This is a genomic window from Methylobacterium gregans (genome assembly GCF_022179245.1).
In the GTDB taxonomy this organism is placed as follows: domain Bacteria; phylum Pseudomonadota; class Alphaproteobacteria; order Rhizobiales; family Beijerinckiaceae; genus Methylobacterium; species Methylobacterium gregans.
In genome coordinates this window covers 1-50,501 of the sequence record NZ_BPQM01000071.1, presented here as the reverse complement: position 1 = coordinate 50,501, position 50,501 = coordinate 1, and the positions used below count along the sequence as shown (strand labels likewise).

The following is a 50,501-nucleotide window of genomic DNA, read 5'->3' as shown; positions in this document are numbered from 1 at the left end:
GTAGTGCCAGACGCTGAAGTTCGACCCGCAGGCGGGCGCCTTCAGCGTCTGGCACTACGAGCACCAGTTCCCGATCCGGCCCCTGAACTACCCGACCATCCTCAACCGGGTGCTGGCCGCGCTCGGCGAGGTCGGCGACGACGCCTCGGCCGAGCTGATGGCGATCTCCGAGCGCCTGCGCACCATGGGCGAGGAGACCAACCCGGAGCGCCGCCGGGGCTTCCCGGAGGAGGCGGAGGGGCTGAAGCAGCGGCTCGCCGCCGTCTACGCCGCCGCGCCGACGATCCGCGACGCGATGGAGCGGGGCTTGAAGCTCCTCAACGGCGTCAAGGGACACCCGGACAGCTTCGGGCCGCTCCACCGCCTGTTGGAGAGCCAAGCCTACCGGCTGGCCCACTGGCGCATCGCGTCGAGCGACATCAACTACCGCCGCTTCTTCGACGTGAACTCGCTGGCCGGCCTGCGGGTGGAGAAGACCGACATCTTCCACCGCTCGCACGAGACCGTGTTCCGGCACGTGCGGGAGGGCCGCATCGATGGGCTGCGCATCGACCACATCGACGGTCTGGCCGATCCGCTCGGCTACGCCCGCGCGCTCCAGGCGGCCGTGGGCCCGGGCTTCTACGTCGTCGTCGAGAAGATCCTCGAGCCCGGCGAGAAGCTGCGGCCCTGGCCGGTCGCCGGCACCACCGGCTACGACGTGCTGAACCAGCTCGACGGCATCCTCGTCGACAAGGAGAAACAGGCCAAGGTCCGCCGGATCTACGAGTGGGCCTCCGGCTTCGACGAGCCCTACGGCTTCCAGCTCCGCGCCGCGAAGGCGGAGATCCTCGAGATCAGCTTTGCCAGCGAGCTGGAGGTTCTGACCGCAGACCTCAAGGAGGTGGCCGATTCCGACCGGCGCACCCGCGATTTCTCGGTCAACGCCATCCGCCGGGCCCTCATCGAGATCATCGCGCGCTTTCCCACCTACCGCAGCTACCTGCCGCCGGAGCTGGAGGACGCCGAGATCGAGGCGGAGGACGTGCGCCTGATCGAGGGCGCGGTCGCCAAGGCCAAGCGCTGGTCCGGCCTGCCGGACCGCTCGGTGCACGACTTCGCGCAGAACGTCCTGCTCGGCCGCGTGGAGACCGCGGGACCGGGCCGGCCGGACCCGCGTACCGTGCTGCGCTTCCGCCGGCGCTTCCAGCAGCTCACGGGCCCGGTGATGGCCAAGAGCCTGGAGGACACGCTGTTCTACCGCTACGCACTGCTCCTCGGCCTCAACGAGGTCGGGGGTGATCCGGGCGAGTACGGCATCGACGCGGAGCATTTCCACGCGCTCCAGGCGGCGCGCGCCCGCGACTGGCCGAACGCCATGATCACCACGGCGACGCACGATACCAAGCGCGGCGAGGATGCCCGCACGCGCCTGCTCGCGCTCTCCGAGATGCCGGATGCCTGGGCCCGCGCCTGGGATCTCTGGCGCTCGACCGCCGGGCCGCACCTCGCCACGATCGACGACGAGCCGGCGCCCGACGCCAACGACCAGTGGATGTTCTTTCAAGGAATCCTCGGCGCGTGGCCGCTGGAACTCCTCGAGAAGGACGAATCTGCGGCGATCGAGGACTTCCGCAACCGCCTGATCGCCTACGGCGAGAAGGCGATGCGCGAGGGCAAGCGCCGCTCCAGCTGGGTCAACGTGGACGAGGCCTACGAGGGCGCGGTCAAGCGCCTGTTCGAGGCGATCATCGCGCCGGGCTCGGATTTCCTGCGGGAGCTGCGCCCCTTCGCGCAGCGCCTGGCGCATCTCGGCATGCTGGCATCTTTGAGCCGCACGGTGCTCAAATGCACCCTGCCGGGCCTGCCGGACACCTATCAGGGCACCGAGTTCTGGGACTTCTCCTTCGTCGATCCCGACAACCGCCGCCCGGTGGACTACCCGGCGCTGGAGCGGGCGCTCGAGGAGGGCCGTCCGGCGGGCGAGCTGATCGGCACGTGGTGGGACGGGCGCGTGAAGCAGGCGGTGCTGGCCAAGCTCCTGGCCGAGCGCGCCGAGCGGCCGGGCTTCTACGCCGACGCGGACTACCGAGCCCTGCCGGCCGAGGGCGCGAAGGCCGCCCACGTGCTCGCCTTCCAGCGCGCGGACGGGGCGGGAGACGGTGAGGATCTGGTCGTGGCCGTGCCGCGCCTCGTCTCCAAGCTCTTGCCCGAAGGTAAGGTCTGGTCCGGCGAGGGCTTCGCCGGCACGTCCCTCGACCTCGGCGCGGGCACGCGCTGGCGCGATCTCGTCACCGGCGAGACCCGCGCGGGCGGGCGGGCCGACTGCGGCGAGCTGTTCCGGCACCTGCCCTTCGCGATCCTGCGACGGCAGGCGTGACATCAAGGCCCTGACATGAAGGCCGCCTAAACAGTGGCCCCAGGGCCCGCGAATGGCAGAAAATTCGCGGGCCGCACGCCCGGAGCAGGCCGGACGCTCGGGCGTTAGCCCCACACGCGAGACGACGAAGAGGCCCGCATGAACGCACCGACCACCGCGACGAAGGCCGCCCCGGCGACCGGCGTCGAGGCCCTGCCGGCCGCTTTCGCGCCGCGGGCCGAGGGGCCGCGGATCTACAACCTGTTCCCGCTCTTGGTGGGGCGCGTCTCCGACTGGACGCGCGAGCTGCCGCGCATCGCGGCGCTGGGCTTCGACTGGGTCTACCTCAACCCGTTCCACCAGACCGGCGGCTCAGGCAGCCTCTACGCGGTGGCCGATCCCGACCGCCTGGACGAGCGCTTTCGCGACGACGACGGCCGCTCGGACGACGACCAGATCCGCGATTTCTGCGCGGCGGCCGAGGCCTCCGGCCTCAAGGTGATGACCGACCTCGTCATCAACCACACGGCCAATGACGGAAAGCTCGCCCGCGAGCGGCCCGACCTCTTCCTGAAGGATGCGGAGGGCAAGATCGCCAGCCCCTTCGCGGTCGATCCCGACGACCCGTCGAAGCGCACGGTCTGGGGCGACCTCGCCGAGCTCGACTACCATGCCGAGCACGCCCGCCACGAGCTGACCCGGATCTGGGGCGCCTACGTCGCCAAGCTCCAGAGCTTCGGCGTGCGCGGCTTCCGGTGCGACGCCGCCTACATGGTCCCGGCCGAGACCTGGCGCGCGCTGATCGGCGAGGCGAAGCGGCGCGATCCCGAGAGCCTGTTCGCCGCCGAGACGCTGGGCTGCACCTTCGAGCAGGCCCGCGACACCGCGGGCGCCGGCTTCGACTACCTGTTCAACTCCTTCGCGTGGTGGGACCTGAAGAAGGGCTGGGCGCTGGAGCAGTACGAGCGCCTGCGCATCCTCGCCCCCTCCATCGCCTTTCCGGAGAACCACGACATGGGCCGCCTCGCGGCCGAGGTGGTCGGCGGAGCGGCCGAGATCGCCGCGCACCTGCGCGCCCGCTACGCGCTCGCCGCCTTCTTCTCGGCCGGCGTGCTGATGCCGGTGGGCTACGAGTGGGGCTACCGCCGCCGCCTGCACGTGGTCGAGACCACGCCCGCCTCCCGCGAGCATGACACTGGCATCGACATCTCGGCCTCGGTCGCGGCGATCAACTACCTGCGCGCCGAGATCCCGGCCGCCAATGTCGAGGGCGCGCAACAGCGCATCTCCGCGCCCGATTCCGACCTCGTGGCGCTCGCCCGCTACGACACCGGCCACCACGCCTCGGCGCGCAACGCCGTGATCGTGCTCTACAACCCGACCGAGCGCCCGCTCCCGGTCGATGCCGGCACGCTGATCGCCCGCACGGGCGGGATGCTCGGGCCGTGGACCGACCGCACGCCGGAGGCCGAGCCGATCGCCTTCCACCCGGGCAGTGCGATCGATCTCGCGCCGGGGGAGCTGCGCATCATCACGGCGGACGCCGCGAAGGTCGCGCGCCTGCCCCTCCACGACAGGCCGGAGGGCAGGGGCCGGGTCGTCATCGAGGCGGTGACGCCCGAGCTCGATGGCGGCCGCTCGGCGGTGAAGCGCATCGTCGGCGAGCAGCTGCACGTCGAGGCCGACATCTTCTCGGACGGCCACGAGATCATCGACGCGGCCGTGCTCTCCCGCGTCGCCGGCACGGAGCAGTGGCGCCGCGATCCGATGGTCTTCATCGACAACGACCGCTGGGGCGGCAGCGTCCCGCTGGAGAAGAACGCCCGCTACGAGGTCACGATCGAGGCGTGGCGCGATGCCTTCTCGTCCTGGATGCGCGACACCCTGAAGAAGCGCGACGCGGGCGTCGACGTGCGCCTGGAGACGATCGAGGGCGTGGCCCTGGTTCAGACCGCTGCCGACCTCGCCACCGGCCGCGACAAGGACCGGCTCGCCGCGCTCGTCGCGGCGCTCGGTGCCGAGGAGAGCGGCTCGGCCGCCCAGCTCGACCGCATCCTCCGGCCCGATTCCGTGACGCTCGTCCGGGCGCACGCCGAGCGGGTGAACCTCTCGCGCTATCCCGTCGTGCTGCCGGTGATCGTCGATCGCCTCGCGGCCCGGTTCTCGGCCTGGTACGAGATCTTCCCGCGCTCGCAATCGATGGACGTCAACCGCCACGGCACGTTCCAAGATGTGATCCGGCGGCTTCCCGAGATCCGCGAGCTCGGCTTCGACGTACTCTACTTCACGCCGATTCATCCGGTTGGCCGGACCAACCGGAAGGGCAAGAACAACACCCTGAAGGCGCTGCCGGGCGATGTCGGCTCGGTCTACGCGGTCGGCGCGGAGGAGGGCGGGCACGAGGCCGTGCACCCGGATCTCGGCACGCTTGAGGATTTCGAGCAGCTGGTCGCGGCGAGCCACGCCTACGGCATGGAGATCGCCCTCGATTTCGCGATCCAGTGCTCGCCCGACCATCCCTGGATCAAGAACCACCCCGAATGGTTCGAGTGGCGCCCGGACGGCACGCTCAAGTTCGCCGAGAACCCGCCGAAGAAGTACGAGGACATCTCGAACGTCCACTTCTACGGCGGCGCGCTGCCCTCGCTCTGGATCGAGCTGCGCGACATTCTGCTCGGCTGGTGTTCGCGCGGCGTGCGCATCTTCCGGGTCGACAACCCGCACACCAAGCCGATCCCGTTCTGGGAATGGGTGATCGCCGAAGTCAACGGCCAGTATCCGGACGCGATCTTCCTCGCCGAGGCCTTCACCCGGCCGAAGATGATGAAGAAGCTCGCCAAGGCCGGCTACCAGCAGAGTTACACCTACTTCACCTGGCGCAACACGAAGGCGGAGCTGACCGAGTACGCGCTCGAACTCGCCGGCGAGATGGGCGAGTACTACCGCCCGAACTTCTTCGCTAACACCCCGGACATCAACCCATACTACCTCCAGACCAGCGGTCGGCCAGGCTTCGTCGTCCGTTCGACGCTCGCCGCCACGCTCTCCTCCGTCTACGGCATCTACAACGGCTTCGAGATGTGCGAGGCCGCGCCATATCCGGGCAAGGAAGAGTACCTGAACTCGGAGAAGTACGAGCTGAAGGCCTGGGATTATCACCGGCCCGGCAACATCCGAGAGCACATCATCAAGCTCAACCAGATCCGGCGGGAGAACCCGGCGCTCTGGGATTTCCGCAATGTCCACTTCTGCGGCGCCTGGAACGACGAGATCATCGCCTACGCCAAGGTGACGCCGGAGATGGACAACTGCGTCTTCGTGATGGTCAACCTCGACCCGAAGAACCGCCAGGAATGCACCTACGAGGTGCCGCTCTGGCTGTTCGACCTGCCCGACGACGGCGCGGTCGAGGTCGAGGACCTGCTCCAGGGCTACACCTTCGAGCTGCGCGGCAAGTCCCACCGGATCGCCCTCGATCCGGCCGAGCGTTCCTGCGTGATCTGGCGCCTCAGAGTGCCCCGTCGCCTTGCGGGATGAGCGCCCGCGTGCGACCAGACACCGATCCGGCGCGGTCCGCCGCGCTGTTGCCGCGATGATGCGGTCAAGCCGCATCTCCCCCGTTCACGCACCGACTCAGGTCGGGCGGGACCGGCCCCGACCCGACCCGACGCATGAGGCAGCGACGCGATGATCGATCGCAGCGATCCGCAATGGTACCGTGACGCCATCATCTACCAGATCCACGTCAAGTCGTTCTTCGACTCGAACAACGACGGGATCGGCGACTTCGCCGGGCTGACCCAGCGTCTCGACTACGTGCGCGATCTCGGCGTCACCGCGATCTGGCTGATGCCGTTCTACCCCTCGCCGCTGCGCGACGACGGCTACGACATCGCCGATTACCGGGACATCAACCCGTCCTACGGGACCATGGAGGATTTCCGGGCCTTCGTGGCGGCGGCGCACGAGCGGGGCCTGCGCGTCATCACCGAGCTCGTCATCAACCACACCTCGGACCAGCACCCCTGGTTCCAGCGCGCCCGCGAGGCGCCTCCCGGATCGCCGGAGCGCGACTTCTACGTCTGGTCGGACACCGACGAGCCGTACAAGGACACGCGCATCATCTTCCTGGACACCGAGGTCTCGAACTGGACCTGGGATCCCGTCGCCAAGCAGTATTTCTGGCACCGCTTCTACTCGCACCAGCCCGACCTGAACTTCGACAACCCGGCGGTGCTCGAAGCGGTCATCGAGGTGATGCGCTACTGGCTCGACATGGGCGTCGATGGGCTCCGGCTCGACGCGATCCCCTACCTGATCGAGCGTGACGGCACGAACTGCGAGAACCTCACGGAGACGCACGACGTCATCAAGGCGATCCGCGCGGCGCTGGACGCGAGCTATCCGGATCGCATGCTCCTGGCCGAGGCCAACCAGTGGCCGGAGGAGACGGCGCAGTATTTCGGCGACGGCGACGAGTGCCACATGGCATTCCACTTCCCGCTGATGCCGCGCATGTACATGGCGATCGCGCGCGAGGACCGGCACCCGATCACCGACATCATGCGCCAGACCCCGGAGATCCCGGAGGGCTGCCAGTGGGCCATCTTCCTGCGCAACCACGACGAGCTGACGCTCGAGATGGTGACGGCGGAGGAGCGCGACTACCTCTGGTCGTTCTACGCCGCCGAGCGCCGCGCGCGCATCAATCTCGGCATCCGCCGCCGTCTCGCGCCGCTCTTGGAGAACGACCGGCGCAAGATCGAGCTGATGAAGTCTCTCGTCCTGTCGATGCCCGGCACGCCGGTGCTCTACTACGGCGACGAGATCGGCATGGGCGACAACATTTATCTGGGCGACCGCGACGGCGTGCGCACGCCCATGCAGTGGTCGCCGGACCGCAACGGCGGCTTCTCGCGGGCCAACCCGCAGAAGCTGTTCCTGCCCTCCGTGCAGGACCCGATCTACGGCTTCGACGCGATCAACGTCGAGGCGCAGGTCCAGGCACAGACGAGCCTGCTGAACTGGACGCGGCGCATGATCGCGATCCGCAACAACTCGGTCGCGCTCGGCCGCGGCACGATCCAGTTCCTCTACCCGTCGAACCGCAAGGTGTTGGCCTGGATCCGCGAGTTCGAGGGCGAGCGCATCCTGTGCGTCGCCAACCTCTCGCGGGCGCCGCAGGCGGTGCAGCTCGACCTGTCGGAGCTGCGCAGCGCGATCCCGATCGAGCTGACCGGCGGCACGGAGTTCCCGGCGATCGGCGAGCTGCCCTACCTGCTGACGCTGCCGGCCTACGGCTTCTACTGGTTCTCGCTCTCCTCGGCGAATACCGGCGCGGTCGGTCCGCAGCGCGAGGCGCCGGAGCTGTTCACGCTGGTGCTCACCGGCGGCATCGAGTCCCTGGTGGCGGGCCGCGAGCGCACCGCCTTCGAGCGCACGGTGATCCCGCCCTTCCTGGCGAGCCGCCGCTGGTTCGGTGCCAAGGGCTCGCGCATCAAGGGCGTGCAGATCATCGACTGCGCGGTCCTGAAGGAAGGTGAGGGCGAGGCCCGCTTCCTGCTGCCGCGCGTCACCGTCAGTTTGGCGAACGGCGACCGGCAGGACTACTTCGTGCCCGTCGGCGTGGACGAGGGCCGCGAGGACGAGACCCTGATGCCCTACGCGGTCGCGCGCGTCCGCCGCGGGCCGCGCACCGGCCTGCTCTACGGGGCGGCGGGCTCCAGTGACTTCGCGGTCGCCCTGATCGACGGGATGCGCGACGGCCGCGAGATCTCGACCGAGCGCGGGACGCTCGTCTTCTCGAAGACCTCGGCCTTCGATCCCGAGATCCCCTACGAGGCCGGCGAGGTGCGCCGCCTCTCGGCCGAGCAGAGCAACACCTCGATCGCCATCGGCTCGAAGATGATGCTGAAGCTGCTGCGGCGGCTCCAGCCGGGCACCCATCCGGAGGTCGAGGTCGGGCGCTTCCTCACCGAGGTCGCGCACTTCACCAACACCCCGGCGCTGCTCGGCACGCTGGAGCACGTCGCCGAGGACGGCACCCGCACCGCGCTCGCCGTGCTGCAGGGCTACGTGCTGAACCAGGGCGATGCCTGGACGGTGATGCTGGAGGGCCTGCGCCGCGATTTCGAGACGGTGGTCCTGGCCCCCGAGAGCGAGGCGCCTCAGCCGGAAGAAGCCTTCAGCGCGCATCTGCGCTGGGCCGACCTCCTCGGCCGCCGCACCGCCGAGCTGCACCGGGCGCTCGCGACCGACAGCGACGACGCGGCCTTCCAGCCGGAAGCGTTCGGCGCGGACGACCTCGCCGTCATGGGCCGCGACGCCCGTCTGCAGGCCGAGCGCGCCTTCGCGGGCATGAAGAATGTGGTGGAGCGCGGGCTCGATCGGCCGAACGTCGCCGAGCTCCACGGCCGCCGCGGCGAGGTCGAGGCCCTGATCGCCGCGCTCACCCAGGGCACGCCGCGGGGCGCGCACAAGACGCGCATCCACGGCGACTACCATCTGGGCCAGGTACTGGTCTCGGAAGGCGACCTCATCATCGTGGATTTCGAGGGCGAGCCCTCGCGTCCGGCCGACGAGCGCCGCGCCAAGTCGACGCCCCTGCGGGACGTCGCCGGGATGCTGCGCTCCTTCGCGTACGGCGCCGAGACCGTGATCCGCGAGATCGCGAGCCGCTTCGCCGACTCGGAGGGCCGTGGGCGCAGCGCCGCTGTGGCGTGGCTCGGCATGATCAACGAGGCGTTCCTCGCCGGCTACACGGACGCGGTGCGGGAGAGCCCGGCCGCCGTCACGGACCCGGCGACGCAGGACAATCTTCTTCGCCTCTCTCTGCTGATCAAGGCGCTCTACGAGATCGACTACGAAGCCAACAACCGTCCGGACTGGATCGAAATCCCGGCACGCGGGGTTCTCAACATTCTGAACGAACGCACCAAAGGCGCTTGAATGACGGCGATCGACGACAGCTTCGCGAGCGGAACCGAGCGCGGATCTGCTCCGCCCCGGGCCGCCGAGGCGCCGCCGCCCGCCGCGCGTCCGAGCCTCCACCCGGACACGATCAAGGCGGTGATGGCGGCCGATCACGGCGACCCCTTCGGGATTCTCGGTCCGCACCAGGTCGGACCCGGCGCCTGGGAGGTCCGCGCGGTGCTGCCCGAGGCGCGCGCGGCCACGCTCCTGACTGCCGGGCGCAGCATACCGTTCGAGCGGCGCCACCCGGACGGCTTCTTCATCGCCTCGGTGAAGGGCGAGGGCCGCCCGCTCTACGAGATCGAAGTCGAGCACTGGGACGGGTCGCGGCGCAAGCGCTACGATCCCTACAGCTTCGGCTCCTCGATCGAGCAGCACGACGTCAACGCGCTGCGCGAGGTGGGCACGAACGTCGTCTACCGGATCCTCGGCGCCCAGCAGGGCAACCTCGACGGCATCGACGGTTTCCGCTTCGCCGTCTGGGCGCCGAACGCCCGGCGCGTCAGCGTGGTGGGCGATTTCAACGAGTGGGACGGCCGCCGCCACCCGATGCGGCAGTGGCAGGACGGCGGTGTCTGGGAGCTGTTCGTCCCCGGCCTGAAGGTGGGGCAGACCTATAAGTTCGAGATCCGCGGCCCCGACGGCTCAGTGCTGCCGCTGAAGGCCGATCCCGTCGCCTTCCGGGCCCAGCACCCGCCGGAGACCGCCTCCGTCCTCAACGGCGCCACACGCTACGAGTGGCAGGACAAGAGCTGGATGGAGACGCGCGGCGCGCGCGACCCGCGCCACAGCGCGATCTCGATCTACGAGGTCCATCTCGGCTCGTGGGCGCGGGTACCCGACGAGGGCAACCGCTACCTCACCTACAAGGAGATGACGGAGCGGCTCATCCCCTACGTCAAGGAGATGGGCTTCACCCATATCGAGCTCCTGCCGATCACCGAGTTCCCGTTCGACGGGTCGTGGGGCTACCAGCCGGTCTCGCTCTTCGCGCCGACGAGCCGCTTCGGCACGCCGGAGGAGTTCGCGGCCTTCGTGGATTCGGCGCACGAGGCCGGCATCGGCATTCTGCTCGACTGGGTGCCGGGCCACTTCCCGCTCGACGCGCACGGGCTCGGCCTGTTCGACGGCACGCATCTCTACGAGCATGCCGATCCGCGCCAAGGCTTCCACCAGGATTGGGGCACCTACATCTACAATTTCGGGCGCACGGAGGTCGCGACCTTCCTCGCCGCCAACGCCCGGTTCTGGCTGGAGCACTACCACCTCGACGGCCTGCGCGTGGATGCGGTCGCCTCGATGCTCTACCTCGATTACTCGCGCCGCGCGGGCGAGTGGATCCCGAACCAGTACGGCGGCAACGAGAACCTCGACGCGATCAATTTCCTCCGGAAGACCAACGAGGCGACCTACGCGCACGCCCCCGGGACGATCACAGTGGCGGAGGAATCGACCTCCTGGCCCGGCGTCTCGCACCCGACCTACACGGGCGGCCTCGGCTTCGGCTTCAAGTGGAACATGGGGTGGATGCACGACACCCTGCAGTTCATCTCGAAGGAGCCGATCCACCGGCGCTACCACCACCACGACCTGACCTTCGGCCTGCTCTACGCCTTCTCCGAGAACTTCGTGCTGCCGCTGTCCCACGACGAGGTCGTGCACGGGAAGGGCTCGCTGCTCGGCAAGATGCCGGGCGACCGCTGGCAGAAGTTCGCGAACCTGCGCGCCTATTTCGGCTTCATGTGGGGGCACCCGGGCAAGAAGCTGCTCTTCATGGGCGGCGAGTTCGGCCAGGAGCGCGAGTGGAACCACAATCAATCCCTCGACTGGCACCTGCTCGAAGATCCGCTGCACCGGGGCGTGAAGGACGCGATCCGCGACCTCAACCATCTGTATACCTCGACCCCGGCCCTCTACAGCCGCGACGTCGAGGCGGGCGGCTTCCAGTGGCTGGTGGCGGACGACCAGGACAACAGCGTCATTGCCTGGGCCCGCAAGGGCAAGGAGCCGGGCGAGATCGCGATCGTCGTCTCGAACTTCACGCCCGTGCCGCGCCAGGGCTACCGCATCGGCGTGCCGGAGGCGGGCTTCTACCGCGAGGCCTTCAACTCAGACGCCGAGGTCTACGGCGGCTCGAATGTCGGCAACCAGGGCGGCCTGCACAGCGACGACAGCCCGAGCCACGGGCAGGCGCAGTCCCTGAACCTGACCCTGCCGCCGCTCGGCACGACGATCTTCGTGCTGCAGCGCTGAGAACGCGAGAGGCGCGCGGGTCGGCCCCGCGCGCCTCTCGTGATGGTCGTGGTCTCGAAAGGTCGACGACCTTTCGGGGGGCCAGGGCATCGCCGTTCAGGGTTCCGCCTCGAACCCTGCCAAAGGGCCTGGGGCCCTTTGAAATCCCGGTTCAGGCCGCGCGCCAGCGCGGCGCGGCGTTGCCGAAGGCGCGGGCGTAGAGGGCGGCGTAATGGGCCGCCGAGTTGTCCCAGCCGAAGCTGCGGCCCATCGCGGTCCGGCGCATGGTGTTGAGGCGCTTCTTCTGCCCGAACGTGTCGAGCGCGCGCCGGACCGCGCCACCGAAGCCGCCCTCGTCCTTCTCCGAGAAGCTGAAGCCCGTCACCCCATCCTCGACCGTGTCGGCGAGGCCGCCGGTGCGCCGCACGATCGGCAGGGAGCCGAAGCGCTGGGCGTACATCTGGGCGAGGCCGCAGGGCTCGAAGCGCGAGGGCATCAGCAGGAAGTCGCTGCCCGCGAACATCCGGCGCGCATCCGCCTCGTCGAAACCGACATGCACGCCGACCGCCTCCGGGTACTTGCGGGCGAGGTTGCGCAGGGCGTTCTCGAAGCGGCCCTCGCCCTGGCCGATCACCACCATCTGGCCGCCCTCGGCCACGATGGTCTCCGCCGCCTGGATCGAGAGGTCGATGCCCTTCTGGTGGACCAGCCGCGACACGATCGCGAAGAGCGGCCCGCGCGAGACCGCGAGGCCGAAATGCTGACGCACGGCCTCGGCGTTGGCGCGCTTGCCCTTCCAGTCGTCGGCCTCGAAGCGGGTGGCGAGGTACGGATCGGTGCGCGGATCCCAGCTCTCGTCGATGCCGTTGAGGATGCCGGCGAGCCGGCCCTGGCTGGCCCGGGTGCGCAGCAGCCCGTCGAGACCGCAACCCATGTCCGGCGTCTGGATCTCGCGGGCGTAGGTCTCGCTCACCGTCGTGACGTACGAGGCGTAGTAGATGCCCGCCTTCAGGAAGGAGAGCTGACCGTAGAACTCCACGCCGTTCACCTGAAAGGCGGAGTCGGGCATGCCGAGCCGGCCGAGATTGGCCTGCGGGAACAGGCCCTGGTAGGCGAGATTGTGGATCGTCAGAACGCTCGGTACGCGCAGGCCCCGCCACGCGAGATAGGCCGGGGCGAGGGCCGCCTGCCAGTCGTTGAGGTGCAGGAGATCCGCGCGCCAGGCCGGGTCGGCGCCGACCGCGATCTCGGCGGCGGCGAGGCTGAGCCGCGCGAAGCGCAGGTCGTTGTCGCCGAAATCACCCCCCGCATCGCCGTAGGGCGTGCCGTCGCGCTCGAACAGGTCGGCGTTGATGAGGACGTAGATCTGCAGCCCGTCATCCGTCTCGATGAGGCCGAGATCGCAGGCCGGCACCCCCGCATAGCCGTTGAGGCGGGCGACCACGGGGATATCGGGGTGGGCCGCACGAACCTGTCGGTAGCCGGGGATCAGCACGCGCACGTCGAAGTCGCGGCGCAGCGCGCGCGGCAGCGCGCCCGCGACCTCACCGAGGCCGCCGGTCTTCACGAAATCCGCCATCTCCGGCGTGGCGAACAGCACGCGCGGCTGTAGTGAGGTTCGAGAGTCGAGGGAGGGATCGGGCGCAAGGCAACGCTGCGGCTCGTGGCTCTCGCCGTCCGAACAACCCCAAAAACTCATTGCAGCGTTCTCGATACGGGCGGATCGCCCGAGACGGGCTGAGGCGCCCGCGGCCAAGTTCGACATGGCAACGCTCCCGAGCCGGGTCGGTTCCTGTGCGTCGCACAAATTAGGCCAGCCGAACATGGCGTTTTCGCGGGCTTCGCCGCGATGCAGCATCCGCGTGTCAGGACTGCATCAGGATGAGCCCCTCGGCCCCGCCCAGGACGGTCCGACCGGCACCCCGCTCGCCGGCCCGGCCGCCCCGACTCGAGAGAAGGACCGTCCAGGTCTCGCTTTCCGGCAGGGGGATCTCGTGCGCCGCCGTACCGAAATTGAGGATCACCCGGAGGCGCGCGTCGCCCACGCTCCGCTCGTAGGCGAGGATGTCGGGCAGGCCGAGCGCGAGCGTGCGGTAGCTGCCCACCGCGAGGGCAGGGTGCTCACGGCGCAGCGCCAGCAGACGGCGGTAGAGCGTCAGGATCGAGCCGGGCATGTCCTGCAGGCACTCGACGTTGCGCGTCTCGTGGTCGGGCGAGAGCGGCAGCCAGGGCTCGGCGGTGCTGAAGCCCGCCCGAGGCCCCGGCTCCCACTGCATCGGCGTGCGCTCCGGGTCGCGCCCGTGGCCGGGCTCGTTGAGCTCCCAGGGGTCGCGCACGCGCTCCGGCGGGATCGGCACGTGGCCGAGCCCGAGCTCGTCGCCGTAGTAGAGGGTCGGCGTGCCCCGCAGGGTGAGCAGCAGCATCGCGGCGATGCGGGCCTGTTCCTCGCCGATGCGCGCGCTGATCCGGGGCTGATCGTGGTTGCCCAGCACCCAGTTCGGCCACCCGCCCTCGGGCAGCCCCGCCTCGTAGTTTTCCACCAGCTCCTGCACCGCGTCGGCGCGCCAGGGCGTCTGGATGAGCTGGAAGTTGAAGGGCATGTCGGCGCCCGAGAGGTCGGGGCCGTAATAGGCCATCAGCCGCTCCAGCGGCAGGTAGATCTCGCCGATCAGAACCCGCTCGCCGTAGGCGCGCAGCACGGCGCGCATCTCGGCGATCACGTCGAGCACCTCCGGCCGGTCGGCGGAGTAGACCTGATGGAAGCGGTTGATCTCCGGCAGGTGCTCGGCGAAGTGCGGGTTGGCGGGGTTGTCGCGGAACGAATCGTCCTTGATCAGGTGCCAGATCACGTCGACCCGGAACCCGTCGACGCCGCGCTCCAGCCAGAAGCGCAGGGCGTCGTACATCGCCGCCCGCACCGCGGGGTTGCGCCAGTTCAGGTCTGGCTGCTCGCGCAGGAAGGCGTGGTAGTAGTACTGGCCGGTGGCCGGATCGAGGGTCCAGGCCGGGCCGCCGAAATTCGAGAGCCAGTTGTTCGGCGGTCCGCCGTCCGGCCCCGGATCACGCCAGATGTACCAGTCGCGCCGCGGGTTTTCCCGAGAGGCCCGCGCCTCCGTGAACCACGGATGCGCGATCGAGGTGTGGTTCGGCACGAAGTCGAGGATCACCTTCAGCTTGCGCCGATGGGCTTGCGCCACCAACTCATCGAAATCGGAGAGCGAACCGAAAAGGGGGTCGATGCCGCAGTAATCCGCGACGTCGTAGCCGTAATCGGCCATCGGCGAGGGATAGACCGGAGAGATCCAGACCGCGTCGACGCCGAGCCAGGCGAGATAGTCGAGCCGCCGCGTGATGCCCGCGAGATCGCCGACGCCGTCGCCGTTGCTGTCCTGGAACGAGCGGGGATAGACCTGATAGACGGTTCCGCGCTTCCACCAGACGGTTTCAGTCATGTCGCCCCTCGTTGAATCGCGCTGACAGGGTTAGCTCTTCGGCGCGGTCGAGGCGACCGGATGATGCGCCGGCCGAAGGGATCGATCCGGCGCATTCAGCATTGCTTCAACCTGGGTGGTGAACACTGACTCCCAGTCAGGCGATTTGTGTCGAACGCATCACAGTGCGGGCGGCACATCGCTTGCAGAGGCCGATTCATGCCTCAGACGCGCCTTCACACGGCCGCAACGCGGTCGCAGGATCACCAGCCCCGAACGCCGGGCCGGCCATCCAGGATCAATCCGGAGGCGGCAACGGATGCGCAGAGACGCAGCGGGGCCTTGAATGGGGGATTTGACGTGCTCAACGAAATTCTTTCTCCGCCCGCTGCCGGTGTCGAGAAAACGGATGACGCGCTCGTGACGGCCGGGACCGCCGCGGCGAGGGCCGCGCGACCCGTTGTCCCGAGCACGGGCGACGCGGTGGTGGATCTGCGCGAGGCGATCCGTGCCAAGCTCGCCTACGTGATCGGCCGCACGCCCGAGACCGCGCGGGAGCGCGACTGGTTCGCCGCCACCGCGCTGGCGCTCCGCGACCGGATCGTCGACGCCTGCTTGGCGGCGGAGAAGCAGGTCCCGAACAAGCGCGTCTACTATCTCTCGCTGGAGTTCCTGATCGGGCGCCTCCTGTCCGACGCCATGAACAATCTCGGCCTCGTCGAGACCACCCGGAAGGCGCTGGCCGAACTCGGCGTCGATCTCGGCACGGTCGAGGGCGCAGAGCCGGACGCGGCGCTCGGCAACGGTGGCCTCGGCCGGCTCGCCGCCTGCTTCATGGAGAGCATGGCCTCCATCGGCATCCCGGCCTACGGCTACGGCATCCGCTACGACCACGGCCTGTTCCGCCAGTCCTTCGAGGACGGCTGGCAGCGCGAGGCGCCGGAGACCTGGCTCGCGGAAGGCAACCCGTGGGAGTTCGCCCGGCCCGCCGCGACCTACCGGATCGGCTTCGGCGGCCACGTCACCATGTCGATGGTGAGCGAGGGCGTCATCCGCCGCACCTGGCACCCGGCCGAGACCGTCCGGGCGGTGGCCCACGACGTGCCGGTGGTGGGTTGGCGGGGCAAGACCGTCAACACGCTGCGCCTGTGGAAGGCGGAGGCGGAGGCACCCGTCGATCTCGGCCAGTTCAATGGCGGCGACCATGTGGGCGCGGTCGCGAACCGCATGCGCGCCGAGGCGATCTCGCGGGTGCTCTACCCGAGCGATTCCTCGACCGCCGGCCAGGAGCTGCGCCTGCGCCAGGAATACTTCTTCACCTCGGCCTCGCTGCAGGATCTCGTGCTGCGCCACGTGGCCGAGCGCGGCGACGTGCGCTCGCTGCCCGACCACGCCGCCATCCAGCTCAACGACACGCACCCGGCGATCGCGGTGCCGGAGCTGATGCGAATCCTGCTGGAGGACCACGGCCTCACCTGGGAGGATGCGTGGCACGTCACCACCAACACGCTGAACTACACCAACCACACCCTGCTGCCCGAGGCGCTCGAGACCTGGCCGGTGGAGCTGATGGAGCGGCTGCTGCCGCGCCACATGCAGATCATCTACCTGATCAACTGGATGCACCTCGAGGCGCAGGGTAAGGACGGCAAGAGCGACGCGGCCCATCTCGCGTCCGTCTCGCTCATCGACGAGTCGCACGGGCGGCGCGTGCGCATGGGGCATCTCGCCTTCCACGGCTCGCGCCGGGTGAACGGCGTCTCGGCGCTCCACACCGAGCTGATGCGCGAGACGGTCTTCGCGGACCTGCACGCGCTGGAGCCGGAGAAGATCGTCAACAAGACGAACGGCATCACCTTCCGGCGCTGGCTGCACAACGCCAATCCGGGCCTGACCCGGCTCGCGGTCGAGACCCTGGGCGAGGGCGTCCTCGACAATCCCGAGTTGCTCCGGGGCCTCGACGCCTACGCGGAGGATCCGGCTTTCGTGGCGCGCTACGCCGCGGTGCGCCGCGGGCGCAAGGAGGCGCTGGCGGAGGTGATCTACGACCGCACCGGCGTCACGGTCGATCCGTCCGCCCTGTTCGACGTGCAGATCAAGCGCATCCACGAGTACAAGCGCCAGCTCCTCAACGTGGTCGAGACGGTCGCGCTCTACCAGGCGATCAAGTCCGAGCCGCACAAGGATTGGACGCCGCGGGTCAAGATCTTCGGCGGCAAGGCAGCGCCGAGCTACACCCAGGCCAAGCTCATCATCAAGCTGGCCGCGGATGTCGCGCGCGCGGTCAACGACGATCCCGACGTGGCCGATCGGCTTAAGGTGGTGTTCCTGCCGAACTACTCGGTGAGCCTCGCCGAGGCGATCATCCCGGCGGCCGACCTCTCCGAGCAGATCTCGACCGCCGGCATGGAGGCGTCGGGCACCGGCAACATGAAGCTGGCGCTCAACGGGGCGCTCACCGTGGGCACGCTCGACGGCGCCAACATCGAGATCCGCGACCATGTCGGCCCGGAGAACATCTTCATCTTCGGGCTGGACGCCGCGGGCGTGCGAGCCCGCTCGGCGGAGCCGCACTACGCCCGCGACGCGATCTGGAACTCGCCGCGGCTCGCCGCCGCGCTCGACATGATCGCCTCGGGCCGGTTCTCGCCCGAGGAGCCGAACCGCTTCCGGCCGCTCACCGACGACCTGCGCCACCGCGACCAGTACCTGCTCACCTGCGATTTCGACGATTACTGGCGGGCGCAGCGCGAGATCGATGCCGCCTGGAACGATCCGAAGGGCTGGTGGAAGCGGGCGATCCACAACACCGCCCGGATGGCGTGGTTCTCCTCCGACCGCTCGATGCGGGAATACGCGGAGGAGATCTGGCGCGTGAAGCTGGCCTGAGCGCGGTTTCGAGGTCGGCGCCCCGTCCCAGAAGGGACGGGGCGCTTCCCGTGTCAGGTGGGCACAGTCGCGAGAGGTCGAGACCGATCGTCGGGAGGAGCGGGAAGCCTGCGGCGTCCCCGCCGCGTCAGCCGAGATCCACCGGGATCGGGTAGCAGCGCGCGCCGACCGAGGCAGCCAGCACTTGGACGGCGCCCACCGTCGAGGGGCATCCGGCCACGTGCACCACGTCGGTAGCGCGCAGCGTCGGCAGGTGGGCGGTCAGCGGCCCCGGCCGCACGTCCGGGGGGCGCTGGCGGCCACGATCGGCCGTGAGCACCAGACGGGCGACGCCCGTGCGGCGCAGCCAGTCGAGGCTGTCGCGCATGTAGAGGTCGAGCGCGTCGCGGGCGCCGACGATCAGGTGCATCTCGCGGGCGGGCTCGATGTAGCGGGCCGCGTGGGCGATCGACCAGATCGGCGCGAAGCCCGTTCCGGCCGCGACGAGGACGAGCCGGCCGCCGCCCGGGCGGTACTGGCCGCGGCCGAGGGGGCCCTTGAGTTTCACGGCCGCTTTCGGGGCGAGCGCCTCGACGAAGCAGCCGTCCCGCTCGCAGCGCGGCAGGTGGAAGACCAGCTCGTTGAGTTCCGTCGTGCCGTCGACCCGCAGCGTCGGCGCGAGGGTGAGCGGGGCTAGCCCCTCGAAGCTCACCGCCACCTGATGACCGGGCTCCAGGTCGAGGCGCTTCGTCAGTGTGACCACCGCCTCGACGACGTGCGGGCTCAGCACCCGGACATCGGTCAACGAGCCCTTGCGGCTGGCTTGCGGCAGCGCGCGCGTCTCCGACGGCTCGATGGTCTGGCCGGGCAGGGGAGCGGTCTTGAGGGCGTCGGGTCGCCTGCTGCGAGCCCTGGCACGCCTGGCGGCCGGGCCGGGCGCCTGCCCGAGCAGGGCCGTCCCGTGCAGGGCCTGCATCGGCCCGATCATGCCCTCGGCCAGCGCAGCCTCGACGGGCGTGTCGCCGGTTGAGACGCGCACGGCCTTGCCGTTGACGATGAGCGAGCAGCGCGCGCTCATGGGCGTCTCCTGGTCAGCGGGATGGGAGCGGTTCAGCGCAGGCGCAGCAGCAGGTCGTCGACCAAGGCGGCCCAGCGCTCGCGCACGGCCACCCCGTCGGCCGCATCGGCCGTGGCGGGATCGGAGAGGCGGGCGCGCAGGCTCGCGCCCTCGCGGCGCTCCGCGTCGAGTACGGCCTTGAGCAGGGCCAGTTCGGCCTCGAGCGAAGCGACGTCGCGGACCTCGTCCGCCGCGTCCTCGCCCTCATCCGCGGCGGGCTCGGGCGCGACGGTCTCCTCAAGGTGGCGGGTGTGCTCCAGGCGGATCGGGCGCGCGATGAGCCGACGCACCACGTCGGCTCCGCCGGTCTGATCCAGTTGACGCGCCGCGTCGGCCATACGCCTCTCCACTCGACAAAGCCGCCGCGCGAGTTTGTGCGCGAAGGGCCGTTCTTCCACAGAACCGTGCCGCAACATGGTTAAGGCAGATTTAAATGGATGCGTCGACTCGATGCGATCGGGCTCGGTCCGTCCGGGCCCGGGGCAGAACTCAGGCGGCCTCGGGTGCCGCGCCGCAGAGCTGCCGGGCTTGGAGCATCGTCATCGGCTCGCCGAAGGCGTAGCCCTCGGCGTACTCGCAGCCGAGCTCGGCGAGCGCCTGTGCGTCGGCCTCCGATTCCGTGCCCTCGGCCACGATGGCGAGGTCGAGCTCCGTCGCCATCTTGACGATCGAGCGCAGGATCGCGGTCTTGCCGGTGGCCATCTGGCGCACGAAGGATTGATCGACCTTGATCGTGTCGAACGGAAAGCGCTGCAGGTAGGAGAGCGCAGAGTAGCCGGTGCCGAAATCGGCCAGGCAGAGACCCGCCCCAAGATCGCGGATGCGAGCGAGCATCTGCGCGGCGTATTCGGGGTTCTCCATCACAAGGCTCTCGGAGAGCTCGAGCTTGAGCGAGCCCGGCAAGACGCCGGAGCGGGCCAGCACGGTCTTCACGTCGTGCAGGAGGTCGTGGCGCAGGAGCTGGCGTGAGGAGACGTCGACGGAGGCGAAGATCGGCGGCTCGACCTCCAGCGCCCGCTGCCAAGCAGCCAGTTCGAGGGCCGTGCGCTCCAGGGCGAAGATCCCGAGATTGACGATGAAGCCGGTCTCCTCGGCCACCGGCATGAAGGTCGAGGACGGGATGCGCCCGAGCTTCGGGTGGTCCCAGCGCAGCACGGTCTCGAAGCCCGCCACCGTCCTGTCCTCCAGCCGGACGATCGGCTGGAACAGCACCTTCATCTCGTTGCGCTCGATGGAGCGGCGCAGGTCCGCCTCCAGCATCAGCCGGTCCGAGCGCTCGGCCCGCATATTGGCGCGGAACACCTCGATGCGGTCGCCGCCGCCGCGCTTGGCCTGGATCATCGCGATCTCGGCGCTCTGGTAGACGTCGTCGCGCTTCGGGTGGGCGCCTGTCTCGTGCAGCGCCAGGCCGATCGAGACGGTGAGGAAGATCTCGCGGTCCGCGTAGGTGATCGGCGTGGCGATGGCGCGCCGGATCATCTCGGCGAAGGCGAGCACGCGGTCGGGCTCGCGTTCGGAGAGCAGGATGACCGCGAAGGCGTCCCCAGCGACCCGCGCCAGCGTGTCCTGCGGGCGCAGCAGGCGGCCGAGGCGCCGCGACAGCGTCAGCAGGATGGAGTCGCCGGCCGACAGCCCGATCGCGTCGTTGATGCCCTTGAACCGGTCGATGTCGAGGACGATCACGGTTGGCTTCAGGCGCGCGTCCTGGCTGGCATAGGCCAGAGCCGCGTCGAGTCGGTCGCCGAACAGCTCGCGGTTCGGCAGGCCGGTGAGGCTGTCGTGTACCGCATCGTGCAGCAGGCGCTCCTCAGCGGTCTTCACCTCGGTCACGTCCGCAATGGTGCCGACGACGCGGATCACCTCGCCGTCCGAGCCGATCACCGGCCGGGCCTTCAGCCGGTACCAGAAATAGGCGCCGCCGGCGGAGCGCAGGCGGAAATCGTGGACGATGCGCCCGCGCCGCTCCTCGATCACGGTGTCGAGCGCGGCCGAGTAACGCTCGACATCGAAGGGGTGGAGCAGCGCGAGCCAGTTCGCGGCCGGGCCTTCGAGGGCGCCGCGGGAGAGGCCGAGCTGACTCTCGATCTCCTGGCCGGCGAAGACGCGGTCGCCCGGCACGTCCCAGTCGAACACGATGTCCCCCGCCCCCGTCAGCGCCAGCGCACGCCGCTCCGTATCCGAGACCAGGGCGTGCGAGAGCCCGCCCCCCGCGAAGGCGTGCTGCATCACCGTGAAGCCGATCAGCATGACGATGAGCACGAGGCCGCCGATGAGGGCCGGCTGCACCAATTCGCTGCCGATCTGGCCCGTCACCGCGAAGCCCGCGGCCGTGACCCAGACCACGAGGAGCGTCCAGGTCGGCACGAGCAGGATGGCGCGGTCGTAGCCGTTATGCGTGGCGAGGTAGAGGATGAGGAGGAGGCCCACGCCCGCCACCGCGGCGATCGAGATGCGGGCGACGCCCGCTGCCACCGGCGGGTCGAACACCGCGAGCCCCACGAGGCCCGCCAGGAAGGCCAGCCAGAAGAAGGCGACGTGGCTGTAGCGCACGTGCCAGCGCGAGAGGTTCAGGTAGGCGAACAGGAAGACCAGCAGGGTGGCGCCGAGCACCGCCTCGGCGGAGGCGCGGTAGACCCGCTCGGCGAGTTCCGTGACGGGGAAAACCCGCTGCAGGAAGCCGAAATCGATGCAGGCATAGGCCAGGACCGACCATGCGAGTGCGGCGGCGGCCGGGAAGATGATGGCACCTTTCACCACGAACACGATGGTGAGGAAGAGGGCCAAGAGACCCGCGATGCCGATGATGATGCCCTTGTAGAGGGTCAGTCCCGCGGCCTTCTTGCGGTAGGCGTCCTGGTCCCAGAGATGGACCTGCGGGATATTCGGCCCCCGAAGCTCGGCCACGTAGGTGACCGTCGTGCCGGGATCGAGCGTGATGACGAACTGGTCGGCTTCCGGGTTCTCGTCGCGCTCGGGCCGGATTCCCTGGCTCGCGGTGATCGCTGCGATTCGCGAGCCGCCGAGATCGGGCCAGACCACGCCGGAATCGACCAGCCGGAAATGCGGCGCAACCAGGATGCGATCGATCTGCTCGTCGGTGTCGTTGGTAAGCGCGAAGACCATCCAGTCGGGCCGGGCGCCCGCGTCGCGCGCCTTCACCACGATGCGACGGACGATGCCGTCCTTGCCCGGCGCGGTCGAGATCTGGATCAGGTCGCCGTCCGAGCGGTAACGCTCGATTGCCGGCGTCAGGTCGATCACCGGGGAATCCAGCGTGACGCGGACCGCCTCGACCGCGCTCGCGGGTGCGCTCGCCGCAAGGGCGCCGACGAGGAACGCGAGGAGGAGGGCGAGGATGCGCAACGAGACGGGTTCCGGCCGGGCGAGCGAGCGCGTGAACGGCTCAGGTTAGCTTTTGGTAAAGACGGGGTTGATCTTGGGCAAGCCGGCAGGTCGCGAGGGGGTGAACGACCCACCGCTTCCTGCCGGCCGGCGGCTCGGGACGGATCACCCGCGTTTGCGGCCAAAACAAGTTGGGAGGCGCCGGGCGCGCCGGATGCGGCGCCCGATCATCCCGATGGGCGACCGGTCAGGCCGCCCGCAGGGCCGCCTGCACGGTGCCGAGGGATGGCAGGCCCTTGATCGGCCCGATCGCCGCCAGCGTGGGAGCGCCCGCGAGGATCGCCGCGCCCGCCGCCCGCACGTCCTCGACCGTGACGGCGTCGACCTTCGCGATCACTTCCGAGGCCGGGATCACCCGGCCCCAGGCCAGGATCTGGCGGGCGTTGCGCTCGATGCGGCCGCCGGGCGTCTCTAGGGCACCCAGCAGGGAGAGCTTCAATTGCGCCTTGGCGCGGGCGATCTCATCGGGCGCGATGTCACGGGTGGCGCGCACCACCGCGTCGAGCGTCACGGAGACGAGCTCGGCCACGTCGCCGCCAGCCGTGCCGGCGCCGATGCCGAAGAGGCCGCAATCGGAGAATGGCCAGTGGAAGGCCTGGATCTCGTAGGCGAGGCCGCGGGTCTCCCGCACCTCCTGCCAGAGGCGTGAGGTCAGGCCGCCGCCCAGCACCTGAGCGAACATGTGCAGGGCGTAGTAGCCGTCGTCGCGAAAGGAGAGGCCCGGCAGACCGATGACCAAGTTGGCCTGCTCCAGCTTCCGCGGCATGCGTCGCTCGCCGCCGCCGTAGCTGCCGGCAACGGCCGGAGGCGCTTCGACGGCGGGCATCGCGCCGAAATGGCGCTCGGCCGCCGCCACGAAGACCTCGTGCTCCACCGCGCCCGCGGCCGCCACGACGGTGCGGTCGGGCGTATACTCGCGAGCGAGATAGGCCCGGATCGCGGCCTCGTCGAAGCTGCGGATCGTCTCGGGGCGCCCGAGGATCGGCCGGCCGATCGGCTGGTCCGGGAAGGCCGCTTCCGTGAAGGCGTCGTAGACCACGTCGTCGGGGGTGTCCTCGACCGCGGCGTACTCCTGCAGGATCACGCTCTTCTCGCGGGCGAGTTCGCCTGCGTCGAAGACCGAGTCGGTGAGGATGTCGCCGATCACGTCCAGGGCGATACCGACATCCTCGCCTAGCACCCGTGCGCTGTAGCTCGTGCCCTCGGCCGACGTCGCGGCGTTGATCTCGCCGCCGACATTCTCGATGTCCTCGGCGATCTGACGGGCCGAGCGAGTGCGCGTGCCCTTGAAGGCCATGTGCTCGATGAGGTGGCTGAGTCCGCTCTCGTCCGCCCTTTCATGACGGGAGCCTGCACCGACCCAGACGCCGAGCGTCGCGGTCGCCACGCCCGGCATCGCCTCGGTCGCGACGGTCACGCCGTTGGCGAGCCGCGTCACCCGCAGCGAGGGCGAGGCGCCGTGCGTATCGAAATGCTGGTTCATGCGCCTCTCGTGATGCGTGCACGTTCGCGGATCAGCGCCTCGACGGCAGCCTGATCGTTGGCCACACGCGTGAGGCGCTCTGGCCGCTCCAGCAGATCGGCAAGGTGCGGGGGCAGCGCTGGGCGAGAGCCGCCGGTCGCCTGCGCGACCGCGTCCGGGAACTTCGCCGGATGGGCGGTGGCGAGCGAGACGACGGGCGTGCGCGGATCCTTGTCGAGCAGGCCGCGGCCGGCGCGCACGCCGATGGCGCTGTGCGGGTCGAGGGTGACGCCGGTCGCGAGGTGCGTCTCGCGGATCTCCGCCATCACGTCGGCCTCCGAGACCGCGTGCGCGTCGAACTCGGCGCGGACGGTGGCCAGCACGGACTCGTCCAGGCGGAAGCCGCCGGACTGCTTCAGGCCCGCCATCAGGCGGCGGATGGACGCGGCGTCGCGGCCCAGCGCCTCGAAGAGCAGCCGCTCGAAGTTCGAGGAGATCTGGATATCCATCGAGGGCGAGGTGGTGGGCGTCACGCCCTGCAGCTCGTAGGCGCCGTGCTCCAGGGTGCGGACCAGGATGTCGTTGGCGTTGGTGCCGATCATCAGGCGCTCGATCGGCAGACCCATGCGCTTGGCGACCCAGCCGGCGAGGATGTCGCCGAAATTGCCGGTCGGCACCGCGAAGGAGACCGGGCGGTGCGGGGCGCCCAAAGCCACCGCGCTGGTGAAATAGTAGACCACCTGCGCGGCGACGCGCGCCCAGTTGATGGAGTTGACACCCGACAGCTTCACCGAGTCGGCGAAATCGGCGTGCTGGAACAGGGCTTTGACGATGTTCTGGCAATCGTCGAATGTGCCGTCGACGGCGAGCGCGTGAACGTTCGGCGCGGCGACCGAGGTCATCTGGCGCCGCTGAACCTCCGAGACCCGGCCGTGCGGGTAGAGGATGAAGATGTCGACCTGATCGAGGCCGCCGAAAGCCTCGACGGCGGCCGAGCCCGTATCGCCCGAGGTGGCGCCCACGATCGTGGCGCGGCTGCCGCGCCGGCGCAGCACGTGGTCCATCAGCCGCCCGAGGAGCTGCATCGCCACGTCCTTGAAGGCGAGCGTCGGACCGTGGAAGAGTTCGAGCAGGAAGAGGTTGTCGTCGAGTTGGACGAGCGGGCAGACGGCCGGGTGCCGGAAGGTGGCGTAGGCCTCGTCGATCATTCGGTCGAGATCGGCATCGGCGATCTCGCCGTCGACCAGCGGGCGCAGCACGCGCTTGGCCGCGTCGGCGTAGGAGAGGCCCGCGAGGTCGGCAATCGCATCCTTCGTCAGGCTCGGCCAGCTCTCGGGCACGTAGAGGCCGCCGTCGCGGGCGAGGCCTGCAAGGAGGGCGTCGGAAAACGAGAGCGGCGCGGCGTCGCCGCGGGTCGAGACGTGCAACACAGGGGCCTCCGGGGAAGGCGCCCCCTCTACACGATGCCGGCAGCGGTGTCGAAGTCCCCGAACAGGATGCCGGTATCCGGCTAAAGCGGCCGGGCGTCCGGATCGGCCTTCGTTCGCGAGAGCGCCATGTCGGGGGTGTCCTCGATGTACCAGATCAGCGGAGCCGCAGGCGCACGCCGCTCCTGCATTGCACGGTCCGGATCGAACGCGTCGCGCGCGTTCCGCAGAGCGATGCGGAGCGGGTCGTAGCGATCCGCATCCTGGAGCGAGGTCGCGGGATCCGGCGCGCTTCCCCTCTCCTGCGTGGCTCTTGCCATATCCGACCCTACCCCCGCCGTTTTGTTTTCCGAGCCGGAAACTGCGCAAGGACGTAGGAGATCCCAAATGTTCGACGGGAATCCTCCGGCAAAGTCCGAGAGATGCGGAATTACAACAGATTCAGTCTGTTTTATAGACTTGGGATTGCTTGTGAGAAACTGTGCAATCAGAGGTTGATGCCGGGGGATTTGATCAGACGGCAGCCGGCGATCCGCCATTGTCCGTCCGATTGCCGCTCAAGGCTGTACTCTGCCGTCCAATCGATGCCGTCGGTGTCCTGAATCGCCACGGACTGGGTCAAGGTCGTCTCGCTGCCGTCCTGCTTCCCGCTGAAGACGAAGCTGCGATGCCGGTAGATCGGACGGTAGCTCGTCCGAACCATGCCGATGAAGACGTCCGGAGTCGGAAAGAGGCTCCGGATGCCGGGTGCCGCCTGATCGTAGGCGGTCGCGGCATCGTCGCGCCCGAGAGCCTCGACCTGCCGCATAATCACGGTCTTGGCCGCCGCATGGTCGGCCTCGTCCAGGGCCGCCACCGGAGAGACCGCCAGCAGGAGAGCGGGCAGAAAGATCAAGGGTGTCAGCCGCGCGCCCATCGTGCTCACCTGCTTCGAGATGCCAGGACGACGAGGGTAGGGCGGCGGCATCCGCGCGCAAGCGCGCTCAGGCGACCGGATCGCGCAGGCGCCGCCAGGCGAAGACCGAGAACACGCCGATCAGGCAGGCTGCGATGCCGAACCACGTGAATGCGTATTGCAGGTGATTGTTCGGCAGGTCGATCCGGAGCTGGCCGCCGCGCGGCCAAGTGGTCTGGCCCGGCACCGCGTCCGCCTCGATCAGGTAGGGCGCCACGGCGCCTAGGCTGCGTGCTTCGGCAATCCCCCCGATGTCCCGGTTGAACCACTCGCCGCGCTTCGCATCGGGGGGAGGGACGAACAATCCGCGCGGCTCGCTTGCCCGGAGAAGCCCGGTCACGATGGTCTCGTCGGTGATGAGGCCACCCAGCCTCCGCTCCTGTGCCTTCAGCTCGGTCGGGACGAAGCCGCGGTTGACCAGCAACGTGCTGCCCTCCGCCTGCCGGAACGGGGTCAGCACATAGTAGCCCTGCAGCGCCCGGCCCGGCGTGTCGCCGGGCGCGAGGCCGTGCACAAGCGTCTCGCGGTCGTTCAGAAAGCGGCCGGTCACCCGAACGTGCCGGAACTCGTCGCGCACCGGGTTCCAGACGTCCGGCGGCGGTGGCGCAACGGGCGCGGATTGCGAGCGCTCGCGGATCCGGCCGATCAGCGCCTCCTTCTCGGTCTTGCGCGCGATCTGCCAGAAGCCGAGACCGAGAAGGATGCTCAGCACGATCAGCGCCGACAGGCCTGGCGCGATCAGGTCGCGCCACGCGGCTTTCCGGGCAAGTGTTCCGGCGGGCGACACGGCCTCGGCGCTCACGGCTCAAAGCGCCCCTGCTCGGCCTTGTTGGCGTATTGCAGAGCGACCAGCATGCCCTTGAGCGGGCGCACCAGAAGCAGGCTGAGGCCGATCGAGAGGCTGCCCGCCACCAGGGCATGAACCCAGATCGGCGGCTCGTAGGTGATCTCCATCCACAGGGCGAGACCGACCACGACGAGGCCGACGATCGACATCACGAAGAAGGCCGGCCCGTCCGCCGAGTCGAAGTTCGCGTAATCGAGCCCGCAGGCCTCGCAGGACGGGCGCAGGGTGAGGAAGCCCTTGAACAGGTGGCCCTCGCCGCAGCGCGGGCAGCGTCCCCGCAGGCCCGTCGGGATCGGCTCCGGCCGGTGTTGGCTGTGATCCAAGATTCTGCTTCCCTCGAACGCGGATCCCCCGGAAGACCGATATGGGATCGCGCAGCGTCGCACGCATGAAAAAGGGCGGCCGGAGCCGCCCTTCGCATCGCCGCCATGCGCGGAGCGCGGCGGCCGGTGTTCAGTGTGCGCCGTGGCCGGCGCCTGCGCCCCAGACGTAGATGGCGGCGAAGAGGAACAGCCAGACCACGTCGACGAAGTGCCAGTACCAAGCGGCGAACTCGAAGCCGAGGTGCTGCTGCGTCGTGAACTGGCCCGCGTTCGCCCGCAGCAGGCAGACGATCAGGAAGATCGTGCCGATGATCACGTGGGCACCGTGGAAGCCCGTCGCCATGAAGAAGGTCGACGAGTAGATGCTGCCCGAGAAGCCGAAAGCGGCGTGGTGGTACTCGTAGGCCTGGCAGGCGGTGAAGAGCAGGCCCAGGATCACGGTGAGCAGCAGGCCGAGCTTCAGACCCTTGCGGTCGCCGTGCAGCAGGGCATGGTGCGCCCAGGTGATGGTGGTGCCCGACGTCAGCAGGATCAGCGTGTTGAGCAGCGGCAGGTGCCAGGGGTCGAAGGCCTCGATGCCCTTGGGCGGCCAGGTGCCACCGGTGAACTCGACGCGGGAGGCCTGGATCGGGTCCGCGGTGTAGAGGGCGGCCTCGAAATAGGCCCAGAACCACGCGACGAAGAACATCACCTCGGAGGCGATGAACATGATCATGCCGTAGCGGTGGTGGAGCTGCACCACGCGGGTGTGATCGCCGGAATTGGCCTCCTTCACCACGTCGCTCCACCACGCGAACATGGTGTAGAGCACGCCCAGCAGACCCGCGCCGAACACGTAGGGGCCGGGCGAGAGGGTGCCGAACTGGATGCTCTTCATCCAGAACACGGCGCCCGTGGTCATCACGAAGCCCGACATCGCTCCCAGCAGCGGCCAGGGACTGGGCGCCAGGATGTGGAAGTCGTGGTTCTTGGCGTGCGCCTCTGCCATCGGAACGTTTCTCCTGACCCCTTGAGACCGCTCGGCCATCCCTGGCCGCGGGTCCTGCCCTGTTGATCGCGGGGCCTGTGCCGCCCCGTCGAAACCCGTGCCGCACCCATACGTGACGGGCGCGGCTGTTGTCACGCTTGGCGCTTAGAAATTCCCCCGCCCCGGTGCTCCGCCCCGGTCGAGCGCCGCCGTCACCGGCTGCCCGTTCTTCGAGGCGAAGTAGGTGTAGGACAGGGTCATCTCCGAGAGATGCTGAGTGTTCGAATCCGTCCGCACGGCCGGGTCGATGTAGAACACCACCGGCACGTCGAGCGTTTCGCCGGGCTGGAGCGTCTGCTCCTTGAAGCAGAAGCACTCGACCTTGACGAAGTAGCCGCCCATCAGCTCGGGCTGGACGTTGAAGGTGGCGACCCCCGTCGTAGCGGTCGGCCCGGTGTTCTTCACGTGGAAGAACACGGTCTGGGTCTCGCCGAGCCTCGCCTCGACGCCGCGGCTCTCCGCCCGGAACTTCCAGCCGAGACCCGGCGCGACGTTGGTGTCGAAGCGGACCAGCATGGCGTCGCCGGGCTTGGCCGCGACCGCGGTCGGCACGGCCCCCTGCCGCGGGGTGCCGCCGTAGCCGGTCGCCTTGCAGAAGGCGTCGTAGAGCGGCACCGAGGCGAAGGCGAGGCCGAGCATGCCCGCCGCGAAGCCCGCGCAGGCGAGGGCGGTGCGGCCCAGTTTCCGGTTCTGCGGCGTCTGCGTCATGGGGTCAGAGCGGCCGGCTCATGATCTGCGGACCGAGTTTCGCGATGGTCAGCACGAAGAACAGCAGCACCATCGCGCCGAGCGCCAGCGCGATCGCCACCGAGCGCTTGCGGCGGCGTGCCTCCTCCTCGGGCGTGAGGGGGCGGTACTCGACCTTGGGACCTTCCACCTTGTGATCCATCGCGAACAATCAGGCCACCAGCGGCCGGAACAGCCCCAGGCTCTGCTCGGCGAGGAGCGCGGCGAAGAGCAGGAAGAGGTAGAGAATCGAGAAGCCGAACATGCCCATGGCGGCGCGCTTCTCGGCCTCGCCCTCGCGGTTGCGCAGCACCTGCACGCTGAAGGCCAGCATGCCGAGGCCGCCGAGGACACCGATCACCGCGTAGAGTAGGCCGCCGAAGCCGAGGACCACCGGCGCGAGGCCGAGGGGGGCGAGCAGAACCGTGTACCAGACGATCTGGCGGCGGGTAGAATCGGGGCCAGCCACGTTCGGCATCATCGGGATGCCGGCCTTGGCGTACTCGCCGGCCTTCACGAGCGCGAGCGCCCAGAAATGCGGCGGCGTCCAGATGAAGATGATGGCGAACAGCACGAGCGACTCGATGCCGACCGAGCCCGTCACGACCGCCTGCCCGATCACCGGGGGGAGGGCGCCCGCCGCGCCGCCGATGACGATGTTCTGCGCGGTCGCCCGCTTCAGCCACATCGAGTAGATCACCGCGTAGAACACGATAGTGAAGGCCAGGAGCCCCGCGGCCAGCCAGTTCGCCGCGAGCCCGAGGACCAGCGTCGAGGCGACTGAGAGGAACAGGCCGAAGGCCAGCGCCTCGTTCGGGCGGATGCGCCCGTCCGGGATCGGGCGCTTGGCGGTGCGGGTCATCACCGCGTCGATGTCGGCGTCCCACCACATGTTGAGGCAGCCCGAGGCGCCCGCGCCGATCGCGATCATCAGGAGCGAGATCGCCCCGATCACTGGCGAGACGTGGCCGTGCGGCGAGACCACCATGCCGACCAGCGCGGTGAAGATCACCAGCACCATCACCCGGGGCTTCAGCAGGGCGAAGTAGTCCGGAACGTCGCCGCCGACGGCGGGCGCGAAGGTCTCGCGCTCGGCGGGAAGTGCGTGGGTCAGACCTGTCATCGACATCACTGGCTCTGGCGCGCCGGCCATCATGGCGGCGGTAAAGGCGAAACCGAATAGTTCCAAGACATATCCCGGCCTGCGGGCCCGGAACGGCCCTCTGCCGGAAGATCTCGCCCTTTCCGGGACGTCGCGCGACGGCGTCCGGGGAAGGGCGGGGGCCGCTGTGCGGTCCCCGCCGGGGTCCGGGAAGCCTGTCCCGGACCCCGTTGTCCTCAGTGGTGGCCCGGCTCGTCCGCGATCCGGGGCAGTGTCTCGAACTGGTGGAAGGGCGGCGGCGAGGACAGGGTCCACTCCAGCGTCGTCGCACCCTCGCCCCAGGGATTGTCCGCGGCACGAACCTTCGAGCGGAAGGCCAGAACCACGCCGATCACGAAGACGAACATGCCGAGCGCGAAGATGTGGCCGCCGTAGGTCGACACCTTGTGCCAGCCCGCGAACGCCTCCGGGTAGTCGGCATAGCGACGCGGCATGCCGGCCAGACCCAGGAAGTGCATCGGGAAGAACAGGACGTTCGCGCCGATGAAGGCCAGCCAGAAGTGCAGCTTGCCCGCCCATTCGGGGATGATGCGGCCGGTCATCTTCGGGAACCAGTAGTAGACACCGGCGAAGATGATGAACACGGCACCGAGCGAGAGCACGTAGTGGAAGTGCGCCACGACGTAGTAGGTGTCGTGCAGGTACTTGTCGATCGACGAGTTCGCCAGGACGACGCCGGTGACGCCGCCGACGGTGAACAGGAAGATGAAGCCGATCGCCCAGTGCATCGCGGCGGTGAACCGGATGGAGCCGCCCCACATCGTGGCGATCCAGGAGAAGATCTTCACGCCCGTCGGCACCGCGATCACCATCGTGGCGAAGACGAAGTAGGACTGCGTCTGGAGCGAGAGGCCGACCGTGTACATGTGGTGGGCCCACACGACGAAGCCGACCACGCCGATCGCGACCATCGCGTAGGCCATCGCGAGGTAGCCGAAGACGGGCTTGCGCGAGAACGTGGCGATGATGTGCGAGACGATGCCGAAGGCCGGCAGGATCATGATGTACACTTCGGGGTGACCGAAGAACCAGAACAGGTGCTGCCAGAGGATCGGGTCACCGCCGCCGGCCGGGTCGAAGAAGGTCGTGCCGAAGTTGCGGTCAGTGAGCAGCATCGTGATCGCGCCGGCGAGCACCGGGAGCGACAGGAGCAGCAGGAACGCGGTCACCAGCTCGGCCCAGGCGAAGAGCGGCATCTTGTGCAGCGTCATGCCAGGCGCGCGCATGTTGAGGATGGTGGTGATGAAGTTGATCGCGCCGAGGATGGAGCCCGCGCCCGAGAGGTGCAGGGCGAAGATCGCGAAGTCGACGGCGGGACCCGGATGGCCGGCGGCCGAGAGCGGCGGGTAAACGGTCCAGCCGGTGCCCGCGCCCTGCGCGCCCGGTGCGCCCTCGACGAAGAGGGAGCAGACGAGGCTCAGGAAGCCCGCGAAGGTCAGCCAGAACGAGATGTTGTTCATGCGCGGGAACGCCATGTCGGGCGCGCCGATCATGAGGGGCACGAACCAGTTGCCGAAGCCGCCGATCAGGGCCGGCATCACCATGAAGAACACCATGATGAGGCCGTGGCCGGTCACGAACACGTTGTAGGTGGCCGGGTTGGAGAAGTACTGGAGCCCGGGCTCCTCCATCTCCATGCGGATGCCGAAGGACAGGAAGGCGCCGACCATGCCCGCGCAGAAGGCGAAGAGCAGGTAGAGCGTGCCGATGTCCTTATGGTTCGTGGACAGGAACCAGCGGGCGAAGAAGCCTGGCTTATGGTCGTCGTGGGCGTCGTGCGCCCCGTGTGCGGTGGCTGTTGCCATGGATCGAAGAGCCTTGTGCGTTTCTCTCTGATTGTGTCGCGGCTACCGGGCCGGGGCCTTGAGGGGCGCCGACCCGGGAAGGGCGCTCAGCGCGCGTCGGCGAGCTTCGAGCCGTCGTCGAGGCGGGCGTATTTCGTCTTCGCCTCGGTGAGCCACTGGGCGTAGGCCTCCTCGCTCACCACCCGCACGGTGATGGGCATGTAGGCGTGGCGCTGGCCGCAGAGCTCGGAGCACTGGCCGTGGTAGGTGCCTTCCTTATCGGCCTTGAACCAAGCCTGGTTCAGGCGGCCCGTGATCGCGTCGATCTTGAAGCCGAAGGAGGGCAGGGCCCAGGAGTGCAGCACGTCGGTCGAGGTGACCTGGATCTTCACCACCTTGTTCACCGGCACGACCATGTCGTTGTCGGTGGCCAATAGCTTCGGCTGCTTGTCCTCGTCGAGGTTGGCGTCGAAGGTGAAGCCCCCGCCCTGCTCGGCCTGCGGGTACTCGTAGGACCAATACCAGGCATGACCGATGACCTTGATCATCACGTCGGCCTTGGGGTCCGAGAGCTGCGTGCGGAGCAGGCGGAAGGACGGGATCGCGACCGCGACGAGGATCAGCACCGGCACGATGGTCCAGGCGATCTCGATGGCGGTGTTGTGGGTGGTCTTCGAGGGCGTCGGGTTGCGCTTCTCACCGAAGCGGAAGATGCACCAGAGGATCAGGCCCAGAACGAAGAGCGAGATGCCGAGCGAGAGCCAGTGCATCCCGTGCTCGAAGCTGTGGATGTCGCGCGCATTCTCCGTGACCGCGACCTGACGGTCCATCTGCCACGGCACCGGCTGGCCGATACCCGCAGCGAAGGTCTGGGAGGACGTCACGAGGAGGGCGCCGAGCGCGGCCACCCCCGACAAGAATGGTGTTTTCGTCCGCGCCGTCCGCATGTGGCTCCCTTAGCTCCCCTCGGAGACTCTTCTTCTTGGCTGCGCGGCGCCCTATCTCTGGCCTGGCGCGCAACCGACTTCGCGGGCCCAGCGGCCGTGAGGCCGGGGTTGCCGATCGCGGTGTCAGATCACATGGGCGTGCAAGGCGCAACCGTACAAGCGTCGCATCGCGCGCTTTCCTGCCGTCCTGGCGCCGTAAATCCCCGCTGTGAGCTCCCCCGCGTCGCGGGTTGGTGTAGGACACAGGCTCGATCGCCGTTGAGGCTGCAATAACCTGCAGGATGCCGATGCCTGGGCACGATGTCGCGGAGAGCCGATCGCTTCTGCCGGAGCCTGCCGTGCGGGTGCCGACGCGGGTGGTTGCTTATCGGGAGGCCGAGCCCCGGCCGGACAGCCGCGCCCTCGCCGTCGAGACACCGGTGAATCTCGTCTACGGCAGCGTGCCCTACGCGGTGATGATGACCACGCCCTCCGACCTGGAGGATTTCGCCTACGGCTTCAGCCTGACGGAGGGAATCGTCGAGTCTGCCGACGAGGTTCGGGGCGTCGCGCTGGAGGCCGGGCAAGAGACCGAGCAAGGCGGCCTGCGCCTGCTCGTGGACCTCGCGCCGGGGCGCCTGCGCGAGCACCTCGCCCGCAAGCGGGCGCTGAGCGGCCGCACGGGATGCGGCGTCTGCGGCGTCGAGGATCTGGCCTCGCTGCCGGTCGCGGACATGCGGGAAGCGCCCGCCATTCGCGTGACGGTCGCGGCGATCGAGCGAGCGCTGTCGGCGCTCTCCGAGGCGCAGGTGCTGAATCACGAGACGCGCGCGGTGCACGCTGCCGCCTGGGCAGATCTCGACGGTACGCTCGTCGTGGTGCGCGAGGACGTCGGCCGCCACAACGCTCTCGACAAGCTGATCGGCGCGCTCATGCGCGCCGGCCGCGACCCGGCGACGGGCTTCGCGGTCATCACCAGCCGCTGCTCGTTCGAGATGGTCGAGAAGGCGGCTCGGCTCGGCGCCGCCGTGATCGTGGCGATCTCGGCTCCGACCTCTCTGGCCCTAGCTCGTGCGCGGGAGCACGACATGACCCTCTGCGCCATCGCACGCTCGGACACGCTCACGGTGTTCTGTGGCGGCCAGCGTCTGGTCATGCCGGACTGAGGGCGCGCCCTCAGTTCCCGGCCGCACTCTCCTTGTCGGTCGTGCCCGGCACGATCGTGGCACCACCGATGACCCGCACGTTGCGCTTGGCCTCGGGCGGATCCTTCCAGCCCGGATCGGCCGGTTTGTCAGCGGGCTTGAGGTCGGCGGCCTTCGTAGGTGCCGGCGTGGAAGGCGGCACCTGGGCGGCGGGCATGGCCGGCCCCTTCGGTGCGTCGGCCTTCGGATCGACTTTCGCCTCGATCTTGGCCGTCTCGGTCCTAGGAGCTTCCGGCTTGGGGGGCTCCGCCTTGGCTACCGCCGGTCTCGGCGCCTCGGGCGTCAGGCGGGTGGGCGGCTTCACGTCGGAGAGTCTGGGGCTCTGGGGTTTCTCGGCGGGCGGTGTTGTCCGCGCGGCCCGGCGCTGCGGAGGCTGGCGAACGGCCGCGTCCGGGTTCAGGCCGAGCGGGTTACCGGTCGGGTCGGCCACCGCGGCCTCGCGGGTCGGCTCGCGCGCCGGCTCCCGCCGGACGGACTCGACGGGACGCGCCGCGACGGGCGGAAGCGGGCGCGCGGCGTAGACGCCGCGATCCTCCGGCATCGGAATGCGGCCGGGCGGCACCAGGCGCTCGGCATCACGGCGGCGAGGCGATCCGAACTCTTCCTCGGTCCAGCCGTAGCCAGCAGCCGGACGGGCGGGACGCTCGACCGAAACCGGGACGTCCAGGCGCTGGCGCCCGAGGATCGCTCCGTTGTCCGGCGCAACGACGAGGCGGACCCGATCACCGCGTGGATCGAAAGCCTCCACGATATAGGCGCCACCGTCGAAGCGCGGGCGGCCGATGCCGGTGAAGCCGCGGTCGTTCAGGCGCCATGCCACTGCGCGCGGTGGCAGGATCTCGTCCTCGAAGACGTACTGCGCCTGTGCCGACAGAGCCGACCCCGCGAGCAGCGCGCAGGCTGCCGCGGCCGCGCGCAAGCCTCGCCCGGGCTTCTGCCGGCTGAGGATATGGAGGATGCCGCTTCGCGGACTGGTCTGCATGCGCGTCTCGATCTCGTTCCACGCTCTGCCGGCCGGCGGATCCCATCGACCGACACGGCCCCGGACCCCTCGATCCGGGGCCCGTGCCCACAGGGTCGTTGCCCCGCATGCCGCTTGTGCTCGGCAGGATTTCGTTAACCAACAGATTCGGGCGAGAATGCGGGGGCCGGCGCTGCGTGGTCCTGTGTCCGGCTCTGGACATCGCGCGCCGCGGGACGCCTCTGCTGCACCGGCGTGCACCTGTGGCAAGGGGGCCTGCGTGACAAAGCGCACCCCTCTTGCTGGAACGATTGGAATCTGTCAGTTTGCGTTTTTAGGACAGTAGGACTGTCCCATTTGTCGGCGGACGCCCGCGGGCGTTCGTTTCTTGGGCAGGATGTAGATCACGTGCGCGTCGCGACGTCGAAACACATCAGCAAGCCGATCGCCGCTCCGGCGATCCGGGCCCACGCCGGCTGAAAACGGGCTGGTGGCGAGCCCGCGGGTCGGCGGGCGCTTCCCGAGGGAAGAACCGGCTTTACCCGACGAGACGGATTGACAGGCCCGGCATCGATCGATGTTCGGGCATGAAACATGCTGGCCTGCGGGCGGGATCGCCCGGATAGTCGGATCGAGCGGGATGAAAGATCAGGGCATGGCAGCTTTCGGCGAGACGAACACGGCTCCGGCGCCGCGTGGCGGTCCGGCCCCGCTCATCGTGCGCGATCCGGCTCTGCCGAAAGCGCAGGGCGCCTACGATCCGGCCCGGGAGCGCGACGCCTGCGGCGTCGGCTTCGTTGCCGACATGCGCGACCGTCGCACGCACGCCATCGTCGAGCAGGGTCTCAACATCCTGGAGAATCTCGACCACCGGGGTGCGGTCGGCGCCGACCCGAAGATGGGTGACGGCTGCGGCATTCTCACTCAGATCCCGCACGCTTTCTTCGCGGAGGAGTGCTCGCGCCTCGGCTTCGAGCTGCCGCCGGCTGGGCAATACGCGGTCGGCCAGCTCTTCCTGCCGAAGGAGCCCGAGGCCCGGCGCATCGTCGAGGAACTCGTCACGCAGGCACTCGCCGACGAGGGTCTGCCGCTGCTCGGCTGGCGCGACGTGCCGGTCGACTCGTCCGACCTCGGCAAGGCTGTCCTGGAGACCGAGCCGCATCACCGGCAGGTCTTCATCGGCCGCCCGGCGACCGTCACCGACGAGGACGCCTTCGAGCGCCGCATCTACGTCGCCCGCAAGGTGATCTCGAACAAGGTCTATCAGGCCGGGGACCCGCGCCTGATGGCCTTCTACCCGGTCTCGGTGTCGAGCCGCACCATCGTCTACAAGGGCATGGTCCTCGTCACGCAGCTCGGCGGCTACTTCCTCGACCTGAAGGACGAGCGCTACGTCTCGGCCCTGGCGCTGGTGCACCAGCGCTTCGCCACCAACACCTTCCCGACCTGGCGCCTGTCGCACCCCTACCGGATGGTCGCGCATAACGGCGAGATCAACACGCTGCGCGGCAACGTGAACTGGATGGCCGCGCGCCAGGCCAGCGTCGATTCGGAGCTTTTCGGCAACGACATCTCGAAGCTCTGGCCGATCTCCTACGAGGGCCAGTCCGACACCGCCTGCTTCGACAACGCGCTCGAGTTCCTGGTGCAGGGCGGCTACCCGCTCGCCCACGCCATGATGATGCTGATCCCGGAGGCCTGGGCCGGCAACCCGCTGATGAGCGAGGAGCGGCGCGCCTTCTACGAGTACCACGCCGCCCTGATGGAACCGTGGGACGGCCCGGCCGCGGTCTGCTTCACGGACGGCCGCCAGATCGGCGCGACGCTCGACCGCAACGGCCTGCGTCCGGCCCGCTACATCGTCACCGACGACGGGCTGGTCGTGCTTGCCTCCGAGATGGGCACCCTGCCGATCCCGGACGAGAAGATCGTCGAGTCCTGGCGTCTGCAGCCGGGCCGCATGCTGCTGATCGACTTGCAGAAGGGTCGCATCGTCTCCGACGAGGAGATCAAGGGCGAGCTCGCTGCCGCGCATCCCTACGGCGACTGGGTGAAGAATACCCAGATCGTGCTGGAGGAGCTGCGCCCGGTGCAGCCGCGCGAGTCGCGCTCGGACGTCAGCCTGCTCGATCGCCAGCAGGCCTTCGGTTACACGCAGGAGGACCTGAAGCTCCTGATGCAGCCGATGGCCGTGACCGGTCAGGAGGCGGTGGGCTCCATGGGCTCGGACACGCCGCTGCCCGCGCTCTCCGACAAGCCGAAGCCGCTCTACAGCTACTTCAAGCAGAACTTCGCGCAGGTCACCAACCCGCCGATCGACCCGATCCGCGAGGAGGCCGTGATGAGCCTCGTCTCGTTCATCGGCCCGCGTCCGAACATCCTCGACATGGAGGGCGCCTCCCGCCGCAAGAGGCTGGAGGTGCGCCAGCCCATCCTGACGAACGGCGACCTCGAGAAGATCCGCTCGATCTCCCACTTCGAGGACCGCTTCGACACCAAGACGCTCGACATCACCTACCCGGCCGAGACCGGCGCGGCGGCGATGGAGGGCGCGCTCGATCGCCTGTGCGACCGGGCCGAGGTCGCGGTGCGGGGCGGCTACAACATCATCATCCTGTCGGACCGCGCGGTCGGGCCGGACCGGATTCCGATCCCGGCGCTGCTGGCGACCGCGGCCGTGCACAACTACCTGATCCGCAAGGGGCTTCGCACCTCTGTCGGCCTCGTGGTCGAGTCGGGCGAGCCGCGCGAGGTGCACCACTTCGCGTGCCTGGCCGGCTACGGCGCCGAGGCGATCAACCCCTATCTCGCCTTCGAGACGCTGCTGGCGATGAAGGACGAGTACCCGCCGGACCTCGTGGATGACGAGATCATCTACCGCTACATCAAGTCGATCGATAAGGGCCTGCTGAAGGTGATGTCCAAGATGGGCATCTCGACCTACCAGTCCTATTGCGGCGCGCAGATCTTCGACGCGATCGGCCTGAACTCGTCCTTCGTCGAGAAAGACTTCTTCGGTACCGCGACGATGATTGAGGGCGTCGGCATGGCCGAGGTCGCGGAGGAGACCGCGCGCCGCCACCGCGACGCCTTCGGCGACGCGCCGATCTACCGGCACGCCCTCGATGTCGGCGGCGAGTACGCCTACCGGTTGCGCGGCGAGACCCACACTTGGACGCCCGACACCGTCGCGACGCTCCAGCACGCGGTGCGCCTCGGCCTGCCCGAGCGCTACCGCGAGTTCGCCCGCCTCGTGAACGAGGAGGAGAGCCACCTCAAGACGCTGCGCGGCCTGTTCAAGATCAAGTCGGCGGCCGAGCTCGGTCGCGAGCCGGTCTCGATCGACGCGGTGGAGCCGGCGGCCGAGATCGTGAAGCGCTTCGCCACGGGCGCGATGTCCTACGGCTCGATCTCGAAGGAGGCGCACGAGACGCTCGCCATCGCGGTGAACTCGTTCGGCGGCCGCTCGAACTCGGGCGAGGGCGGCGAGGAGGTCGAGCGCTTCAAGCCGCTGCCGGACGGGCGCTCGCGCCGCTCGGCGATCAAGCAGGTGGCCTCGGGCCGCTTCGGCGTGACGACCGAGTACCTCGTCAACGCCGACATGATGCAGATCAAGGTCGCTCAAGGAGCGAAGCCCGGCGAGGGCGGCCAGCTGCCCGGCCACAAGGTCGATGCCAAGATCGCCAAGGTCCGCTACGCCACGCCCGGCGTCGGCCTGATCTCGCCGCCGCCACACCACGACATCTACTCGATCGAGGATCTGGCCCAGCTGATCTTCGACCTGAAGAACGTGAACCCGGCGGCGGACGTCTCGGTGAAGCTCGTCTCCGAGGTCGGCGTCGGCACGGTCGCGGCGGGCGTCGCCAAGGCGCGCGCCGACCACATCACGATCTCGGGCTTCGACGGGGGCACGGGCGCGGCCCCGCTCACCTCGATCAAGCACGCGGGCGGTCCCTGGGAGACGGGGCTGGCCGAGACGCAGCAGACGCTGGTGCTCAACCACCTGCGCGGCCGCGTCGCGCTCCAGGCCGACGGCGGCATCCGCACCGGCCGGGACGTGCTGATCGCGGCTCTGCTCGGCGCCGACCAGTACGGCTTCTCGACCGCGCCGCTGATCGCGGCGGGCTGCATCATGATGCGCAAGTGCCACCTCAACACCTGCCCGGTCGGCGTCGCCACCCAGGATCCGGTGCTGCGCAAGCGCTTCAAGGGCACGCCCGAGCACGTGGTGAACTACTTCTTCTACGTGGCGGAGGAGCTGCGCGAGCTCTTGGCCGCCATGGGCTTCACGAAGCTCGAGGATGTGGTCGGCCGCTCGGACTTCCTCGACAAGCGCGAGGCGATCGCCCACTGGAAGGCGCGCGGCCTCGACTTCTCGAAGCTGTTCCACCGTCCCGATGTCGGCCCCGAGGTGGCGATCCGCCACGTCGAGACCCAGCACCACCCGATCGACACCGTGCTCGACCGGCGCCTGCTGGAGAAGGCGCAGGACGCGATTGCGACCGGTACGCCGGTGGTGATCGAGGAGGTGATCAAGAACTCGGACCGGGCCGCGGGCGCGATGCTCTCCGGCGCGGTAGCCAAGGTGCACGGCCACGAGGGCCTGCCCGACGACACCATCGTGGTGAAGCTCCGCGGCACCTCGGGCCAGAGCTTCGGCGCCTGGGTCGCGGCCGGCGTCACCATCGAGCTCACCGGTCACGGCAACGACTACATCGGCAAGGGGCTCTCGGGCGGCAAGCTGATCATCCGCCCGAGCGAGGCGCTGAAGTCGGCGGAAGGCCGCACCATCATGGCCGGCAACACGGTCCTGTACGGGGCGATCGCGGGCGAGTGCTACATCCGCGGTTCCGCGGGCGAGCGCTTCGCCGTGCGCAACTCCGGCGCCATCGCGGTGGTCGAGGGCATGGGCGACCACGGCTGCGAGTACATGACCGGCGGCGTCGTGGTGTCGATCGGCGAGACGGGCCGCAACTTCGCGGCCGGCATGTCGGGCGGCCTCGCCTACGTGCTGGACGAGGACGGTTCCTTCTCGAAGCGCTGCAACCTCTCGATGGTCGATCTGGAGCCCGTGGAGGAGGAGGACGACCTGATGCGCCGCTTCCACCAGGACGGCGACCTGGAGACCAAGGGACGTGTCGACATCCTGGCGGACATGTCGGGCCACGACGAGGAGCGGCTGAGCCAGCTGCTCACCAACCATCTCAAGTACACGGGCAGCCCCCGCGCCAAGGCGATCCTCGACGACTGGGCGAACTACCGCACCAAGTTCGTGAAGGTGATGCCGGTGGAGTACCGCCGGGCGCTGCGCGAGATGGAGATGGCCCGGATGCCGGTGGCGGCCGAGTAGACATCGCCGGACGACCGGGCGGTTCGCCGCCCGGTCACGCGCTCAGGATATTGGACGATGCGGGCGGCGCAGTCGGGAGACGCGCGAGCCCAGGGGCTGACCGATGGGCAAGATCACGGGTTTCCTCGAATTCGACCGGCAGGAGCAGAAGTACCAGCTCGCCGCCGACCGGATCCGGCACTTCCGCGAGTTCACGCTGCCGCTCGACGAGCACGACCTCACAAAGCAGGCGGCGCGTTGCATGGATTGCGGCATCCCGTTCTGCCACGGGCCGACCGGCTGCCCGGTGCACAACCAGATCCCGGACTGGAACGACCTCGTCTTCCAGTCGGACTGGGAGAAGGCCGCGCGCAACCTGCACTCGACCAACAACTTCCCCGAGTTCACCGGCCGCGTCTGTCCCGCTCCGTGCGAGGAGGCCTGCACGCTGAACCTCGAGAACCAGCCGGTCGCCATCAAGACGATCGAGCAGGCGATCGCCGACCGGGCCTGGAACATGGGCTGGGTCAAGCCCGAGCCGGCCGAGACCCGCACGGGCAAGCGCGTGGCGATCGTGGGCTCGGGCCCGGCCGGCATGGCCGCCGCCCAGCAGCTCGCTCGCGTCGGGCACGACGTGCACGTCTTCGAGCGCGAGCCGAAGGCCGGCGGTCTGCTCCGCTACGGCATCCCGGACTTCAAGATGGAGAAGCGCCATATCGACCGGCGCGTGAAGCAGATGGAGGCCGAGGGCGTCGTCTTCCACTACAACCAGAACATCGGCGTGACGAAGTCCGTCGAGGAGCTGAAGGCCGAGTTCGACGCCGTGATGTTCTGCGGCGGCGCGGAGGATCCGCGCAACCCGCAACTGCCGAACCAGGATCTGGAGGGCGTGCACTACGCGATGCCCTACCTCGTCCAGTCGAACCGGCGCGTGGCCGCCGAGCCGATGCCGGGCAACGGCGAGCCGCCGATCGTCGCGGCCGGCAAGAACGTCGTCGTCATCGGTGGCGGCGACACGGCCTCCGACTGCGTCGGGACGGCCTTCCGCCAGGGCGCGCTCTCGGTGACGCAGCTCGACATTCGCCCCCGCCCGCCCGAGCGTGAGGACAAGCTCTCCGTGTGGCCCTACTGGCCGACCAAGATGCGCACCTCCTCGAGTCAGGCCGAGGGCGCCGAGCGCGAGTTCCAGGCCGCCACCCTGCGGCTGGAAGCCAACAAGAAGGGCCGCGTCACCGGCGTGGTCTGCGCCCGCGTGGACGAGAAGCGCCAGCCGATCCCCGGCACGGAGTTCGTGCTGCCGGCCGACCTCGTCTTCATGGCGATCGGCTTCGCGGGCTCGGTCCAGAAGGGCCTGCTGGAGCAGTCCGGCGTCGCGATGACCAAGCGCGGCAACATCGAGGCGAACGACCAGGATTACCGCACCTCCGACCCGAAGGTCTGGGCGGCGGGCGACATGCGCCGGGGCCAGTCGCTGATCGTCTGGGCGATCCGAGAGGGCCGTCAGGCGGCGCGCGCCATCGACGAGCACCTGATGGGCGCGACCATCCTGCCGCGGTAGGTCTCGGAATCCCAAGGGGGCCGAGGTCCTTTGGCGGGGTCCCGGGGCAGTGCCCCGGGTCGGAACCGCCAACCCGGCGCGGCCGGGACGGCGGTTCCAGATGCAGGGTTCCACCCTGCACCCGCGAAAGGCCTCAGGCCTTTCGAAACCGGGTCCTATCCGGGCGGCCAGCGGAAATCGTCGGCCCGGCCCGGTTGAGGCAGGGGGGCGGCACCGCGCTGCAGGGCGCGGTCCACGTTGCCTGAGGGGTCGCCGTCCTGTGGGCGCCCGCTGATCAGTGCACCGCCGGGCGAGATCTCGGCGCGGCCGAGCGGCATGACGGGGCCGGCCGCGGGCTTTACCGGAAGCGCCGGAATGCCGGGCGGCTCGGGCAGGCTCGGCAGCATCGCGGTGATCTGCCGGTCGAGCGCCGCCACGTCGTCGAGTTTGGCCGGTGCGCCGTCGAGGGCGGGGCCCGGCGTGGCCGAGACCGCGGCGGGCGCCTCGGGCGTCGGCGCGGCGCTCCCCATCAGGCGCTTCAACTCGACGTCCACGAAATGCGCGAGCTTGCGCGCGCCCGCATGGGTGAAGTGCACCCCGTCGGAGGTGCGCAGTTTCGCGGTCTGCCCCTCCAGGTCGGGCCCCGACACGGTGTAGCGGTTGCGATCGTCCACGAAGCCCGGCCAGACATCGACCCAGATGCCGCCCTCCCGCTGCACCACCTCGCGGAGGATGTCGTTGATCGCGGCGAGGTCTCGGCTCAGGCTCTCGCTGCGCACCGGCGGGGCGCTCACCCAGATCAGGGGCAGCTTGCGGGCGCGGAACACGCCCACCAGCGCCGCGGCGCGGGCCCGGTAGATCTCGCGCCAGCGCTCGCTCAGTGGCTCGAAGCTCTCCTCGCCCTCGCGGATCGCCTGCCGGTCGTTGGCACCCAGCATCACCACCGCGTAGGCGACCTTCGGGTTGGTCTTCAGGTAGTCCTCGGCAACCTTGGGCCAGTCTACCACGTCCCGGCGCACGAGGCCGCTGTCACCCTTGGCCCGGTCGTTCACCGCGACGTCGGCATTGTCCTCGAACACGTCGTCGAGGCCGCGGCTGAGATGGTCGGCCAGCGAATCGCCGAACACCGCGATCTGGATGTTCGGCTCGGTCTTGGCGATCGCGGGCTTCGGCGGCGCCGCGGGCGCGGGCCGCGTCTGCCGCTTGACCGGCGGCCGGGTTCCGTCCGCGGATCGCGGTCCCTCGACAGGCCGCGGCCGGGGGCGGCGGTAGGTCGGCTCGGCGGCGGCCGGGGGCTGCGCCTGCGGCTGCGGTCGGTCCTCCCACGGCCAGTAGAACTGGCGCGGCGCCTCCTGAGGCGGTGCGTAGCGGCGCGGCGGCGGACGGTAGGCGTCGTCGCGGGTGTAATAGGCATCGCGCGGACGGCGTCGGGGCGCGTAATCGGGCGCGTCGTAGCTGTCGCCCCACTGCGCGTGCGCCGGAGTCCCGCCGAGCGGGAGGCTTGCGCCGGCCAGGAACAGGGCCAGGAACAGGGCGGACAGGGTCCGGCCGGTCCGGCGAGGCCTGCTGCGCGTCATCGACCCTCCTTCGCCGGCCGTGCCCCGACCCTTGGGGCGGAGCATAGCGGACGCGCACGGCCGCGTCTCGGTCGCGGCCGACACCGATCGAGACCCCCTCACATGTTCGGGTAGTTCGGTCCGCCCGGTCCTTCCGGGGTGACCCAGTTGATGTTCTGGTTCGGGTCCTTGATATCGCAGGTCTTGCAGTGGACGCAGTTCTGCGCGTTGATCTGGTAACGCACGCCGCCCGCGGCCACCGCGTCCTCCACCCACTCGTAGACGCCCGCCGGGCAGTAACGTGCGCTCGGGCCACCGAAGACGTCGTGCTCCGAAGATTTCTGGAGACCGATATCCTTCACCTGCAGGTGGGGCGGCTGGTCCTCCTCGTGGTTGGTGTTCGAGAGGTAGACCGAGGAGAGCCGGTCGAAGGTGAGCTTGCCGTCGGGCTTCGGGTAGACGATCGGCGTCACCTCCGAGAGCGGCTTCAGGCAGGCGTGATCGGGCTTGCCGTGGGAGAGCGTGCCGAAGGGCGAGGCGTTGAGGATGGTGTTCGCCCACATGTCGAGCCCGCCGAGGCCGACGCCGACCAGCGTGCCGTACTTCGACCAGAGCGGCTTGACGTTGCGCACCGCCTTCAGGTCCTGCCCGATCGGGCTGTCGCGCCATCCGCGATCGTAATCGGTGAGCTCGTCCCCCTGGCGGCCGGCGCGCAGGGCGGCGCCGATCGCGTCCGCCGCCTGGATGCCCGAGAGCACGGCGTTGTGCGAGCCCTTGATGCGCGGCACGTTCACGAAGCCGGCCGAGTCCCCGACGAGGCAGCCGCCCGGGAAGACGAGCTTCGGGACCGACTGCCAGCCGCCCTCCATGATGGCCCGCGCGCCGTAGCCGATGCGCTTGGCCCCCTCGAAGGTCTCGGCGATCATCGGATGGGTCTTGAAGCGCTGGAACTCCTCGAACGGCGACAGGGTCGGGTTCTCGTAGTTCAGGTGCGTCACGAAGCCGACCGAGAGCAGGTGGTCGTCGAAATGATACAGCCAGGAGCCGCCGCCGGCCTTGTTGGGCAGCGGCCAGCCCATCGTGTGCTGCACGAGGCCGGGCTCGAACTTGCCGGGCGCGAGCTGCCACAGCTCCTTCACGCCGAGACCGTACTTCTGGTGGTCGCGACCGGCATTGAGCTTGAAGCGGTCGATCAATGTCTTGGTCAGGGAGCCGCGCGCGCCCTCGCCGAAGATCGTGTACTTGCCGCGCAGCTCCATGCCGCGGGTGAAGTCGTCGCGCGGATCGCCCGAGCGGCCGATGCCGAGATCGCCCGTGGCGACGCCGACGACGGCGCCACGATCATCGTACAGCACCTCGGCGGCCGGGAAGCCCGGATAGATCTCGACACCGAGCGCCTCGGCCTTGGCGCCCAGATACTTCGTCACGTTCGAGAGCGAGCCGACGAAGTTGCCGTGGTTCGACATGAGTTTGGGAAAGAACACGTTCGGCAGGGTGACGCCGCTGTTCTTAGTCAGGAACATGAACTCGTCGCGCTCGACCGCCGTCTTCAGCGGGCGCTCGGGGTCGTCGCGCCACTCCGGCACCAGCATGTCGAGGCCGGAAGGGTCGACCACCGCGCCTGAGAGGATGTGGGCGCCGACCTCGGAGCCCTTCTCCACCACGACGACGCTGATCTCCTCGCCGGCCTCAGAGGCGCTCTGCTTCAGGCGGATCGCCGCGGCGAGACCGGCCGGCCCCGCGCCGACGATCACCACGTCGAAATCCATGCCCTCGCGTTCGGGTAGCGCCATCGTCCGTGTCTCCTGCCTCTCGGTCGGCCTTCGGCCTTGTCGTTCGTTCGCGAGCCGGTCTCGGTCCCGTCGCGCTCGGTCTCAACCCGTTCTAAGGTAGGATGGCAAGCCACGCTTGGCAGGTGAGCCGCGCCAACCTGCCGCCTCCTGTCATCCCGCACGTCGCGTTGTCCACAGGCTTATGACACCCCACATCAGCGTCATGACGTCCCCCGCCGACGCGCAGCACGATCTGATCGCCTATCTGGACTTCCACGCCGAGTCCGGCGTCGACGCGACTTTGGACGAGCGCCCGCACGACCGCTTCGGCGAGGCCGACGCCCCGGCGCCCGCGCCGCGCCGCGCGGCAGCGCCCCAACCGGCCCGGCCGGCCCTGCCGCCGCGGGGCGAGGGCCATGCGCCGTCGCGGCCTGCGCCGCGGCAGACCTTCGGCCAGTCGGCAGCGGCCAAGCCCGACGAGGCCGCGAGCGATGCGCGCGCCCGGGCCCGCGCGGCCGGTACGCTGGAGGAGCTCGAGGCCATCCTGCGGGACTTCGACGCCTGCCCGCTGCGCTTCACCGCCAAGAACCTCGTCTTCGCCGATGGTGGCCCGGACGCCCGGGTGATGTTCGTTGGCGAGGCGCCGGGCGCCGACGAGGATCGGGTCGGAAAGCCCTTCATGGGCCGCTCGGGCCAGCTTCTCGACCGGATGATGAAGGCGATCGGTCTCGACCGCACGGAGGCCTACGTCGCCAACATCGTGCCCTGGCGCCCGCCCGGCAACCGCAACCCAACCCCGCAGGAGGTCTCGGTCTGCCGGCCCTTCATCGAGCGGCAGATCGAGCTGGTCGATCCCGACCTGATCGTCTGCCTCGGCAGCCCCTCGACGCAGACGCTGACCGGTACGAAGGACGGTATCCTGAAGGCGCGCGGACGCTTCTTCCCCTACCGGCTGCCGAACCGCGAGGTGCGGGCGCTCGCCACTCTGCACCCGGCCTACCTGCTGCGCCAGCCCTTGCAGAAGCGCCTCGCTTGGCGCGACTTCCGGCTCGTCCGCGCCGCGCTCGACGGAAAGGCTTGACCGTACCCGCGGAACCGGGGCTTTTGCCGGTCCATTAGTAACGGTCGCCGGTGCTCCGGCGACAGGGCAGGTCGCCGCCGGAAGACCGGCGGTGTGGCAGGTGACCGCCGGTGCGGCGGCGTGGCAAGGGCGGCGGGCTCATGCGCTGGGACGATTTCCGGAGTTCCGACAACGTCGAGGACCGGCGCGGCGAGGGCGGGGGCGGCATGGGCTTCCCCGGCGGCGGCGCGGGCGGCCTCGGCATCGGCACCATCGTCGTCCTGCTGATCATCGGCTGGGTCACGGGCATCAACCCGGCGATCCTGATCGGCGGCGCGGAGCAGATGACCCGGGGTGGCGGTCAGAGCCGCGAGGAGCGCGTCGACCCGCAGACGCAACAGCGCCGCAACCAGAAGCCGACCGACGATTCCGGTCGCTTCGCCGCGAAGATCCTCGGCAACACGGAAGACGTGTGGAGCCAGATCCTGCCGAACCAGACCGGCAAGGCTTACACGCCCACCACGATGGTGCTCTACACCGGCGGCACCCGCAGCGGCTGCGGCTCGGCCCAGGCCGCGATGGGACCGTTCTACTGTCCGCTCGACAAGAAGATCTATCTGGACACGACCTTCTTCAGGGAGATGGCGACCAAGTTCGGCGTGAAGGGCGACTTCGCCTACGCCTACGTCATCGCGCACGAGGTCGGCCACCACATCCAGGACGTTCTCGGCATCCTGCCCAAGGTCCAGGCGCGCCAGCAACAGGCCTCCAGCAAGCGCGAGGCGAACGCGCTCTCGGTTCGCGTCGAGCTGATGGCGGACTGCCTCGCGGGGGTCTGGGCCAAGAACTCGAACGACAAGTGGAACGCCCTGGAGCCCGGCGACATCGACGAGGCGCTCGCGGCTGCCAACGCCATCGGCGACGACAAGCTGCAGGAGGCCTCGCGCGGCTACGCTGTGCCAGATTCCTTCACGCACGGCTCGTCCGAGCAGCGTAAGCGCTGGTTCATGACCGGCTACAAGAGCGGACAGACCCGCTCGTGCGACACCTTCCGCACGGCCAACAACTGATCCTGTTCCGGTTTGGATGGTCCGGGCAGTCTCTCGCCTCCGCCATTCCGGGGCGCCGAAGGCGAGCCCGGAATCCACGGACACCGCCGTTCATCGTCGTGGCGCTTCGGTGTTCACGGATCCCGGGTTCCGCTACGCGGCCCGGGATGACGGGACGGGAACGGCACCGAGGTGATCGACCGGGTCTGGTGTGATAGGCCCGTGGGCCGACAGAGCCGATCGAGAGTTTGCCATGAAAATCACGCCCGTCACGGACAAGCTCTCGGTCGCTGACCAGCCGAGCGAGGCGGAGATCGCCGCCCTTGCCGAGCAGGGTGTGCGCCTCGTCATCAACAACCGCCCGGACGGGGAGGAGGCGGCGCAGCCCGGCTCCGCAGCCGAGCGGACGGCGGCGGAGGGCGCCGGGATGGCCTATCTCGACCTCCCGGTGACCGGCCCCACCATCACCCGCGAGGCGGCCCTGCGCTTCCACGAGGCGGTGGAGGCGTCGCCCGGTCCCGTCCTCGCGCATTGCCGCGGCGGTACGCGCTCGCTCACCCTCTGGGTCATCGGTGAGGTGCTGGCGGGTCGGATGCGGCGCGAGGACGTGCGGGCTTTCGGCGCCGAGCGCGGCTTCGATCTATCCGGTGTGGTGCACTGGCTCGACGCGAACGCTTGAGTCGCCGCTCAGGGGCCGTACGTCCCGTCGTGCAACCCGCTTCTCCCGATCACGCCCCTTCCGCGGCGAGCGCCCGCGCCTGCGCCTCCAGCGCGTCGAACAGCCGGGTCGCCTCGGCCCCGTCGAGTTGGTGGAAGCCGAGGGAGCGGGTGAGCATCAGCCCGAGGATCGAGAAGATCAGCGCCTCGCCCGCCCCCGGGCGGCAACCGAGCGAGGCCATCTGCTCTAGGAGATCGGCCAGGAAGGCCCGAAAGCCCGCCACCGCCGCCGGGTTCTCCGCGGAGGCGAGCAGCAGCGCGTCGGGAAAGCCGCATTCCTCCGTGTAGACCTGTCGCGCATGTGCGACCGCCGCGAGCGGCAGCGCGGCTGGGCCTGGCGGCTGTTCGGCCAGCCTTGCGGCGATCCCGTCGCGGATCAGCCCGACGCGGCGGACGGCGAGCGCCGCGATGAGCGCGTCCTTCGAGGCGTAGTGGTGCAGCACCCCGCCCTTGCTCAGGCGCGCCTCGGCGGCCACCGCATCGATCGTCAGCGTCCGCGCGTCCGACCGGCGCAGCAGGGCCTCGGCCGCGTCGAGGATGATTTCCGCGCGATCCGCGCGCCGGACGTGCGCCATTGTACCTCACTCATGGGAAACCGTCTGGACGGTCGGTAAGATAGTGGATATGCCTGCGCCGCGATAGCCCGAAGCCCCTCGCGTGAGGTGAAGGCAGCCGTGTTCGGATCGTTCCTGAAATCCTGCGCCCTTCCGGCGGCGCTGGCACTGGCGCTGGCGGGGGCCGCGTCCGCCGCCGAGCCGGTGCCACTCCTCGCCCAGACGCTGGTGCGCACGCAGGTGGCCGCGGAGACGGCGGTCGCGTCCGAGGCGATCTTCACGGGCGACATCCAGGCTCAGGCGCAGACCACCGTCTCGTTCCGCACCAGCGGCAAGATCGCCGAGCGCCGGGTCGAGGTCGGCGACCACGTCACGGCCGATCAGGTGCTGGCGCTTCTCGATCCTCAGGAGCAGCGCGCCAACCTCGCCAATGCCGAGGCCGTGCTCACCTCCGCGGAGGCCCAGGCGACCCAGGCCCGGCTCACCTACGAGCGCCAGAAGTCGCTGCTCGCCAGCGGCTTCACCACCCGCTCCACCTACGACAACGCCGAGCAGCAGCTGCGCGTCAGCCAGGCCGCGGTGGAGTCGGCGAAAGCCGCGCTCGGCACCGCGCGCGAGCAGTTCTCCTACACGGAGCTGCGGGCCGGGGTCGCGGGCATCGTGCTGAGCCGGTCGCTCGAGACCGGTCAGGTGGTGCAGGCCGGCCAGTCCGTCCTCACCGTCGCGCAGGACGGGCCGCGCGACGCGGTCTTCAACGTCTACGAGGCCCTGCTCGCCGGGCCGCCGGCCTCTGGGACGGTCGACGTCACCCTCCAGGCGAACCCGGACATCCGCACCGTCGGCACCGTGCGCGAGATCGCGCCGAGCGTCGATCCGGCCTCCGGCACCGTGCGGGTGAAGGTGGGGCTGAAGGAGACGCCGCAGGCCATGTCGCTCGGCGCCGTGGTGATCGGGCGCGGCCGGTTCGCCGAGCGCAAGGCCGTGGTGCTGCCCTGGTCGGCCCTCTACCGCTGGCGCGGACAGCCCGCGATCTGGGTGCGCGATCCGGCGACCAGCACCGTCGAGCCCCGCGTCGTCGCGATCGAGCGCTACGCGCCGGACACCGTCGCCCTCAAGGCCGGCGTGAAGCCGGGCGAGGAGGTCGTGATCGCCGGCATCCAGTTCCTGCGCCCTGGCCTCATGGTCACGCTCGCGGAGGCGGGCCGATGAGATATCCCGTCGCGCTCGCCGCCTTCGCGCTCCTGGTGCTCGGCGGCTGCCACGAGGAGGCGGCCGAGGCGCCGCCGCCGATCCGCCCCGTGCTCTACACCGTCGCCAAGGTGGTCGGGACGGAGCGGTTCGGACCCTTCGCCGGCACGGTCGAGCCGCGCTACCAATCGCAGCTCGGCTTCCGCATCGGCGGCCGGGTGGTCGCGCGCGACGTGACGGTGGGCGACGTGGTCCGCAAGGGCCAGCGCCTCGCCGCGCTCGACCCGGTGGTGACGCGCTTCGCCCTGACCCGGGCGGAGGCCGACGTGGCCGATGCGACGGCCCAGTCCGAGAACGCCGCCGCCACGGAGGCGCGCGTGCGCCGCCTGTTCGAGGGCGGCAACGTCACCCAGGCCCAGCTCGACACCGCGACCGCCAACCGCGACACGACCCAGGCCCGGCTCGCCCAGATGCGGGCGAGCCTGCAGAAGGCGCGCGACCAGATCGGCTACACCGAGCTGACCGCCGATTTCGACGGCGTCGTCACCGAGCGCCGGGCCGAGGTCGGCCAGGA

The 50,501-nt window shown here is 69.4% G+C and carries 33 protein-coding genes and 1 pseudogene; 13 read left to right on the top strand and 21 right to left on the bottom strand.

The genetic code is table 11. The features are described 5' to 3' along the window. Positions 1-13: 13 nt before the first annotated feature. From treY to glgB, 4 genes and pseudogenes are all read left to right on the top strand, one after another. Positions 14-2,359 (top strand): annotated as a pseudogene (gene treY, locus MFF54_RS15280) (malto-oligosyltrehalose synthase); the annotation flags it as partial. A 138-nt stretch (positions 2,360-2,497) separates the two neighbouring features. Next, on the top strand, positions 2,498-5,875 hold the full coding sequence (locus MFF54_RS15275; protein ID WP_238303718.1) for a maltotransferase domain-containing protein: 3,378 nt from the start codon (positions 2,498-2,500) through the stop codon (positions 5,873-5,875). Between the two features lie 150 nt (positions 5,876-6,025). Further along, entirely contained in the window at positions 6,026-9,286 is a 3,261-nt protein-coding gene (gene treS / locus MFF54_RS15270) for a maltose alpha-D-glucosyltransferase (protein WP_238303717.1), read from the top strand. Further along, complete coding sequence (gene glgB / locus MFF54_RS15265) at positions 9,287-11,563, top strand: 1,4-alpha-glucan branching protein GlgB (RefSeq protein WP_238303716.1); 2,277 nt, start codon at positions 9,287-9,289, stop codon at positions 11,561-11,563. 151 nt (positions 11,564-11,714) lie between these two features. Here the strand turns inward: glgB and glgA are convergent, their stop codons facing one another. Then, positions 11,715-13,241, bottom strand: a complete 1,527-nt coding sequence (glgA, locus tag MFF54_RS15260; protein ID WP_238303715.1) for a glycogen synthase GlgA — start codon at positions 13,239-13,241, stop codon at positions 11,715-11,717. A 166-nt stretch (positions 13,242-13,407) separates the two neighbouring features. Next, entirely contained in the window at positions 13,408-14,994 is a 1,587-nt protein-coding gene (locus tag MFF54_RS15255; protein ID WP_238303714.1) for an alpha-amylase family glycosyl hydrolase, read from the bottom strand. Between the two features lie 339 nt (positions 14,995-15,333). Between MFF54_RS15255 and MFF54_RS15250 the strand changes: the two genes are divergently transcribed. Then, on the top strand, positions 15,334-17,862 hold the full coding sequence (locus MFF54_RS15250; protein ID WP_370880140.1) for a glycogen/starch/alpha-glucan phosphorylase: 2,529 nt from the start codon (positions 15,334-15,336) through the stop codon (positions 17,860-17,862). A gap of 127 nt (positions 17,863-17,989) precedes the next feature. Here MFF54_RS15250 and MFF54_RS15245 read toward each other — a convergent pair whose 3' ends face one another. The 15 genes from MFF54_RS15245 to coxB form a co-directional block, all read right to left on the bottom strand. Next, positions 17,990-18,919: a ferredoxin reductase domain-containing protein gene (locus MFF54_RS15245; RefSeq protein WP_238303712.1), complete on the bottom strand. Its 930-nt coding sequence runs from the start codon at positions 18,917-18,919 to the stop codon at positions 17,990-17,992. A 32-nt stretch (positions 18,920-18,951) separates the two neighbouring features. Then, the gene (locus MFF54_RS15240) at positions 18,952-19,296 is read right to left on the bottom strand and encodes a hypothetical protein (protein ID WP_238303711.1); all 345 of its coding nucleotides are present in this window, start codon (positions 19,294-19,296) and stop codon (positions 18,952-18,954) included. 151 nt (positions 19,297-19,447) lie between these two features. After that, a complete protein-coding gene (locus tag MFF54_RS15235; protein ID WP_238303710.1) occupies positions 19,448-22,321 on the bottom strand; it encodes a sensor domain-containing phosphodiesterase in 2,874 nt (957 codons plus the stop codon). Positions 22,322-22,547: 226 nt separating this feature from the next. After that, positions 22,548-23,843 carry a M16 family metallopeptidase gene (locus MFF54_RS15230; RefSeq protein WP_238303709.1) on the bottom strand — a complete coding sequence of 432 codons (1,296 nt, stop codon included), beginning with the start codon at positions 23,841-23,843 and terminating at the stop codon, positions 22,548-22,550. Next, complete coding sequence (thrC, locus tag MFF54_RS15225) at positions 23,840-25,252, bottom strand: threonine synthase (protein WP_238303708.1); 1,413 nt, start codon at positions 25,250-25,252, stop codon at positions 23,840-23,842. The genes MFF54_RS15230 and thrC overlap by 4 nt, the downstream gene beginning before the upstream one ends. 80 nt (positions 25,253-25,332) lie before the next feature. After that, positions 25,333-25,569: a hypothetical protein gene (locus MFF54_RS15220; protein WP_238303707.1), complete on the bottom strand. Its 237-nt coding sequence runs from the start codon at positions 25,567-25,569 to the stop codon at positions 25,333-25,335. 167 nt (positions 25,570-25,736) lie between these two features. Next, complete coding sequence (locus MFF54_RS15215; protein ID WP_238303706.1) at positions 25,737-26,165, bottom strand: DUF4864 domain-containing protein; 429 nt, start codon at positions 26,163-26,165, stop codon at positions 25,737-25,739. Between the two features lie 67 nt (positions 26,166-26,232). Further along, positions 26,233-26,991 carry an SURF1 family protein gene (locus tag MFF54_RS15210; protein WP_370880151.1) on the bottom strand — a complete coding sequence of 253 codons (759 nt, stop codon included), beginning with the start codon at positions 26,989-26,991 and terminating at the stop codon, positions 26,233-26,235. Positions 26,992-27,002: 11 nt separating this feature from the next. After that, complete coding sequence (locus MFF54_RS15205; RefSeq protein ID WP_238303704.1) at positions 27,003-27,374, bottom strand: DUF983 domain-containing protein; 372 nt, start codon at positions 27,372-27,374, stop codon at positions 27,003-27,005. Positions 27,375-27,504: 130 nt separating this feature from the next. After that, positions 27,505-28,362, bottom strand: coding sequence for a cytochrome c oxidase subunit 3 (locus MFF54_RS15200; RefSeq protein ID WP_238303703.1), 858 nt, complete (start codon positions 28,360-28,362; stop codon positions 27,505-27,507). A 144-nt stretch (positions 28,363-28,506) separates the two neighbouring features. After that, complete coding sequence (locus tag MFF54_RS15195) at positions 28,507-29,109, bottom strand: cytochrome c oxidase assembly protein (protein WP_238303702.1); 603 nt, start codon at positions 29,107-29,109, stop codon at positions 28,507-28,509. Between the two features lie 4 nt (positions 29,110-29,113). Beyond that, on the bottom strand, positions 29,114-29,290 hold the full coding sequence (locus MFF54_RS15190; protein WP_238303701.1) for a cytochrome c oxidase system small membrane protein: 177 nt from the start codon (positions 29,288-29,290) through the stop codon (positions 29,114-29,116). 9 nt (positions 29,291-29,299) lie between these two features. Further along, positions 29,300-30,250, bottom strand: coding sequence for a heme o synthase (locus tag MFF54_RS15185; RefSeq protein WP_238303720.1), 951 nt, complete (start codon positions 30,248-30,250; stop codon positions 29,300-29,302). 215 nt (positions 30,251-30,465) lie between these two features. Next, the gene (gene ctaD / locus MFF54_RS15180; protein ID WP_238303700.1) at positions 30,466-32,094 is read right to left on the bottom strand and encodes a cytochrome c oxidase subunit I; all 1,629 of its coding nucleotides are present in this window, start codon (positions 32,092-32,094) and stop codon (positions 30,466-30,468) included. 86 nt (positions 32,095-32,180) lie between these two features. Beyond that, positions 32,181-33,020 carry a cytochrome c oxidase subunit II gene (coxB, locus tag MFF54_RS15175; RefSeq protein WP_238303699.1) on the bottom strand — a complete coding sequence of 280 codons (840 nt, stop codon included), beginning with the start codon at positions 33,018-33,020 and terminating at the stop codon, positions 32,181-32,183. 287 nt (positions 33,021-33,307) lie between these two features. Here coxB and fdhD point away from each other — a divergent pair, with 287 nt between their 5' ends. After that, positions 33,308-34,165 (top strand): formate dehydrogenase accessory sulfurtransferase FdhD, encoded by an 858-nt coding sequence (fdhD, locus tag MFF54_RS15170; protein ID WP_238303698.1) that lies wholly within the window; start codon positions 33,308-33,310, stop codon positions 34,163-34,165. Between the two features lie 10 nt (positions 34,166-34,175). Here the strand turns inward: fdhD and MFF54_RS15165 are convergent, their stop codons facing one another. Then, complete coding sequence (locus tag MFF54_RS15165; RefSeq protein WP_238303697.1) at positions 34,176-35,186, bottom strand: hypothetical protein; 1,011 nt, start codon at positions 35,184-35,186, stop codon at positions 34,176-34,178. A gap of 634 nt (positions 35,187-35,820) precedes the next feature. On the opposite strand from MFF54_RS15165, the gene gltB reads away from it, so the two are divergent. Both gltB and MFF54_RS15155 read left to right on the top strand, forming a co-directional pair. Beyond that, positions 35,821-40,515, top strand: coding sequence for a glutamate synthase large subunit (gene gltB, locus MFF54_RS15160; protein ID WP_238303696.1), 4,695 nt, complete (start codon positions 35,821-35,823; stop codon positions 40,513-40,515). Positions 40,516-40,618: 103 nt separating this feature from the next. Next, entirely contained in the window at positions 40,619-42,052 is a 1,434-nt protein-coding gene (locus tag MFF54_RS15155) for a glutamate synthase subunit beta (RefSeq protein WP_238303695.1), read from the top strand. 155 nt (positions 42,053-42,207) lie between these two features. Here the strand turns inward: MFF54_RS15155 and MFF54_RS15150 are convergent, their stop codons facing one another. Together MFF54_RS15150 and MFF54_RS15145 are read right to left on the bottom strand one after the other, a co-directional pair. After that, complete coding sequence (locus tag MFF54_RS15150; protein WP_238303694.1) at positions 42,208-43,608, bottom strand: SGNH/GDSL hydrolase family protein; 1,401 nt, start codon at positions 43,606-43,608, stop codon at positions 42,208-42,210. A gap of 98 nt (positions 43,609-43,706) precedes the next feature. Next, the gene (locus MFF54_RS15145) at positions 43,707-45,380 is read right to left on the bottom strand and encodes an electron transfer flavoprotein-ubiquinone oxidoreductase (RefSeq protein WP_238303693.1); all 1,674 of its coding nucleotides are present in this window, start codon (positions 45,378-45,380) and stop codon (positions 43,707-43,709) included. Between the two features lie 202 nt (positions 45,381-45,582). Between MFF54_RS15145 and MFF54_RS15140 the strand changes: the two genes are divergently transcribed. From MFF54_RS15140 to MFF54_RS15130, 3 genes are all read left to right on the top strand, one after another. Further along, on the top strand, positions 45,583-46,440 hold the full coding sequence (locus MFF54_RS15140) for a uracil-DNA glycosylase (RefSeq protein ID WP_238303692.1): 858 nt from the start codon (positions 45,583-45,585) through the stop codon (positions 46,438-46,440). 140 nt (positions 46,441-46,580) lie between these two features. After that, positions 46,581-47,489 (top strand): KPN_02809 family neutral zinc metallopeptidase, encoded by a 909-nt coding sequence (gene ypfJ, locus MFF54_RS15135; protein ID WP_238303719.1) that lies wholly within the window; start codon positions 46,581-46,583, stop codon positions 47,487-47,489. A 232-nt stretch (positions 47,490-47,721) separates the two neighbouring features. Further along, positions 47,722-48,147, top strand: a complete 426-nt coding sequence (locus MFF54_RS15130) for a protein tyrosine phosphatase family protein (RefSeq protein ID WP_238303691.1) — start codon at positions 47,722-47,724, stop codon at positions 48,145-48,147. A 49-nt stretch (positions 48,148-48,196) separates the two neighbouring features. On the opposite strand, the gene MFF54_RS15125 is transcribed toward MFF54_RS15130, so the two are convergent. Next, positions 48,197-48,760: a TetR/AcrR family transcriptional regulator gene (locus tag MFF54_RS15125; RefSeq protein ID WP_238303690.1), complete on the bottom strand. Its 564-nt coding sequence runs from the start codon at positions 48,758-48,760 to the stop codon at positions 48,197-48,199. Between the two features lie 99 nt (positions 48,761-48,859). Between MFF54_RS15125 and MFF54_RS15120 the strand changes: the two genes are divergently transcribed. Then, positions 48,860-49,948, top strand: a complete 1,089-nt coding sequence (locus MFF54_RS15120) for an efflux RND transporter periplasmic adaptor subunit (RefSeq protein ID WP_238303689.1) — start codon at positions 48,860-48,862, stop codon at positions 49,946-49,948. Beyond that, positions 49,945-50,501: efflux RND transporter periplasmic adaptor subunit (locus MFF54_RS15115; RefSeq protein ID WP_238303688.1), on the top strand; the 557-nt coding region annotated here is incomplete at its 3' end. The genes MFF54_RS15120 and MFF54_RS15115, both read left to right, overlap by 4 nt.

Excerpts from the sequence above, each read along its gene's own strand:
- MFF54_RS15155 (WP_238303695.1), top strand. The coding sequence starts at position 40,619 with ATGGGCAAGATCACGGGTTTCCTCGAATTCGACCGGCAGGAGCAGAAG.
- glgB (WP_238303716.1), top strand. The coding sequence starts at position 9,287 with ATGACGGCGATCGACGACAGCTTCGCGAGCGGAACCGAGCGCGGATCT.
- MFF54_RS15275 (WP_238303718.1), top strand. The coding sequence starts at position 2,498 with ATGAACGCACCGACCACCGCGACGAAGGCCGCCCCGGCGACCGGCGTC.
- MFF54_RS15215 (WP_238303706.1), bottom strand. The coding sequence starts at position 26,165 with ATGGGCGCGCGGCTGACACCCTTGATCTTTCTGCCCGCTCTCCTGCTG.
- MFF54_RS15125 (WP_238303690.1), bottom strand. The coding sequence starts at position 48,760 with ATGGCGCACGTCCGGCGCGCGGATCGCGCGGAAATCATCCTCGACGCG.
- MFF54_RS15150 (WP_238303694.1), bottom strand. The coding sequence starts at position 43,608 with ATGACGCGCAGCAGGCCTCGCCGGACCGGCCGGACCCTGTCCGCCCTG.
- coxB (WP_238303699.1), bottom strand. The coding sequence starts at position 33,020 with ATGCGGACGGCGCGGACGAAAACACCATTCTTGTCGGGGGTGGCCGCG.
- MFF54_RS15195 (WP_238303702.1), bottom strand. The coding sequence starts at position 29,109 with ATGACGCAGACGCCGCAGAACCGGAAACTGGGCCGCACCGCCCTCGCC.
- MFF54_RS15140 (WP_238303692.1), top strand. The coding sequence starts at position 45,583 with ATGACGTCCCCCGCCGACGCGCAGCACGATCTGATCGCCTATCTGGAC.
- MFF54_RS15220 (WP_238303707.1), bottom strand. The coding sequence starts at position 25,569 with ATGGCAAGAGCCACGCAGGAGAGGGGAAGCGCGCCGGATCCCGCGACC.
- ypfJ (WP_238303719.1), top strand. The coding sequence starts at position 46,581 with ATGCGCTGGGACGATTTCCGGAGTTCCGACAACGTCGAGGACCGGCGC.
- MFF54_RS15190 (WP_238303701.1), bottom strand. The coding sequence starts at position 29,290 with ATGGATCACAAGGTGGAAGGTCCCAAGGTCGAGTACCGCCCCCTCACG.
- MFF54_RS15245 (WP_238303712.1), bottom strand. The coding sequence starts at position 18,919 with ATGAGCGCGCGCTGCTCGCTCATCGTCAACGGCAAGGCCGTGCGCGTC.
- MFF54_RS15240 (WP_238303711.1), bottom strand. The coding sequence starts at position 19,296 with ATGGCCGACGCGGCGCGTCAACTGGATCAGACCGGCGGAGCCGACGTG.
- treS (WP_238303717.1), top strand. The coding sequence starts at position 6,026 with ATGATCGATCGCAGCGATCCGCAATGGTACCGTGACGCCATCATCTAC.
- fdhD (WP_238303698.1), top strand. The coding sequence starts at position 33,308 with ATGCCTGGGCACGATGTCGCGGAGAGCCGATCGCTTCTGCCGGAGCCT.
- MFF54_RS15165 (WP_238303697.1), bottom strand. The coding sequence starts at position 35,186 with ATGCAGACCAGTCCGCGAAGCGGCATCCTCCATATCCTCAGCCGGCAG.
- MFF54_RS15230 (WP_238303709.1), bottom strand. The coding sequence starts at position 23,843 with ATGAACCAGCATTTCGATACGCACGGCGCCTCGCCCTCGCTGCGGGTG.
- MFF54_RS15145 (WP_238303693.1), bottom strand. The coding sequence starts at position 45,380 with ATGGCGCTACCCGAACGCGAGGGCATGGATTTCGACGTGGTGATCGTC.
- ctaD (WP_238303700.1), bottom strand. The coding sequence starts at position 32,094 with ATGGCAACAGCCACCGCACACGGGGCGCACGACGCCCACGACGACCAT.
- MFF54_RS15130 (WP_238303691.1), top strand. The coding sequence starts at position 47,722 with ATGAAAATCACGCCCGTCACGGACAAGCTCTCGGTCGCTGACCAGCCG.
- gltB (WP_238303696.1), top strand. The coding sequence starts at position 35,821 with ATGGCAGCTTTCGGCGAGACGAACACGGCTCCGGCGCCGCGTGGCGGT.
- glgA (WP_238303715.1), bottom strand. The coding sequence starts at position 13,241 with ATGAGTTTTTGGGGTTGTTCGGACGGCGAGAGCCACGAGCCGCAGCGT.
- MFF54_RS15185 (WP_238303720.1), bottom strand. The coding sequence starts at position 30,250 with ATGACAGGTCTGACCCACGCACTTCCCGCCGAGCGCGAGACCTTCGCG.
- MFF54_RS15200 (WP_238303703.1), bottom strand. The coding sequence starts at position 28,362 with ATGGCAGAGGCGCACGCCAAGAACCACGACTTCCACATCCTGGCGCCC.
- MFF54_RS15255 (WP_238303714.1), bottom strand. The coding sequence starts at position 14,994 with ATGACTGAAACCGTCTGGTGGAAGCGCGGAACCGTCTATCAGGTCTAT.